Annotated in this window: 54 protein-coding genes and 2 pseudogenes; 22 read left to right on the top strand and 34 right to left on the bottom strand. The window is 61.6% G+C overall.

Going from position 1 to position 53161, the window contains the following annotated elements; all coding sequences use genetic code 11:
• The 4 genes and pseudogenes from AAFO90_RS14265 to AAFO90_RS14250 form a co-directional block, all read left to right on the top strand.
• A pseudogene (locus AAFO90_RS14265) lies at positions 1-107 on the top strand (IS5/IS1182 family transposase); the annotation flags it as partial.
• Positions 108-159: 52 nt separating this feature from the next.
• The gene (locus tag AAFO90_RS14260; protein ID WP_347509797.1) at positions 160-1605 is read left to right on the top strand and encodes an adenylate/guanylate cyclase domain-containing protein; all 1446 of its coding nucleotides are present in this window, start codon (positions 160-162) and stop codon (positions 1603-1605) included.
• A gap of 184 nt (positions 1606-1789) precedes the next feature.
• Complete coding sequence (locus AAFO90_RS14255; protein ID WP_347509796.1) at positions 1790-3505, top strand: bifunctional sulfate adenylyltransferase/adenylylsulfate kinase; 1716 nt, start codon at positions 1790-1792, stop codon at positions 3503-3505.
• Between the two features lie 152 nt (positions 3506-3657).
• Positions 3658-4770 (top strand): hypothetical protein, encoded by a 1113-nt coding sequence (locus AAFO90_RS14250; RefSeq protein WP_347509795.1) that lies wholly within the window; start codon positions 3658-3660, stop codon positions 4768-4770.
• Between the two features lie 14 nt (positions 4771-4784).
• Here the strand turns inward: AAFO90_RS14250 and AAFO90_RS14245 are convergent, their stop codons facing one another.
• The 4 genes from AAFO90_RS14245 to AAFO90_RS14230 form a co-directional block, all read right to left on the bottom strand.
• Positions 4785-5645: a hypothetical protein gene (locus AAFO90_RS14245; protein WP_347509794.1), complete on the bottom strand. Its 861-nt coding sequence runs from the start codon at positions 5643-5645 to the stop codon at positions 4785-4787.
• A gap of 57 nt (positions 5646-5702) precedes the next feature.
• Positions 5703-6587 (bottom strand): PhzF family phenazine biosynthesis protein, encoded by an 885-nt coding sequence (locus AAFO90_RS14240; protein WP_274830141.1) that lies wholly within the window; start codon positions 6585-6587, stop codon positions 5703-5705.
• 226 nt (positions 6588-6813) lie between these two features.
• The gene (locus tag AAFO90_RS14235) at positions 6814-7038 is read right to left on the bottom strand and encodes a DUF1150 family protein (protein WP_274830142.1); all 225 of its coding nucleotides are present in this window, start codon (positions 7036-7038) and stop codon (positions 6814-6816) included.
• Between the two features lie 5 nt (positions 7039-7043).
• Positions 7044-7457 (bottom strand): Hsp20 family protein, encoded by a 414-nt coding sequence (locus tag AAFO90_RS14230; protein ID WP_197492324.1) that lies wholly within the window; start codon positions 7455-7457, stop codon positions 7044-7046.
• 177 nt (positions 7458-7634) lie between these two features.
• On the opposite strand from AAFO90_RS14230, the gene AAFO90_RS14225 reads away from it, so the two are divergent.
• The 3 genes from AAFO90_RS14225 (at position 7635) to AAFO90_RS14215 (ending at position 9782) form a co-directional block, all read left to right on the top strand.
• On the top strand, positions 7635-7859 hold the full coding sequence (locus AAFO90_RS14225) for a DUF465 domain-containing protein (RefSeq protein WP_347509793.1): 225 nt from the start codon (positions 7635-7637) through the stop codon (positions 7857-7859).
• Positions 7860-8212: 353 nt separating this feature from the next.
• Entirely contained in the window at positions 8213-8713 is a 501-nt protein-coding gene (gene purE / locus AAFO90_RS14220; protein WP_065273762.1) for a 5-(carboxyamino)imidazole ribonucleotide mutase, read from the top strand.
• On the top strand, positions 8706-9782 hold the full coding sequence (locus AAFO90_RS14215; protein WP_347509792.1) for a 5-(carboxyamino)imidazole ribonucleotide synthase: 1077 nt from the start codon (positions 8706-8708) through the stop codon (positions 9780-9782). The genes purE and AAFO90_RS14215 overlap by 8 nt, the downstream gene beginning before the upstream one ends.
• A gap of 113 nt (positions 9783-9895) precedes the next feature.
• Here the strand turns inward: AAFO90_RS14215 and AAFO90_RS14210 are convergent, their stop codons facing one another.
• The 7 genes from AAFO90_RS14210 to AAFO90_RS14180 form a co-directional block, all read right to left on the bottom strand.
• A complete protein-coding gene (locus AAFO90_RS14210; RefSeq protein WP_347509799.1) occupies positions 9896-11047 on the bottom strand; it encodes an alpha-D-ribose 1-methylphosphonate 5-triphosphate diphosphatase in 1152 nt (383 codons plus the stop codon).
• A complete protein-coding gene (locus tag AAFO90_RS14205; RefSeq protein WP_347509791.1) occupies positions 11034-11831 on the bottom strand; it encodes an alpha/beta fold hydrolase in 798 nt (265 codons plus the stop codon). The genes AAFO90_RS14210 and AAFO90_RS14205 overlap by 14 nt, the downstream gene beginning before the upstream one ends.
• Positions 11832-11870: 39 nt before the next feature.
• A complete protein-coding gene (locus tag AAFO90_RS14200; RefSeq protein ID WP_347509790.1) occupies positions 11871-12743 on the bottom strand; it encodes a DMT family transporter in 873 nt (290 codons plus the stop codon).
• A 36-nt stretch (positions 12744-12779) separates the two neighbouring features.
• Positions 12780-13139, bottom strand: coding sequence for a hypothetical protein (locus AAFO90_RS14195; RefSeq protein ID WP_274830147.1), 360 nt, complete (start codon positions 13137-13139; stop codon positions 12780-12782).
• 189 nt (positions 13140-13328) lie between these two features.
• Entirely contained in the window at positions 13329-14978 is a 1650-nt protein-coding gene (groL, locus tag AAFO90_RS14190; RefSeq protein ID WP_065272892.1) for a chaperonin GroEL, read from the bottom strand.
• A gap of 66 nt (positions 14979-15044) precedes the next feature.
• On the bottom strand, positions 15045-15332 hold the full coding sequence (locus AAFO90_RS14185; RefSeq protein WP_065272891.1) for a co-chaperone GroES: 288 nt from the start codon (positions 15330-15332) through the stop codon (positions 15045-15047).
• Positions 15333-15549: 217 nt separating this feature from the next.
• A complete protein-coding gene (locus tag AAFO90_RS14180; RefSeq protein WP_347509798.1) occupies positions 15550-16215 on the bottom strand; it encodes a DUF2161 family putative PD-(D/E)XK-type phosphodiesterase in 666 nt (221 codons plus the stop codon).
• 115 nt (positions 16216-16330) lie between these two features.
• Between AAFO90_RS14180 and AAFO90_RS14175 the strand changes: the two genes are divergently transcribed.
• Together AAFO90_RS14175 and AAFO90_RS14170 are read left to right on the top strand one after the other, a co-directional pair.
• Positions 16331-17314 carry a TraB/GumN family protein gene (locus AAFO90_RS14175; RefSeq protein ID WP_347509789.1) on the top strand — a complete coding sequence of 328 codons (984 nt, stop codon included), beginning with the start codon at positions 16331-16333 and terminating at the stop codon, positions 17312-17314.
• A 183-nt stretch (positions 17315-17497) separates the two neighbouring features.
• On the top strand, positions 17498-18418 hold the full coding sequence (locus tag AAFO90_RS14170; protein ID WP_347509788.1) for a manganese-dependent inorganic pyrophosphatase: 921 nt from the start codon (positions 17498-17500) through the stop codon (positions 18416-18418).
• A gap of 50 nt (positions 18419-18468) precedes the next feature.
• On the opposite strand, the gene AAFO90_RS14165 is transcribed toward AAFO90_RS14170, so the two are convergent.
• Positions 18469-18873: a GFA family protein gene (locus AAFO90_RS14165; RefSeq protein ID WP_347509787.1), complete on the bottom strand. Its 405-nt coding sequence runs from the start codon at positions 18871-18873 to the stop codon at positions 18469-18471.
• Between the two features lie 92 nt (positions 18874-18965).
• Between AAFO90_RS14165 and AAFO90_RS14160 the strand changes: the two genes are divergently transcribed.
• The gene (locus tag AAFO90_RS14160) at positions 18966-19904 is read left to right on the top strand and encodes a helix-turn-helix domain-containing protein (protein WP_347509786.1); all 939 of its coding nucleotides are present in this window, start codon (positions 18966-18968) and stop codon (positions 19902-19904) included.
• On the opposite strand, the gene AAFO90_RS14155 is transcribed toward AAFO90_RS14160, so the two are convergent.
• Entirely contained in the window at positions 19836-20402 is a 567-nt protein-coding gene (locus AAFO90_RS14155; RefSeq protein WP_347509785.1) for a hypothetical protein, read from the bottom strand. The two genes, AAFO90_RS14160 and AAFO90_RS14155, sit on opposite strands and share 69 nt — an antisense overlap.
• A 246-nt stretch (positions 20403-20648) precedes the next feature.
• Here AAFO90_RS14155 and AAFO90_RS14150 point away from each other — a divergent pair, with 246 nt between their 5' ends.
• The 5 genes from AAFO90_RS14150 (at position 20649) to AAFO90_RS14130 (ending at position 24592) form a co-directional block, all read left to right on the top strand.
• Complete coding sequence (locus AAFO90_RS14150) at positions 20649-21524, top strand: TIGR01459 family HAD-type hydrolase (RefSeq protein WP_347509784.1); 876 nt, start codon at positions 20649-20651, stop codon at positions 21522-21524.
• A gap of 115 nt (positions 21525-21639) precedes the next feature.
• On the top strand, positions 21640-22083 hold the full coding sequence (locus tag AAFO90_RS14145; protein ID WP_347509783.1) for a MaoC family dehydratase: 444 nt from the start codon (positions 21640-21642) through the stop codon (positions 22081-22083).
• Between the two features lie 75 nt (positions 22084-22158).
• Positions 22159-23091, top strand: a complete 933-nt coding sequence (locus tag AAFO90_RS14140) for a bifunctional riboflavin kinase/FAD synthetase (RefSeq protein WP_347509782.1) — start codon at positions 22159-22161, stop codon at positions 23089-23091.
• A complete protein-coding gene (locus tag AAFO90_RS14135; protein WP_274830156.1) occupies positions 23088-23561 on the top strand; it encodes a YcgN family cysteine cluster protein in 474 nt (157 codons plus the stop codon). The genes AAFO90_RS14140 and AAFO90_RS14135 overlap by 4 nt, the downstream gene beginning before the upstream one ends.
• Positions 23561-24592: a beta-eliminating lyase-related protein gene (locus tag AAFO90_RS14130; protein WP_347509781.1), complete on the top strand. Its 1032-nt coding sequence runs from the start codon at positions 23561-23563 to the stop codon at positions 24590-24592. Before AAFO90_RS14135 ends, AAFO90_RS14130 begins: the two co-directional genes overlap by 1 nt.
• Positions 24593-24605: 13 nt before the next feature.
• On the opposite strand, the gene AAFO90_RS14125 is transcribed toward AAFO90_RS14130, so the two are convergent.
• Positions 24606-25457, bottom strand: coding sequence for a LysR family transcriptional regulator (locus AAFO90_RS14125; RefSeq protein ID WP_347509780.1), 852 nt, complete (start codon positions 25455-25457; stop codon positions 24606-24608).
• Positions 25458-25555: 98 nt separating this feature from the next.
• Here AAFO90_RS14125 and AAFO90_RS14120 point away from each other — a divergent pair, with 98 nt between their 5' ends.
• Positions 25556-25981 (top strand): hypothetical protein, encoded by a 426-nt coding sequence (locus tag AAFO90_RS14120; protein ID WP_347509779.1) that lies wholly within the window; start codon positions 25556-25558, stop codon positions 25979-25981.
• Positions 25982-25997: 16 nt separating this feature from the next.
• On the opposite strand, the gene AAFO90_RS14115 is transcribed toward AAFO90_RS14120, so the two are convergent.
• Positions 25998-26843, bottom strand: coding sequence for an alpha/beta hydrolase (locus AAFO90_RS14115; RefSeq protein ID WP_347509778.1), 846 nt, complete (start codon positions 26841-26843; stop codon positions 25998-26000).
• A 7-nt stretch (positions 26844-26850) separates the two neighbouring features.
• Positions 26851-27444: a 2-hydroxychromene-2-carboxylate isomerase gene (locus AAFO90_RS14110; protein WP_274837806.1), complete on the bottom strand. Its 594-nt coding sequence runs from the start codon at positions 27442-27444 to the stop codon at positions 26851-26853.
• 107 nt (positions 27445-27551) lie between these two features.
• Here AAFO90_RS14110 and AAFO90_RS14105 point away from each other — a divergent pair, with 107 nt between their 5' ends.
• A complete protein-coding gene (locus tag AAFO90_RS14105; RefSeq protein WP_347509777.1) occupies positions 27552-28571 on the top strand; it encodes a ribose-phosphate pyrophosphokinase in 1020 nt (339 codons plus the stop codon).
• 124 nt (positions 28572-28695) lie between these two features.
• Here the strand turns inward: AAFO90_RS14105 and AAFO90_RS14100 are convergent, their stop codons facing one another.
• The 7 genes from AAFO90_RS14100 to AAFO90_RS14070 all read right to left on the bottom strand — a co-directional run bounded on the left by AAFO90_RS14100 (position 28696) and on the right by AAFO90_RS14070 (position 35202).
• Positions 28696-29046 (bottom strand): H-type lectin domain-containing protein, encoded by a 351-nt coding sequence (locus AAFO90_RS14100; RefSeq protein WP_065272875.1) that lies wholly within the window; start codon positions 29044-29046, stop codon positions 28696-28698.
• Between the two features lie 136 nt (positions 29047-29182).
• The gene (locus tag AAFO90_RS14095) at positions 29183-29596 is read right to left on the bottom strand and encodes a F0F1 ATP synthase subunit epsilon (RefSeq protein ID WP_347509776.1); all 414 of its coding nucleotides are present in this window, start codon (positions 29594-29596) and stop codon (positions 29183-29185) included.
• Positions 29597-29607: 11 nt separating this feature from the next.
• Complete coding sequence (gene atpD / locus AAFO90_RS14090) at positions 29608-31032, bottom strand: F0F1 ATP synthase subunit beta (RefSeq protein ID WP_274830162.1); 1425 nt, start codon at positions 31030-31032, stop codon at positions 29608-29610.
• Between the two features lie 21 nt (positions 31033-31053).
• A complete protein-coding gene (locus tag AAFO90_RS14085) occupies positions 31054-31929 on the bottom strand; it encodes a F0F1 ATP synthase subunit gamma (RefSeq protein WP_065272872.1) in 876 nt (291 codons plus the stop codon).
• 12 nt (positions 31930-31941) lie between these two features.
• A complete protein-coding gene (gene atpA, locus AAFO90_RS14080; protein ID WP_065272871.1) occupies positions 31942-33483 on the bottom strand; it encodes a F0F1 ATP synthase subunit alpha in 1542 nt (513 codons plus the stop codon).
• Positions 33484-34044, bottom strand: a complete 561-nt coding sequence (locus AAFO90_RS14075) for a F0F1 ATP synthase subunit delta (RefSeq protein ID WP_347509775.1) — start codon at positions 34042-34044, stop codon at positions 33484-33486. It abuts the gene before it with no gap.
• 411 nt (positions 34045-34455) lie between these two features.
• Complete coding sequence (locus tag AAFO90_RS14070) at positions 34456-35202, bottom strand: methyltransferase domain-containing protein (protein WP_065272870.1); 747 nt, start codon at positions 35200-35202, stop codon at positions 34456-34458.
• A gap of 55 nt (positions 35203-35257) precedes the next feature.
• Between AAFO90_RS14070 and gloB the strand changes: the two genes are divergently transcribed.
• From gloB to AAFO90_RS14055, 3 genes are all read left to right on the top strand, one after another.
• A complete protein-coding gene (gene gloB / locus AAFO90_RS14065) occupies positions 35258-36031 on the top strand; it encodes a hydroxyacylglutathione hydrolase (RefSeq protein ID WP_347509774.1) in 774 nt (257 codons plus the stop codon).
• A 180-nt stretch (positions 36032-36211) separates the two neighbouring features.
• Complete coding sequence (gene clpA / locus AAFO90_RS14060) at positions 36212-38536, top strand: ATP-dependent Clp protease ATP-binding subunit ClpA (RefSeq protein WP_347509773.1); 2325 nt, start codon at positions 36212-36214, stop codon at positions 38534-38536.
• Positions 38536-39507 carry a M23 family metallopeptidase gene (locus AAFO90_RS14055; RefSeq protein ID WP_347509772.1) on the top strand — a complete coding sequence of 324 codons (972 nt, stop codon included), beginning with the start codon at positions 38536-38538 and terminating at the stop codon, positions 39505-39507. The genes clpA and AAFO90_RS14055 overlap by 1 nt, the downstream gene beginning before the upstream one ends.
• A gap of 21 nt (positions 39508-39528) precedes the next feature.
• Here AAFO90_RS14055 and AAFO90_RS14050 read toward each other — a convergent pair whose 3' ends face one another.
• From AAFO90_RS14050 to AAFO90_RS14040, 3 genes are all read right to left on the bottom strand, one after another.
• Positions 39529-41883, bottom strand: a complete 2355-nt coding sequence (locus tag AAFO90_RS14050; protein ID WP_347509771.1) for a peptidoglycan -binding protein — start codon at positions 41881-41883, stop codon at positions 39529-39531.
• Positions 41884-41886: 3 nt separating this feature from the next.
• Positions 41887-43074, bottom strand: coding sequence for a biopolymer transporter ExbB (locus AAFO90_RS14045; protein ID WP_065272865.1), 1188 nt, complete (start codon positions 43072-43074; stop codon positions 41887-41889).
• A 77-nt stretch (positions 43075-43151) separates the two neighbouring features.
• Positions 43152-43682, bottom strand: a complete 531-nt coding sequence (locus AAFO90_RS14040; RefSeq protein WP_347509770.1) for a gamma-glutamylcyclotransferase — start codon at positions 43680-43682, stop codon at positions 43152-43154.
• Positions 43683-43751: 69 nt separating this feature from the next.
• Here AAFO90_RS14040 and AAFO90_RS14035 point away from each other — a divergent pair, with 69 nt between their 5' ends.
• Positions 43752-44750 carry a DUF2125 domain-containing protein gene (locus AAFO90_RS14035; RefSeq protein ID WP_347509769.1) on the top strand — a complete coding sequence of 333 codons (999 nt, stop codon included), beginning with the start codon at positions 43752-43754 and terminating at the stop codon, positions 44748-44750.
• Positions 44751-44786: 36 nt separating this feature from the next.
• Here the strand turns inward: AAFO90_RS14035 and AAFO90_RS14030 are convergent, their stop codons facing one another.
• From AAFO90_RS14030 to AAFO90_RS14015, 4 genes are all read right to left on the bottom strand, one after another.
• Positions 44787-45626 (bottom strand): extensin family protein, encoded by an 840-nt coding sequence (locus tag AAFO90_RS14030; RefSeq protein ID WP_347509768.1) that lies wholly within the window; start codon positions 45624-45626, stop codon positions 44787-44789.
• Positions 45623-46543: a prephenate/arogenate dehydrogenase family protein gene (locus tag AAFO90_RS14025; protein WP_347509767.1), complete on the bottom strand. Its 921-nt coding sequence runs from the start codon at positions 46541-46543 to the stop codon at positions 45623-45625. Before AAFO90_RS14025 ends, AAFO90_RS14030 begins: the two co-directional genes overlap by 4 nt.
• Positions 46540-47631 (bottom strand): histidinol-phosphate transaminase, encoded by a 1092-nt coding sequence (gene hisC / locus AAFO90_RS14020; protein ID WP_274830171.1) that lies wholly within the window; start codon positions 47629-47631, stop codon positions 46540-46542. Before hisC ends, AAFO90_RS14025 begins: the two co-directional genes overlap by 4 nt.
• 131 nt (positions 47632-47762) lie before the next feature.
• The gene (locus AAFO90_RS14015; protein ID WP_347509766.1) at positions 47763-49187 is read right to left on the bottom strand and encodes an aminotransferase class V-fold PLP-dependent enzyme; all 1425 of its coding nucleotides are present in this window, start codon (positions 49185-49187) and stop codon (positions 47763-47765) included.
• A 103-nt stretch (positions 49188-49290) separates the two neighbouring features.
• Between AAFO90_RS14015 and AAFO90_RS14010 the strand changes: the two genes are divergently transcribed.
• Positions 49291-49752, top strand: a complete 462-nt coding sequence (locus AAFO90_RS14010; protein WP_347509765.1) for an Lrp/AsnC family transcriptional regulator — start codon at positions 49291-49293, stop codon at positions 49750-49752.
• Positions 49753-49804: 52 nt separating this feature from the next.
• On the opposite strand, the gene AAFO90_RS14005 is transcribed toward AAFO90_RS14010, so the two are convergent.
• The 4 genes and pseudogenes from AAFO90_RS14005 to AAFO90_RS13990 form a co-directional block, all read right to left on the bottom strand.
• On the bottom strand, positions 49805-50377 hold the full coding sequence (locus AAFO90_RS14005) for a PA14 domain-containing protein (RefSeq protein ID WP_065272857.1): 573 nt from the start codon (positions 50375-50377) through the stop codon (positions 49805-49807).
• Between the two features lie 206 nt (positions 50378-50583).
• The gene (rpsD, locus tag AAFO90_RS14000) at positions 50584-51204 is read right to left on the bottom strand and encodes a 30S ribosomal protein S4 (protein ID WP_065272856.1); all 621 of its coding nucleotides are present in this window, start codon (positions 51202-51204) and stop codon (positions 50584-50586) included.
• Between the two features lie 270 nt (positions 51205-51474).
• Positions 51475-52536 (bottom strand): Hint domain-containing protein, encoded by a 1062-nt coding sequence (locus tag AAFO90_RS13995; protein ID WP_347509764.1) that lies wholly within the window; start codon positions 52534-52536, stop codon positions 51475-51477.
• A gap of 517 nt (positions 52537-53053) precedes the next feature.
• Positions 53054-53161: pseudogene (locus AAFO90_RS13990) on the bottom strand (IS5/IS1182 family transposase); the annotation flags it as partial.

Here is a 53161-nt window from a genome sequence, read left to right as displayed (position 1 = left end):
TCGCAAAGATCAAGGAATTCAGAGCCATAGCGACCCGCTACGAAAAGACAACGTCCAGCTACGCCGCCAATTGGCATCTCGCGGCTGCCATCATCGCCTCACGATGAATGTCCACAGACCCTAGCCCTGTGGCAACTGACCCGGCGACGCAGCTGGCGGATGACCTGGAACGAGGCGGTGCAGCTGGGGCTTGGCCTTCTAATCCCATTGCAGCTGTTGCGGCACATTACCTACACCCGCTACGCGCATGAGCTTCACAACGTCAACGATGAGATGGGCTTCATCCTTGTCCTGATGTGGAACTCGCCATCGATCTGGTGGCAGGCACTGCTGTTGCTGGCCGTCTGGATCCATGGCTGCATGGGGCTGCACTACTGGCTGCGGCTGACGCGCTGGTGGCGCCGGACACAGACTTATATGATCGGGCTCGCGGTCTTCATCCCCACCTTTGCCCTGGCCAGCGCGTTGAGCGAGGGACGCCGGATCTACGATCTGTTTGTCGAGGGCAGTCAGCGGGCGGCGCTGATGGCAAGTTACAACTGGCCCGACCAGCCGACGTTCATAAGCCTCCGAGAGAATGAAAACCTCTGGATCGGCCTGTTTCTGGCGCTTCTTGTGCTGACCGGAACCGCCGTGCTGCTGCAAAAGGCATTGCGCAAACGCCGGGCGGTGCGGATCACCTATGTGAACGGTCCTGTGGTGAGCGCCGAAAAGGGGCTGACCCTCTTGGAAATGTCCCGCGCCAGCGGCGTGCCTCATACCTCTCTCTGCGGCGGCAAAGGGCGCTGCACCACCTGCCGGGTGGTTGTCGAAGACGGATTGGATGCGCTGCATCCCCCTTCTGATGCTGAGGCGCGCAGCCTTGCCGCCGTGCGGGCCAGCAGCACCATGCGGCTGGCCTGCCAGATCCGGCCTACCGCACCGCTGACCGTCTGCCGCATGTTCCGGCCCGACGGGCGGACCACACGGGCCCACGCCAGCCAGGGGCAAGAACGCAGGCTCGCCATCCTGTTTCTCGACATCCGCGGCTTTACCAGCCGTACCGAAGGTCAGTTGCCTTATGATGTAGTGTTCCTGCTGAACCGGTTCTTCGATGCCATCGTACCCGCGATCACCGGGGCCGGCGGCCACGTGGACAAATACCTCGGCGATGGGCTGCTGGCGGTCTTCGATGCCCCCTCCCCGGCTCGTTCCGCCCGCGCGGCGCTGAATGCAGCGGCCGCGATTGGTACGGCGCTGCGGACGTTCAACGCGCGACTGGAAGAAGAAGAAAGCCCGCCGGTCCGGATCGGCATTGGCCTGCATCTGGGCGATCTTGTTCAGGGCGAAATCGGCTCTGCCGATCACGCGCCCCGGACCATCATCGGCGACAGCGTCAATGCTGCCAGCAGGCTTGAGGCCGAGACCAAAGCCCTGGGCGTTGAACTGCTGGTCTCTGCCGCCGTGCTGGACGCTTCTGGTTTTGCCGCCCCCGAGAGCGCGCTGCAATCCTTCCAGCTACGCGGCGTCGCCGAACCAATAACCGCGATTGCGGCCCTGCGGGCAGAGGATCTGTTCGACCTGCTGACTGCGCAGCACGAGCAGCACCAACACCAGCACGCATAGGGCGGAACGATATTCCATGATTGCCCACGCGCGGCGAAACAGCATCCATTTGTGAAGGAATGGGCACACATCGTCCTTTTTTCCTGAGGTCGCTAGACATTCAAGAAACCTTTGGGGTATTGCGCGGCCTTAAGCCGTCCGCGACACGGGCGCCCCCTCCCGCGCAAGTGAAGAGAGAATTCACATGACTATGTTGAGTAATTTGGCTCCGATCCCCGAGCTCTATGTATCTTATGACTCTGCCCAGAAGCTGAAGGTCGAGGCCGGTGAGCTGAAAAGCCACGATCTGAGCCCGCGCCAGATCTGTGACCTGGAGCTGCTGATGAACGGCGGCTTCAACCCGCTGAAAGGCTTCCTGACCGAGGAAGACTATAATGGCGTTGTCGAAAACATGCGCCTGGCGGACGGCACGCTTTGGCCGATGCCGATCACCTTGGACGTGAGCGAAGATTTCGCAAGCTCGCTGGAAGTGGGCGAAGACATCGCCCTGCGCGATCAGGAAGGCGTCATCCTGGCCACCATGACGGTCACCGACCGCTGGGAGCCCAACAAGTCTCGCGAGGCCGAAAAGGTCTTTGGCGCCGATGACGAGGCGCACCCGGCCGTGAACTACCTGCACAACCACGCGGGCAAGATCTACCTCGGCGGTCCGGTCACCGGCATCCAGCAGCCCGTGCACTATGATTTCCGTGGTCGCCGCGACACCCCGAACGAACTGCGCGCCTACTTCCGCAAGCTGGGCTGGCGCAAGGTCGTGGCCTTCCAGACCCGCAACCCGCTGCACCGTGCGCACCAGGAACTGACCTTCCGCGCCGCCAAGGAAGCGCAGGCCAACCTGCTGATCCACCCGGTTGTTGGCCTGACCAAACCGGGCGATGTCGACCACTTCACCCGTGTGCGCTGCTACGAGGCGGTGCTGGACAAATATCCGGCCTCGACCACGACCATGTCGCTGCTGAACCTGGCCATGCGCATGGCTGGCCCGCGTGAAGCCGTCTGGCACGGTCTGATTCGCGCCAACCACGGCTGCACCCACTTCATCGTTGGCCGCGACCACGCCGGCCCGGGCAAAAACTCTGCCGGTGAAGATTTCTACGGCCCCTATGACGCGCAGGACCTTTATCGTGCGCATCAGTCGGAGATCGGCTGTGAAATGGTCGACTTCAAGCACATGGTTTATGTGCAGGAACGCGCCCAGTACGAGCCCGCTGACGAGATCGCGGACAAGGATGACGTGACCATCCTCAACATCTCTGGCACCGAACTGCGCCGCCGCCTGGCCGAAGGCCTGGAAATCCCGGAATGGTTCTCCTTCCCCGAGGTGGTTAAGGAACTGCGCCGCACCAAGCCGCCGCGCAGCCAGCAGGGCTTTACCGTGTTCTTCACCGGCTTCTCCGGTTCCGGCAAGTCCACCATCGCCAACGCGCTGATGGTCAAGCTGATGGAAATGGGTGGCCGCCCGGTGACGCTGCTGGATGGCGATATCGTGCGCAAGAACCTGTCTTCGGAACTCGGCTTCTCGAAAGAGCACCGTGACCTCAACATCCGCCGTATCGGCTATGTTGCCTCCGAGATCACCAAGAACGGCGGCATCGCCATCTGTGCGCCGATCGCGCCTTATGCAGCGACCCGCCGCGCCGTGCGCGAGGACATCGAACAGTTCGGTGCCTTCATCGAAGTGCACGTCGCGACCTCGATCGAGGAATGCGAACGCCGTGACCGCAAGGGGCTCTACAAGCTGGCGCGCGAAGGCAAGATCAAGGAATTCACCGGCATTTCAGACCCCTATGACGTGCCCTCGAACCCCGAGCTGAGCGTCGAGACGGAAAACGTCGATGTCGACAACTGTGCCCACCAGGTTCTTCTGAAGCTGGAAAGCATGGGTCTGATCACCGGTTGATCCCTGACTGACCCCACTCTGATTTCTGTTGAAACGGCCCGCCCTTTGGCGGGCCGTTTTGTTTTACCTGAACGTCGCGACCAAAATGGATCTTTTTTGCAAGTAAATTTATCCCTACACAGGTTCAAGATTTCGTGTTCTGGAGCCCAAGTATGGTTACGCCCGTTAAGGCACATGTGTTTACCGACACCACAGCGCAGTCTTTTCTGAAGCAGGCGCCGGGGCAGCAGCCCTGCATTGGTTCGGTAGCCTTTACCTTTGGCACCGAGGTTCCGGACGACACCGATGTGCTCATCGCTTTCAACCGGTCTTCCTACACCATCAAGACGCAGGTTCCGAAAGAGCGGACGATTTTCATCGCTGCCGAACCAGATGTCATCCACCCCTATAGCTGCCGGTTCCTAAACCAGTTCGGATTGGTTCTGACGACGACGCAAAAACCGCTGGAAACGGAAAAACGCAACCGGGCGGTCTGCTGGTACTGGTGGGCGGGCTTTGATTTCTCGGACAACGGCAATCATCGTGGCTATGACTGGTTCAAGACGCTGACCCCGCCGCCGAAACAGGACAAGATTGCCATCGTCACCTCAACCAAGGTGCACACCGAATATCACCGAAAACGGATGCGGTTTGTTGAAACCCTGATCGACGAGATTCCCGAGCATATCGAACTCTTCGGGCGTGGTTTCAAACCCATTGGCGACAAGGCAGACGCCCTGCTGCCCAACAAGTACAACCTCGCCATCGAGAATGGCGAAGGGCCGCATGTCTGGACCGAGAAACTGACCGACCCCTGGCTGTGCTGGTCCTTCCCCTTCTACGCAGGCTGTTCCAACGTGGACGATTATTTCCCGGTGGACAGTTATGAGACTCTGAATCTGGACGATCCGGTGGCCGAGGCCCGGCGCATGGTCCAGGAAATCCAGAACGGCCGCTGGGAAGCCGCACAGGACGCCATCGCCACGGCGCGTGAAAAGGTGCTGGAGCAGGAAAACATCATGGTGCTAATGGCCAATCTCGCAACCGAGGCCGCGGCCCGTCCAGTTAGCGTACAGCCCAACCGCCCCCGCTATATCTGGTCCGAACGTTCCCTGTGGCCCGAGAAAGGCTGCCGGGGCAGTCTGACGGACTGGACCCTGCGCAACGCGATCCTGCTGTTCGAACCGCAAGCCGAGCTGAAGAGCAAGGGACTGCGCCACTGGTACGAAAAGAAAAAATCCACCCGAAGGGCCCGCAAGGAAGCCAGAGCCGCAAACGCGCGCTGAGGAGCATTGCCGCCTTAGAGGCTGTCGCGCAATGCCTCCGCCGCGCGGAGGAACAGATCTCCATAATGCGCCGCCGCAGGTTTGGCGGCGCGCAGGGCGGGCAGACGCCGGGCGTAATCCTCTGCACTGATACTGCGGACCGCCCGCTCCATATCCGCCAGATCATTGCAGAGGATCATGCCCTCAGTGTCGAAGAAATCCCCGATATTCGGACAGCCCCAGTAGATCGGCACAGTCTCGCAGAGGATCGCATCGATCAATTTCTCGGTGAAGCAATTCGGCTCCTGCACATTTTCGATAACCACCGAATAGCGGAAGGGGGCAAGACCCTCTGATTTATGCTCGAAAGGCGCGTAACCACGGCCCAAAATGCGCGCATCGGGCACGTTTTTCTGCAGGTATTCAACCAGCTGATGCCGCAGCTTGTGCCCGGGATGGTCGCGTTTGGCCGAGGCGATCAACGACAGATCTAAGGTCTTTTCAACATCCAGATCCTGCCATTCCGGCACCCAGGTGGTTCCAAAGGGCAGGAACAGCCCGTTGGGCAATCGCGCGAGAAGATCCGGATCATAGGTAAAAACGCGGAAGAACCGCCGATGGCTGAGCCGCAGCAGACGGTGGTGGGACGCCGACATGATCTTCGGCTCCATCACCATCAGCGACAGCTGCGCGCGGCAATACCAGTTTAGCTGAAAATGCATCGCCTTCTTGGCAAAGACGATCAAATGATCCGCCGCGGTCAGATCGCCAACGCTGCCGCCCTGCAGCCGGTCGGGGCAGCCCAGTGGCCAGTGCAACTGCGCCAGCGGCATCTGCGGCAGCCCCCGATCAAGTTTCTGGCCGTAAGGTAGGATAGCAATCGCAGGCTCAGTCATGGCAACCGCTCCAGCATGGGAGGCAAGAGAACTCAGAACTCAATCACATGCTCCCATTTACAAATGCAGCGGAAGATCGACCTCTCCCCGCATCAGAACAAATCCCTCTCCGGCAACTTTTACCCCCGTCAGCGCCTCTGCCGGTCCCACGCGGGTCACACGCGCCTGCCCCGGCCGCCCCAGCCCGTGCCCCTGTTCAGCCACGAAGCTGTCCTTGGGCATCAGCCCGTGCTTCCACAGATAGGCCGCCATCGCGCCGGTTGCTGAGCCAGTAAAGGGATCCTCCGGTGGGCTCGGCGGCGCCATCAGCAGGCGGGAAAAGGTATCCCCCGCCTCTGTGGCGCCATCCAGCGTCACCAGAAAAGGCTCCATCATGTCGATCCCATCAGCGCCAAGCTGTGCCGTCAGCCGGGCAAGGGCATCAAGATCCAGCCTTGCCGCCTCTAGCGCGGCGCGGTCCTTCAGCACGGTGACGCAAAAGGGCAAGCCGGTCGACACTTTCTGCGGCTCACCGATAATGGCTTCGGGCGGCAGGGACACTGCTGCCGCAACCAGGGCCGGATCCGGCTGCGGGCCGAACTCTGGCGCCACCTGCGTCATCTCGATCAGGTCGCCCTCGATCTGCACCGGAACAATTCCCGCGCCGGTTTCCAGCGTCACCGAGGTGCCGTTGATCAGCCCGCGATCCTTGAGCGCGGCAACGGTGGCGATGGTAGGATGGCCGGCAAAAGGGATTTCGCGGCTTGCCAGGAAATAGCGCACTTTGAAATCCGCCACCTGCGACGGCCCGGTAAAGGTGCATTCGACCAGAGAAGTCTCCCGCACGAAGGCGGTGCAGACCTCCACCGGCAGGCTGGCACCCTCATGCACGACCGCGCAGCCATTGCCGCCAAAGGGGCGATCCGAAAACGCATCCACCCAGTCAAAAGAAAACGATGTCATGATATCAGATGCCCCAAACCGCTGTTTTACCGGGACGTTACCGGCGCAGAGAGCAATGATCCAGCCGGGAAAGCCCGCCAGGGGCATGACTTGCGCCTCAACAGCTGTTTTGGACCGTTATTCTCCCGCTCTCTCGCGGGAGGTTTCTGGAAGCTATCAAAAGGCATAACTGCCCCGCCACAGCGGGGCAATCCGGGGGGCGCATTCGCGCCCCTGAAGGATTTGTTCAGTGCACCGTCACCGGCGACAGGTCATTCTGGCGGGCCAGAACAAAGGCCATGCGGCGGTCTGCCACCAGCGCCAGCTGTTCGCCTTCGGCGTCGTGCACCGCGTAAAGCTGCTTGTGACCCTTGGCACCGGCCTGCACATCCTCGGGCAGGTCCGCAACATCAACCGCCTTGACGTAGACGATCCGCTTGCCGGTTTCGTTGAAATCAAATGGTGTATGCATGTCTCTTACCCCTTTCGAATATTGATGGTCTGAACCACGGTTTCCGGGCGGGCACGGGTCAGGTCCACGTGCAGCAGACCATTCTCCATCAGCGCCTCGCCCACTTCGACCCCGTCGGCCAGCACGAACATGCGCTGGAACTGACGCGCGGCGATGCCCCGGTGCAGGAAGACGCGGCCATCGCTGTCGTCGCGCTGACGGCCACGGATGACCAACTGGCGGTCCTCGACGGTGATGGAAAGATCCTCTTCGGCAAACCCGGCCACGGCCAGGGTAATGCGGTAGGAATGATCCGAGGTCTGTTCGATATTATAAGGGGGATACCCCTCGTTGCCGGATTTGGCCGAGCGTTCCAGAAGGCGTTCAAGCTGCTCAAACCCCAGCATATGCGGGTAAGAGCCCAAGGTAAGTTTCGACACGTGTTACGTCCTTTGTTCGAAAGCGACGGATAGTCTTGCGGCCCCAACAGGCGACCGCTCTTACAGAATATGGTAAGTTCTTTTGATTACTCAAGAGCGTGGACGCATAGGCCTAGCCGAAAAGCCGTTAACGAAGTATCTTGAACCCCGCATCTTTCACCAGCCTCCGAGTCGCCAATGAACGCCCCTACCGATATCTCGATGAAGACCGACGAAGTCCTCAAGGTTGAGCTTGAGGTGTTCCGTAGGCAGCACCGGGATCTGGACGAGGCGATCACCGCCCTGCAGGAACGCGGCACCGCAGATCAGCTGACCATCCGGCGGCTGAAAAAGCAGAAACTGGGCCTCAAAGACAAGATCGCCCTGATCGAAGATCGGCTGACACCGGATATCATCGCCTGACCCCGCTGCGGGCTGCCTGACACTTTGTAACGGCCCCGCCGTCCGGTGAATTCCTCCCCCCCTGACGCCACGGAGCTGCGCCCAAGCAATAGCTGGTCAACCGAACAATCACTCCCGCGCTTTTTGCAGGTTGGCAGCGATGCTGCCGCAGGCAAACTCCTTGGGCCCAGAAGCGCATGGGCGCGCTGCGGTCACGCAAACCGGTAGCCTGGGCCCCCGGGCGTTTCCGCGCCGACACAGCCTTATTTTGCCCGCATTGCCGCATTGCACCATGCGCGTCTTCGACTATAGTGCGCGCTCCTTCCACCCCAGCAGGCCCCATGCAGGCCTGCGGCATGACAGGACCGGATCACATGCCTGAAACCACCGCTGACATCAAAGTGGGCATCATCATGGGCAGCCAGTCAGACTGGCCCACCCTGAAAGAGGCCGCCACGATTCTGGATGAACTGGGCGTGCCCTACGAGGCAAAAATCGTGTCGGCGCACCGCACCCCTGACCGGCTGTGGACCTATGGCAAGAGCGCGGCAGAACGCGGTTTGCAGGTCATCATCGCCGGCGCTGGTGGCGCGGCGCATCTTCCCGGCATGGTTGCCTCGAAAACCCGCGTTCCGGTGGTAGGCGTCCCAGTGCAGACGCGGGCGCTGTCGGGTGTGGATTCGCTTTATTCGATCGTGCAGATGCCCAAGGGGTTTCCCGTCGCCACCATGGCCATCGGCGCCGCCGGTGCTGCGAATGCCGGGTTGATGGCCGCTGGCATCCTCGCCCTGCAGGATCCCGCGCTTGCCACCCGTCTGGACGACTGGCGCGCAGCCCTTTCTGCCTCGATCCCGGAGGAACCCGTCGATGACTGATCCTTTGCAGCCCGGCGCAACAATCGGAATTCTCGGCGGCGGTCAGCTGGGGCGCATGCTGTCAGTTGCGGCCTCCCGCCTTGGCTTCAAGACGCATATTTTTGAACCCGGCGCCAACCCGCCGGCAGGCGATGTAGCCCACAGGGTCACCACCGCACCTTATGAGGATGAGGCCGCGCTGGCCGCCTTTGCCGCCTCGGTGGATGTGATCACTTATGAGTTCGAAAACATCCCCACTGCGGCGCTGGATGTGCTGGAGCAGCACCGCCCGATCCGCCCCGGGCGCGAAGCCCTGCGTGTGTCGCAGGATCGGCTGACGGAAAAGGCCTTCCTGCAGGATCTAGGCCTGCAAACCGCCCCCTTTGCCGACATCCCAGATCAGGCCGCACTGGATGCGGCGCTGGCAGAGATCGGCGCGCCCGCGATCCTGAAGACGCGGCGCTTTGGCTATGATGGCAAGGGGCAGGCGCGGATCATGGCCGCAGAGGACGCCGCCCCCGCGCTGGCCTCGCTGGCCGGTGCGCCAGCCATTCTCGAAGGATTTGTCAATTTCACACATGAAGCCTCGGTGATTGCCGCGCGCAGCCCTAGCGGAGAGGTCGCCTGCTTCGATCCCGGCGAGAACGTGCACCGCGACGGCATCCTGCACACCACTACCGTGCCTGCCCGCCTCAGCCAGAGCCAGCGCATGGATGCGGTGCTGATGGCGGCGAAAATCCTGAACGCGCTCGATTATGTCGGCGTCATGGGGGTCGAGCTCTTCGTCACCCCCAAAGGGCTGGTGATCAACGAGATCGCGCCGCGCGTCCACAACTCCGGTCACTGGACCCAGAACGGCTGCGCGGTGGATCAGTTCGAACAGCACATCCGCGCAGTGGTCGGCTGGCCGCTGGGCGACGGTCAGCGGCACAGCGATGTGGTGATGGAGAACCTGATTGGCGATGACGTTACCCGTATCCCCGATCTGGCGCGGGAACCCGATTGCGCCCTGCATCTCTATGGCAAGGCCGACGCCAAACCCGGGCGCAAGATGGGCCATATCAACCGGGTCATAAGCGCGCAGAAATAACACTTCGCCAGCCGCACGCATCCGAAATTCGCCAATGGCGGGTTTCGGGCGCAGCACCGAGGGCCCGCCAGCCGGGCGTGAGAGGCTGCGCTCCCCCCCTACCCGTTTGAAGGTTAGCCTAGAAAGCGCGCTGCGATCTCGCCGCTCATATAGCTGATGCGCCCGCCCGACAGGGTGGCCGCGACCCGCTGGCTGTCCTTCTCAAGGATCACCACATCGGCGCGCTTACCCGGCGCCAGCTGTCCGCGATCCTCCAGCCCCAGAACTTCGGCAGGGCCCTTTGACACCAGATCCCAGGCCACTGCCAGATCCAGCAGCCCGCTACGGGCCAGCATCAGCGCAGCGCGGCGCGGGCTGGGATAGTGATAGTCCGAGGCAATCGCATCACACAGCCCCATCGCAATCAGCTCCACCGCAGACACATTGCCCTTATGCGAGCCACCCCGCACCACGTTTGGGGAGCCCAGAATGATATGATCGCCCCCGGCCCGTGCCGCCTCTGCCGCTTCTAATGTTTCCGGAAATTCGCTGATCCGCACACCGCGATCCCGCCATTCGGCCCGCATGGCCGCGTTTTGGTCATCATGGCTTCCAAGACGCACGCCCATAGCGCCAAGTTCGGCGCAGATTGCATCCAGAGCAGCAGGCACCTCATCCGATCTGGCGTGCATATCCTGCAGCATCTGCCAGTGGACCTCCGGGTTGCGCCCCGCCTTCAGCGCCTGCCCCACAAGCCGGGGCGGCTTCTTTCCCGCTGCCAGCCGACCATGCGGCAGGTGATCATTGAAAACAACATAGCCCACTCCGGCCGCCGCAATACGCTGAGGCAGGCCCGCGTAGTCATCCAGCAAATGAGTCTCGAACCGCAGCTGTGGTAGGATATCCGTCACTACCCGGTCCCGCACAGCAGTGATCGCAGCAAAGACCTGGTCGGCATAGTCCGGCGCGCGCAGCCCGCCTTCCCAGCTGTGGAACTGCGCCAGAACCGCCGTGGTGATACCGTTGGCTGCCAATTCTGCCTCGGCAGCGATGACGCCCTCGTCCATCTGCTTCATCGCGCCGCGCCGGGGGGCAAGATGGCGTTCGAACCCGTCGCCGTGCAGGTCGATGATGCCCGGCAGTACCAGATAACCAGACAGATCCACCGCGCGACCGGCGCGATCCGCGACGATTGCCCCCTCCGCGAGTGAGAGTTCCGCGCCCGGCACCAGCCCCTCAGGCAGCAGCACATCGGCGCCCTGCAGCGTCAGTTCAAGTGTCATCAGCTCCCGGCTCCTTTGCCGCCTTGTCGGTACACGCGCCCTCATCGCACAGGCCGTCGGGCAGGCCAAGCACCGCATCAAGCCAGGTGATCTCGGGATCGAACCGGCCATGCTCCAGAAAATGTAGCGCCTGGGCGATGACCAGAGGATTGTTCATCATAAATGTATGGGTGACCGGCAGTACGATGTGATCGGCCATCCCTTCGAGCCGGGTGCTTTGAACCGAAACCTTGCCATCGTCCTGACCGGGAATGAGACTGGACCACACCGGGTTGAGCGAGCGGTTCCCCGCTATAATCCCCAAGGGGAAATCCGCAGGCGGCAGCCGGTTCGGCAGGCTCTCCGGCCCGGTGCCCAGCTGCAAACCCGCCGGTCCGTGCAGCAGGCCAAACACCTCCCAGTCGCCCAGTTCGTCCACCAGTTCGCTACCATGGTTCGGAGGCGCTAGCATGACAACGCGGCCCAGATTTTCCGGTCGGTTGTCCTGCAGCCATTGCCGCACCAGAATGCCGCCCATCGAATGGGTAATCAGATGCACCGGCTGTTCGCCGCAGGCCGCAAAGGCATCAGGCAGCGTCTGTTCGGCCAGCACGGCCACAGGTTCCTCGGTCGAAGGATAGCCCGGGCTCTGCACGGTGATGCCGCGCCCCTCCAGAACCTGTTCCATCACCGAGAAGGACGATTCCGTGCGAGCCAGCCCGTGCAGCAGGATGGCGCAATCCGCCAGAGCGGGCAGAGGCAGCAACAGGGACAGCGCTGCAAGAACAGGGGACAGAAGACGTTTCATGCAGATCAGATAGACATGCACCGCGCCAGCGAAAAGCCCCTATCGCGCGCGCGGTGCGCTCCAGATCACCAGGGCGATCCCGCCAAGGACAGCACAGGTTCCCAGCGCCAGCCGCAGCCCCACCGGTTCGGCCAGAAACACAAAGCCCCCCAGAATGGCAATGATCGGCACGCTCAGCTGGATGGTTGCCGCGACCGCAGGCTGCAATTCGGGCAAGACGCGGTACCAAAGCGCATAGCCCATCCCCGAGGTGACAGCCCCGGATATCACCGCCAGCAGGATACCTTCGGGCGAGGCATGAAGCGATGCCGCCGCAAACAGCATGAAAGGCAGCATCATCAGGGTTGCGACCACAAAATTCATCGCGCTGGCCCGCAAAGGATCGCCCGCGCCACGCCCAAGCAGGGTATAGGCCGCCCAGCCCAGACCGCTGAGCGTCATCAGCGCAGCAGCCCCCGGCGGCACCTGCACCGGGCCGCTGGGCCAGACCACATAGGCGAGACCCGCAAACGCCACCAAGGCCCCCAATACCTGACCAGCCGTTGTCCGACTGCCACGCAGCGCGCCCCAGCCGAACATGGAAATCTGCACCACGCCAAACAGGACCAGCGCGCCAAGACCAGCATCAAGCCCCTGATAAGCGAGACAAAATCCAATCATATAGAGGGTCAGAGCCGCCCCGCCCAGCAGGGCGTCTTTCCATGCTGCAACCGGCGTCTCCCCCGCCCTGTTGCTTCGTGACCGGGCCGCTTGCAGCGCGACCAGAAGCACCAGGGCTACGGCGCCAGAAGCAAGGCGCAGCAGGCCAAATCCCATCGCATCCATATAGCCCCAGCCGATGGCCATGCGGCCCAGAACCGAATTCGCCGCAAAGGCAATCAGGACGAGCAGAACCAGAACAACGAGTTTCATCACCGGCCTCCGTTTCAGGCCGGAATGACCCGCCTATCAGTTCAGAATACGCAGGTCGGTATCACCGTATCCGCAGGTGTAGCAACAGTCATTGCATCTTTGTGAATTGTTGAGACCGACGCCCCAATACTTGTTGCTGTCGCCGCGCACCCAGGCGCCATAGCAGATCGTCTCGCCGGTCTCACAGCTGAGGCTATATTCGCGCACATCGTAGTCGTCGACGATATAGACCTGACCGTCTCCGGGCCAGGCACGGCGATAGTCCTGACTGTAGAATTCCAGACTTACGATATGCGGATAATCGCTGCGGATCGTCCATTTCAGACTGTCCGCCTTTGCTGCCTCGACAGCTCCAAAAGTGGCAGCAACAACCGCCAGCAGTGCCAATCCCTTCATCACGTCCCCCAGTGCACAATTTTTTTGAACGGGTTCAGCGTACGGGACAACTTCGAAGAAAATCAAAATATTTCGGTAATGGCGCAGGTCTGGAGCGAAAAACAGGCAAGGAGGCACGCTCTCTCCCAAGAAAAGAAAAAGGGGCCGCCCGAAGGCGACCCCCAAAATCATCCGGTTGGATGGCGTGACTTACATCATGCCGCCCATGCCGCCCATGCCGCCCATGTCGGGCATGCCGCCGCCAGCTGCGCCATCTTTCGACGGCTTGTCAGCAACCATGGCTTCGGTGGTGATCAGCAGGCCTGCGATCGAGGCTGCGTCTTCCAGCGCGGTACGGGTCACTTTGGCCGGGTCGATCACGCCGAAGGAGAACATGTCGCCATATTCTTCGGTCTGAGCGTTGAAGCCGAAGTTCTTGTCGGAGCTTTCGCGGACCTTACCGGCCACAACCGCACCGTCGACACCTGCGTTCTCGGCGATCTGGCGCAGCGGCGCTTCGATAGCCTTGCGCACGATCACGATACCGGCGTTCTGGTCGGAGTTTGCACCTTCCAGACCTTCCAGTGCCTTGCCGGCCTGAACCAGAGCAACACCGCCACCGACGATCACGCCTTCCTGCACGGCTGCGCGGGTCGCGTTCAGAGCATCATCCACACGGTCTTTGCGCTCTTTCACTTCGACTTCGGTCATGCCGCCGACGCGGATCACAGCAACACCGCCTGCCAGTTTGGCAACGCGCTCTTGCAGCTTCTCACGGTCGTAGTCCGAGGTGGTTTCTTCGATCTGGGTGCGGATCTGAGCAACGCGTGCTTCGATCTCGGCCTTCTCGCCTGCACCGTCGACGATGGTGGTCTCGTCTTTGGTGATCTCGACTTTCTTGGCGGTGCCCAGCATGTCCATGGTCACGGACTCGAGCTTCATGCCCAGATCTTCGGAGATGACCTGACCACCGGTCAGGATCGCGATGTCCTGCAGCATAGCCTTGCGGCGGTCGCCGAAGCCCGGTGCCTTGACAGCTGCAATTTTCAGGCCGCCGCGCAGTTTGTTGACAACCAGAGTTGCCAGCGCTTCGCCTTCAACGTCTTCCGCGATGATCAGCAGCGGTTTCTGCGATTGGATGACCTGCTCCAGCAGCGGAACCATCGGCTGCAGGGAGGAGAGTTTCTTCTCGTGCAGCAGGATCATGCAGTCGTCGAGATCTGCGATCATCTTGTCCGGGTTGGTGACAAAGTAGGGCGACAGGTAGCCACGGTCGAACTGCATGCCTTCGACCACGTCTGTCTCGGTTTCCATGCCTTTGTTTTCTTCGACGGTGATGACGCCTTCGTTGCCGACTTTCTGCATCGCGTCTGCGATCTGCTGGCCGATTTCGGCTTCGCCGTTCGCGGAGATGGTGCCAACCTGAGCGACTTCAGCGGAGTCGTTCACCGGGCGAGCCATTTCTTTGATGCCTTCAACGACTTTGGCGGTTGCCATGTCGATGCCGCGCTTCAGGTCCATCGGGTTCAGACCAGCAGCAACCTGCTTCAGGCCTTCGCGCACGATCGCCTGGGCCAGGACGGTTGCGGTGGTGGTGCCGTCACCGGCTTCGTCGTTGGTGCGGGAAGCAACTTCCTTCACCATCTGGGCGCCCATGTTTTCGAACTTGTCTTCCAGTTCGATTTCCTTGGCAACCGAAACACCGTCTTTGGTGATGCGCGGTGCGCCAAAGGATTTGTCCAGAACCACGTTGCGGCCTTTGGGGCCCAGGGTCACTTTGACAGCATCAGCGAGAACGTTCACGCCGTTCAGCATCTTGTTGCGGGCATCGGTGTCGAATTTGACGTCCTTAGCAGCCATATCTGTTTCTCCTCGAGAAAATCTTTTGTTGTCAGCGATAAAAGGGGATCAGAGAAGCCGGTGGGCTTACTCGATGATGCCCATGATGTCGCTTTCTTTCATCATCAGCAGCTCTTCGCCATCGACGGTAACTTCTGTGCCGGACCACTTGCCGAACAGGATGTTGTCGCCGGCTTTGACGGCCATTGCGATCAGCTCGCCGCTGTCTTTGCGGGCGCCTTCGCCGGTGGCGACAACAACGCCTTCGGAGGGCTTTTCCTTGGCGCTATCGGGGATGATCAGCCCGCCAGCGGTTTTCTCTTCGCTTTCGGTGCGGCGCACCAGCACACGGTCATGAAGCGGTTTCAATGCCATCTTTGCAGCTCCTTAATAGGCTCAAAGGTTGTTGTATCTGGTCTGCCCCTGCTCCCCGCAGAGGCGTTATCACTCACACCAGGTGAGTGCTAACGGAGCAATAGCTAGGCAGCGGCCTGCGCCGAGTCAACAGGTTTGATGCAAGAAAATTGACCCATCCGGCGTGGAAAATCAGACTGCCGCAACGCAGCAATCTGAAGGAGCCCTGCGGACCTGTTCAAGAAAGGCTGTGATCCCAGTCTGCTAACCCGCTGCGCCCCTGTTCACTAAGCTCGTAGATGCCCTTCTCGACCTTGGTGAACCAGCCATAATGATTGTCCCGCATCAGCGTTGTGGCCCGCCCAACGCCGGTTGTACGCGCTACCTCAGCCCCCTTGCAGGCACCGTGCTGCGCCAGATGCGCGGCACAGACCAGGGCATCCTGCCGATAGGCGGTGACGATTCCGTGGCGGGTGGCGCCACCGGAATTCGGATCCCCGCGCAGCCGGTCGAACTCCCGCAGCAGGCGCTGTTTGCGGACCTTGGATTTGCGCGATGCATAGGGGCCGGGATCGCATTGCACTTCGGCCCGGCCATCAGCCAAAACAGTGATCAATCCAAGGCCAAGACGCCGACATAAGGACAGGTTGTCCTTCAGCATCCGCCGCGCCTGTTTACCCTTTGGTTTTGGCACCGCGATATAGACCAGATCCGTCACGGCCTGCCGGGACACGGCCTGATGGAACAGCGACAGGGAAAACCGCAGCTTCAGCTCGACGATCACCGGATCCTCACCCCCACGCCGCGCCACCACATCGGCGGCACCGACCTCTCCCTTCACTTCATAGCCCTGCCGTTCCAGCAGCGCCTTGATGGGGGGATACAGCTGTTCTTCTTTTTCCATGCCCGCAGCATAACCAGCGATGACAGCAAGAAAAACCACAGAAGCAAGATCGCGTCCTGCTTGTCGTGCGTGCCGCCCGCCCATAGCATGAGGGCCACAGACAAAAGGACATACCATGCGCGCCTTCCTCCTTCTTTTCCTCTGCCTTCTGCCCGGTGGGGTGTTTGCGGCCTGCGGCGGCAACGACCTTCGCCTGACGCTGAGCCCGGCCGAGCGCGAACAGATCCAGGCCGACCTCGCCGATGTGCCCTTCAAGGAAGGAAACCACTGGATTGCGACCAAAGGCACCCGCCGGGTGCATGTGATTGGCACAATGCATCTCAATGATCCCCGTATGGAGAAGATCACCAAAGATCTGAGACCACTGATCACCGGCGCCGACACGCTACTGCTTGAAGCGACGAGCGCAGACCAGGCCGCCATGCAGAAACAGATGGGGAAAACCCCATCCCTGTATCTGATCACCGAAGGCCCCTCCCTGATCGACCGCATGGGAGAAGAGGACTGGGCGCTGCTCTCTGAACGCAGCGCGGCGCGTGGCATTCCGCCGTGGATGGCCGCCAAGATGCGCCCCTGGTTTCTGTCACTGTCGCTTTCCCTGCCGCCGTGCCTCAAACAGAAGGAGCAAATCAAAGACGGCATGGACCGGCGCCTGGAGATGCTGGCGCATGAAAACGGTGTTGCGACGGCATCACTCGAAGATCCGCTGACGGTGATCGAAACGCTGAACCTGCACCCGCTGGACGAACAGGTCCGGCAGATGCGCGCCACATTATCGATGTACGGAAACGGCAGTCCCGATGATTACCATACCATGGCGGAAAGCTATTTCGACGAAGAAGCCCGGTATTACCTCGCCCTGGCCAAGCAGCGTTTTAAAGCCGACACCAAGCTGCCCGCCGCTGAGGCCGAGGCTCTCTGGGATGAGGCGATGCAACTCCTGATCCGCGAGCGCAACCACAACTGGGTCCCGGTGATCGAGGCTGCCGATGGCGACCGCATCGTCGTTGCCGTCGGGGCGCTGCATCTTCCGGGACTGGATGGCGTGCTGAACCTGCTGGCCAAACAGGGGTATCATCTGCAACGCGCCGCGTTCTGACACCTGACTGTCGTACCGTGCGTTCAGGTGATACGGTTTCCTGTGCGACCTTTCGCCCAAAACCGTGTCCCCGGCGCCTCCTGCATGGCCGCCCCGCAACAGCTGCAACGCTGGCGGGGTGACAAACCTCCCTGCCCTGTTATAAGGCGCGCAAAATCGCCCGCTATGTAATAGGACTGCATCATGACCACGCTTGTTTTCGGCCACAAGTCTCCCGACACTGATTCCACCGGCTCCCCCATCGTCTGGGCCTGGTACCTGAACGAGATCAAAGGCATCGACGCCGCGCCCAAACTGCTGGGTGAACCCAACACCGAAGCCGCCTTCATGCTGCAGCGCTGGGGCCTCGAGAAGCCCGAGATCATCGCGGACGTGGCTGATGATCAGGCCGTTGTCATCGTGGACACCAACAACCCGGCCGAACTGCCCGCCAACATCAACGGCGCCGACGTTCAGGCCATCATCGACCACCACAAGCTGGTTGGCGGTCTGGAAACCAAAGGTCCGATCGGCATCACCATCCGTCCGTTGGCCTGCACCGCGACCATCATGCACGACCTGATCGGCGATGACATGGCGAAGATGCCCGAAGCCATCAAAGGCGCCGCGCTGACCTGCATCCTGTCCGACACGCTGGAGTTCCGCTCGCCCACCACCACCGATCACGACCGCGCCGTCGCCGAAAAACTGGCCGCTGATCTGGGCATCAACATTGCCGACTACGCAGCCGAGATGTTCGCCGCGAAATCCGATGTGTCCTCCTTCTCCGATGCCGAGCTGATCCGCATGGACTCCAAGGAATACGAAGTCGACGGCACCAAGTTCCGCGTCTCGGTTCTGGAAACCACCGCGCCGGGCGTCGTTCTGGACCGCAAGGCCAGCCTGATGGACAGCATGACCACCGTCGCCAGCGAAGACGGCGTGGATCAGGTACTGCTGTTCGTTGTCGACATCCTGAACGAAGAAGCCACCCTGCTGGTGCCGAACGATCTGGTCAAAACCGTCGCCAAGAAAAGCTTTGACGCAGATGCGACAGGCGACACCGTCGTTCTGCCCGGCGTGATGAGCCGCAAGAAGCAGATCATCCCGAACCTCAAGGTCTGAGTTCGAGCACATTTTCTTATGAAAAGGCGCCCCTTGGGGCGCCTTTTTTCTTAACTCGGCAATCCATCGAAACAATGCACACCGTCGGGAACGTGGTGGAATGCCTGTTTCTCGGCCAGGTACAGCGCTACTTTCGGGCCGCCGAACCGGGCCGGATCGTCAAGCGTTCCGATTTTCACAATCACCGCCTCCAGACCGTCGCGGTGGTTGGCCACATGCGTGCCGCAGCTTTCGCAGAAATCGCGCGTCACCATCGCATCGGCTGCATCACGCCGGAACTGTCTCGGGGTCCCTTGGATGTAACTGAACCCCTGTTTCGGCATCACCATGAACAAATTCGGCGCGCCGCCCGAACGGTGCTGACAAGACCGGCAGTGACATTGCCCCTTCATCAACGGTCTGCCTTCTACCTGGTAGCGTAGCGTACCGCAGAAACACCCACCTTCCATTTTCATCACGTCTCTCCTTTTGGCTTTGCCACAAGATGGACAGGGGCACGTCGACATCATAGTGTCGTATTTGACATCTTTCAGGCCAAATTGGACAAATGCCCACTATCGACACCATCATCCTTTGCCCCGATCCCTGCCAGCGCTCCAGTCTCGCGATCTCGGGCGACATGCTGGAGGCGGCCAACCGGGTTGCCCGTATGAACGGAAAGCCCCCCTATTTCACGGTCAGGCAACTCACTCCGAGTCAGGCACTTGCACCGGATGCTTCGGCGCAGCTTGTGATTCTGCCGGGGATGGGTCTTGCGACCGAACGCGAGGTGCGTGAGACGACACAAACCGTCCAGTTCGTCACGCTAACTGACGCGCTGGTCAAACTGGCCGCGCCCGGAACGATCATTGCCGGGTCCTGTTCGGGCTGTTTTGCTTTGGGGCAGGCAGGGTTGCTGGACGGTCGGGTGGCCACGACAACATGGTGGCTGGCCCCTTTGCTGAAGACCATGTACCCAAGGGTCCGATTGAACAGCCGTGACATTGTAGTGGAGGATGGCCTACTGGTCACCGCCGGGGCTGCATTCTCCCACATCGACCTGTTGTTGCACCTGATCGAACGCTATGCCGGTTTCGCCGTTGCCGAAGACTGTCGTCGTTTCATGATGGCTGATAGCCGCCCCAGCCAGTTGCCTTATCTTTCGGTTGCCACTTTGCTGTCCGCAGCGCCCGATCTGCAGCAGGCCGAACTCTTCTTACGTCGCAACATCAGGCGACAGGTGAGCATTGCCGAACTGGCGGCGGCCTGCGGCATGTCTCCGCGCACCTTTTCCCGGCACCTGCAACGCGTTACCGCGATGACCCCGACAGCCTTTGTTCAGACCCTAAGGGTCACGGAAGCAATCCGTTTGCTCCGAACCCGTGGCCTGACCGCCGATGAGATCGCAGCTCGTGTGGGTTATGCTGATGCAACCGCGCTACGCCGCGCAATGCGGAAAAGAACCGGTCGAACCCTCGACAGTTTTCGGGAGGAACAATACCCGTAACCACGGCGCGGTAGATTGACCAGCGGCGCCAGGCGCCACTGGTCCAATAGGTTCAGCCGCGACCACCGCCATGGCCACCACCGTGTCCGCCACCATTGCCAGCGCCACCGCCATTTCCTCCGCCACCATTTCCGGCTCCCCCGCCGCCATTTCCGGCGCCACCTTGACCACCACCGCCGTTGCCGCCGCCATGGCCACCGCCGCCATTTCCGGCACCGCCCGCATCGGCGCTTTGACCGCCACCGTACCCTGGCCAGTGTCACTGCCCGCGGTGCCCAGCTTGCCATGCGCGCTCCGGGTCATGACGCCGTTCATCTCATCCTCGCCGGGGGTGTCTTCGGAAACCGCCTGATTTTCATCGTGATACTGGGACAGGACCTCGTCATCCTCTTCCGCCCAGGGGTTTGCATGCGATGCGAGCACCGGATGGGTCGATGCCACAAGGACGGCCACGGCCATTGCCGGTGCAAGTCGTTGAGTGAAGGTTTTGTATGTCATTGCTATGCCTTTTCAGATCACTTGTCGTGTTCGCACGCACACACATTGTGTTTTTAGAATGTTTAATAAACCCCTACCCGCCCATATCTTGCTCCGCCTAGGCGAAGACTCGCCACCAGATCCTGTCTTGCGCCGAATCCCGCCGCACCGGGCACGGGGAATTCAAGCTGGCGTGGGGATGGGAACTCGGGCATATCTGGCGCCGTATTGCCGCGCCCGCAGGTTCACAGAGGAAAGGACCCGATCATGACCCGCATCATCGAAACGCTTGCCGAGGTTTCCGATCCGTACCGGGCGCTGTTCGTGGACCTTTGGGGCTGTGTGCACAACGGCATCACCGCCTACCCCGAAGCCGTTGCCGCCCTTCAGGCCTACCGCCAGCGCGGCGGCATTGTGGTACTGCTCACCAACTCTCCGAAACCGCGGGCCGGTGTGGCTGAGCAGCTGGCGCAATTCGGCGTGCCACAGGACGCCTATGACACCATCGCGACATCCGGCGACTCCGCGCGGGCCGCGATGTTCACCGGGGCCGTTGGGGAGAAGGTCTATTTCATGGGGGAATGGCAACGCGATGCGGGGTTCTTTGAACCTCTGCATGTGATCGACGCACCTGTCGAAATCACCCGCGTCCCGCTGCAGGAAGCAACCGGCATCGTCTGCTGTGGCCCCTTTGATCCGATGGCCGACCCCGACGTCAACCGGGCTGATTTCCTTTATGCCAAGCAGAAAGGCATGAAACTTCTCTGTGCCAATCCGGATATCGTGGTGGACCGAGGCGAAACCCGGGAATGGTGCGCCGGGGCGCTGGCGCGGCTTTACACGGAAATGGGCGGTGAGAGCCTGTATTTCGGCAAGCCGCATCCGCCGATCTACGACCTGGCCCGCCGTCGCCTGGCGGAGCTGGGAAAGGACATTGCCGATGGCGACATTCTGGCCATCGGGGACGGCCCGCACACCGATGTTTCGGGCGCCATGGGGGAAGGAATTGATTCCCTCTTCATCTCGGGCGGGCTTGCGGCATCGGAAACCAAAACGTCGCACCAGCCAGAGCCAGAGGCGCTAACTGCATACCTGGCCAAGGAAAACAGCGCGCCGACCTTTACCATCGGTCGCCTGCGCTAGATCAGAAAAGCCTTGATTTTCTGCAACTGCAAAGTAATAAAGTTGCAGAACAGGGCGCCCATGCGTCCAAAAATTTCAAAGGCATCTACGCGAGCCAGTCAACCCGGAGGGGCGCATGTTGGATAACCTGCCACGCGGAACCATCTGCATCGAAGACATTGAAATGGGCATGGTCCGCTACCTGCGGAAGGTGGTGACGGATGAGGATATCCAGAAATTCGCCGATGTCTCGACCGACCATAACCCGGTGCATATGGATGACGATTATGCCCGCGACACCATCTTTGAAGGCCGTATTGCCCATGGGATGCTGACCGCCGGTCTGATTTCCGCCGTCATCGGGGAGCAGCTGCCCGGCCATGGCACCATCTACATGAGCCAATCACTCAAATTCCTCGCCCCTGTGCGCCCCGGCGACATGGTGCTGGCCGAGGTCGAAGTGACCGACATCCAGATCGACAAACGCCAGGTCAAACTCGATTGCCGCTGCATGGTCGATGGCAAGAAGGTTCTGGTCGGCGAAGCCATGGTGATGGCGCCCTCGCGCAAGTTCGACTGACCAGGCACGGCCCAGTCCGCAACGGCAGCACATCGCGCGCTTGCAAGCCCCGCCACAGGGCGCTAGGCAGGCGCCATGCGCATCATCCGTGACTATCAGTTTGTAGAAGAGCGGGATCGCGGCGCCTCTGCCGCGATCGGGAATTTCGACGGCGTTCACCGCGGTCACCGCTCGGTCATCGATCTGGCCCGCAAGGCGGCGCCGGAGGCTCCTCTGGGCGTGGTCACATTTGAACCGCATCCGCGCGAATTCTTTGCCCCCGCCGCGCCGCCCTTTCGCCTGATGTCCGCCGCCGCGCGCGCATCGCGGCTGGAAAAACTCGGCGTGGACAAGCTCTATCAGCTGAATTTCAACGCCGCCCTGTCCGGGCTGACCCCGGAAGATTTTGCCAGCAAGGTACTGGCCGAAGGTCTGGGTCTGAAACACGTGGTGGTGGGCGCCGATTTCTGTTTCGGCAAGGGGCGCGCCGGCACCGCCGAGGATCTGATCCGCTTTGGGCAGGATCTGGGCTTTGGCGTCACCATCGCGCCGCTGATGGAGTATTCCGAACATACCGTCTCCTCGACCGCGATCCGCCAGGCGCTGAGCGATGGCCGCCCTCGCGACGCCGCGGCGATGCTGGGGCACTGGCACCGCATCGAAGGCACCGTGATCGGCGGCGAACAACGCGGCCGCGATCTGGGCTTCCCCACTGCAAACATGTCCATTGATGGGCTGCACCCACCCGCATTCGGCGTCTATGCGGTGCTGGTCGATGTGCTGGATGGCCCGCACAAGGGCAGCTACCACGGCGCCGCTTCGGTCGGGGTGCGCCCAATGTTCGATGGCGATCATCCCAACATCGAAACCTTCCTGTTCGACTTCACCGGTGATCTTTATGGAGCGACCTTGTCGGTCGGTCTGGTGGAGTACCTGCGCCCCGAAATGACCTTTGACGGGCTGGAGGGGCTGATCGCGCAGATGGACGCCGATTGCGCCAAGGCCCGCGACATACTGGCAAACGCATGAAACGATCTGGTATTGAACGCTCCGGCCTGACCCCGCGCTTTTGGGAGAAAAAGCCGCTCGATAAGCTGTCTCAGAAGGAGTGGGAGGCGCTCTGCGATGGTTGCGGCAAATGCTGTCTCAACAAGCTGGAAGACGAAGACACCGGTGAAGTCGCCCTCACCCGCGTGGCCTGCCGCCTGCTGGACGATCAGACCTGCCGCTGCGCCCATTACGAGAACCGCCACCAGTTCATTCCCGAATGTATCGTGCTGAAGCCGGACAATCTGGACACCCACGCCTATTGGATGCCGCAAACCTGCGCCTATCGCCTGTTGTGGGAGGGCAAACCGCTGCCCGCATGGCACCCGCTGGAAACCGGCAGCCCGCACAGCGTGCATGAGGCAGGCGTATCCGTACAGGGCATGACCGTTTCCGAATTCGACACCCCCGAAGAAGACTGGGAAGACCATATCATCGAGGAGCCCATCTGATGTTTTTCGCCTCTGACAATTCCGGCCCTGTGCATCCCGAGGTTCTGGAGGCGTTGACAGAGGCAAACATGGGCTATGCCATGGGCTATGGCGCCGATGCTCAAATGGAGGCGGTGCGCCACCGCCTGCGCGATATCTTCGAAGCTCCCGAGGCAGCGATCTATCTTGTCGCCACCGGCACCGCCGCCAACTCCCTTGCGCTGGCAACGCTATCGCAGCCCTTTCAGACGATCTTTTGCAGCCCCGTGGCCCATATCCACGAGGATGAATGCAACGCCCCGGAATTCTATACCGGTGGCGCCAAGCTGACGCTGGTGCCGGGCGGCGACAAGATGAGTGCCGAGGCCCTGCGCCAGAGCATCGCGGGTGAGGAAGTGCGCGGCGTGCACGGACCGCAACGCGGCCCGGTCTCCATCACACAAGTCACCGAACGCGGATCTGTCTATACCACCGATGCACTCTCCGCCCTCTGCGCCGTGGCCAAGGACTATGACCTGCCGGTGCATCTGGATGGCGCGCGTTTCACCAACGCGCTGGTGTCGCTGAAATGCTCGCCTGCGGACATGACCTGGAAAGCGGGGATCGATGTGGTCTCCTTCGGCGGCACCAAGAACGGGCTGATGGGCGTCGAAGCGGTGATTTTCTTTGATCCCAAACACGCCTGGGAATTCGAACTGCGCCGCAAACGCGGGGCGCATCTGTTCTCCAAACACCGCTATCTGTCGGCGCAGATGCTGGCCTATCTGCGCGATGATCTCTGGCTATCCAGCGCGCAGGCTGCCAATGATTCCTGCGCCTTCCTGGCAGACGGGTTGCAGGCCGCAGGCGCCACGCTGGAGATGCCGCAGGCCAATATGGTCTTTGCCGCCCTGCCCCGCGCCACTCACCAGCGGTTGCTGGATGCAGGCGCGGTCTATCACCTGTGGGATGGCCCGCTGGATGGTCCCGGGGATGAAATGGTCACCGCACGTTTCGTCTGCGACTGGTCGATCAGTCGGGACGAGATCACAGCCTTTTTGAACCTTCTGTAATCTGACCTGCGCCTCAGGCGCCCTGCCCTGTCAGCGCCGAAGCCAGCCGATCTGCCGCCCCTGCGGCAAAGCTGGTCCGCCTGTGGGCAATCCCCATCCGGCGGCGCACATCCTTGGCGTCGCGCAGCGGGCGCACCACGATCCGCCGTGAAGCACGGCCATGGGACATCGGCACCAGCGCCACACCCAGCCCGGCAGCGACCAGATCCAGCAGTTGGGCATCGTGCATGGCCTTGGCCGCAACAGGCAGAGCCTTTTCCGGGTCAGGATCCTGCAGAACCCCGCCGAACAGATCTGCCGAGGGGCAATAGGGACGCGCAATCATGGACACCTCAGCCAGATCCGCGAGGCTCAGTTCGGCCTCCCGGCTCAGCGCGTGCCCGACAGGCAGGGCTACGCCATAGCCTTCTTCCCACAAAAATAGGAACGGCATGCCCTGCGGCGCGCAGTCTTCGGCGCAAAGCACCACATCGGCAAGTGCCGCATCGTCAGTGAACTGCAGCACCGCGCCCTCCGCATCCCGGGTGATTGCCCGTAGCCCCTGTTCAAAGGGCGAAGTCAGCACATCCGCAAAGCAATAGAGACGCAGCACGGGCCGCACCCGACGGGCCAGCCGATCCTCCATCTGGTTGAGGCTGTTCAACACCACCCCTGCCATCTGGTACAGCTCACGCCCCAGATCCGTCGGCACCAGCCCCGCAGCACCCCTGTGAAACAACGGCCCCCCGTAATGCGCCTCCAACCGGGCAATGGCGGCAGAGACCGACGGCTGGCGCACCTCGTTCAGCCGCGCCGCCGCGCTGAAGGTTCCGGTTTCATAAGCGGAGCGAAAGTACCTGAGTGGCGCAAGATCATTCATAGGCATCAGCTATACCATGGATAGCCGATCCAGCAATTACCTATAGGCCTACGGTCTGCCAGAAAGACCCCACTCGTTACATCAGCAAGAAAGTGGAGCTTACCATGAACATCCACACGGGCACCCCTACATCAAATGATCATTCTCAGGGCCCTGTGATTGATCAGGTCCTTCGCCTGTTCGAGGCTGCAGATCCGGAAATCATCGGACTTCTGGCCGAGGACATCGATTTCCGCATCGATCACTACAAGGATGAGGCCGACACCAGCTGGCAGCAGGCAAATGGCGTGAGTGAGCTTGGCGGCCTGCTGGCCCGACTGGGAACAGAGGTCTTCCCCAAGGGCACGCGTATTCTTGACCTCTCCACCACGCCGCTCGGCAATGGCTGGGCGATGACGCGTTTTGAGCAAGAGTTCTTCTACGGCGTGCGGGACGGTATGGTGCGCAGCCTCACCTATATAACCTCTCACGAGGAGGCCGGTAAGCTCGATTTCTTCAGAGAGACCGTCACCACAATCACCACATTGTGATGGATAGCGGGAGGCCTTAGCGGCCTTCCGGCGCCATTTCCCGGTCCATTTCAGTCCAAAAGGTGCGAATCGTGGCTGCGGTTTCGGCTGGATGGGTGATCGACACCATGTGCCCGGCGCCCGCGATCACCCCAGATCGGGCGTTGGGCAGACGGCGCAGCAGACCCTCATTGACCACGCCGATGATAGGGTTGGTTTCACTGCCGCGCAGCAGCAGGATCGGCAGATCGAGCGCCTCAAGAACACCCGGCGCCAGAACCCCCGGCCGGTCCTGATAGACCGCCGCGTCACAGGCCGGAACGATATGGATGGCCCGCGTCATCGCTGCGCGGGTGGTCTCGGGCAGTTCCGGCCAGCGCGGCGCGCCCGAGCTCCAGCTGCGGTTGAACAGCCGTGCCGCCAGCGCCTCGTCCCCGGCTTCATAAGCGTCCAGGAAGGGCCTGTTCTCCTCCTGAACTCGGGCGCTCATTTCCGGATTATCCTCCAGCGCGACCCGGAACAGAACCGGCTCTATCAGGGTCAGGCTGCGCACCTGTTCCGGCCGGGCCAGCGCCATACGCAGCGCCACTGTGGCGCCAAAGGAATGACCGATCAGATCGATCGGCTGGCCCTTTGGCATCAGCGACAGGCCTGCCGCCGTGTTACGATCCTGATAGTCACCCTGCCGGTCCCAATCCGGGCTGCGACCATGGGACAGCATGTCAAAGGCCGTGATGGTCACGGCCCCTTCCAGTGCCTCGCACAGACCGCGCCAGGTCCCGGAATGCGCCAGCGAGCAGTGCACCGCCAGCATCTGGCGGGCGCCCTCCCCGAAACTGCGGGAGAATACCGGTTGTGGCAGGTCGTGCGGCAGATCTTTCATCCAGGGCTTACTCCGACAGGTGCCGGTCCAGATCATCCAGCCGGTCCTGGCCCCAGAACTTGGCGCCATCACCGGTGACATAGAAGGGTGCACCGAAAACACCAGCGGAAACCGCGTCTTCAAGGTTCTGACCGTACGTCTCAGCGCCCGCCAAAAGGCCACTGTCTGCCAAAGAGGCATCAAACCCCGCCGCCGTCAGGCACTCGCGGATCACGGCATCCTCGGCGATGTCCTTTTCCTCGGCCCAGCAGGCGCGCAGAATGCTCTGCACCAGGGCGCCCAGATCACCGCCCCCTGCGTTCTGCGCTGCGATGATCGCATAGGAGGACGGCGCAGCATTGGTGGGCCAATGTGCGGGCTTCAGGTTGATCGGCAGGTCAAGCTTCTTGGCCTGACGCTCCATCTCGATCAGGCGGTATTCCTGACGGGCCGGATGCCGGTCCTTCGGGGCGGTTCCACCGGTCCGCGGGAAAAGTGCCTGAATATCGAACGGTTTGTACGTAATTTGTGCATCATGCGCGGCGGCAAGCTGCTCGAGCCTGTTTCCCGCAAGATATGTGTAAGGGGACAGGGTCGAGAAGTAGAAATCAATGGTTGCCATGTCGCTTTTCTCCGGCTTTGAACTAGGCTGGAACCTAGGCGCATGCTAAGCGAGGTTCAATATCACGAATCTGACACATTGCTGTTGCTGCCCGGGGATATCAGCCAATGCCGACCATGAACGAACCCAAGCTTATCGCTGGGAACGCCAACCTCCCGCTCGCCAATTCCATTGCCCGCCGCATGAGCCTGCACCGCGGCGTCGATCAGGGGCTGGTGGATGCCCGTGTCGAACGGTTCAACGACGGCGAGATCTTCGTAGAAGTTTACGAGAACGTCCGCGGCGAGGACATGTTCATCATTCAGCCGACCTCGAACCCGGCCAATGACAACCTCATGGAGCTGCTGATCATCTCGGATGCGCTGCGCCGCTCTTCGGCCCGCCGCACCACTGCAGTGATCCCCTACTTCGGCTATGCCCGTCAGGACCGCCGCACCAAGGCCCGCACGCCGATCTCTGCCAAGCTGACGGCCAACATGCTGACCGGCGCCGGGATCGAGCGGGTCCTGACCATGGATCTGCACGCGGCCCAGATCCAGGGCTTCTTCGACATTCCAGTCGACAACCTTTACGCCTCGCCCATCTTTGCGCTGGATGTGAAACACCAGTTCAAGGACGACATGGCAGACCTGATGGTGGTCTCACCCGATGTCGGCGGCGTGGCCCGCGCCCGCGAGCTGGCGAAACGCATCAACGCTCCCCTGTCGATCGTTGACAAACGCCGCGAAAAACCCGGTGAAATCGCCGAGATGACCGTGATCGGGGATGTGACAGACAAGATCTGCCTGATCGTCGACGACATGTGCGACACCGCCGGCACCCTGTGCAAGGCGGCGCAAGTGCTGCTCGACAATGGTGCACGTGAGGTACATGCCTATATCACCCATGGCGTGATGAGCGGGCCGGCAGTAGAGCGCGTCACCAATTCGGTGATGAAATCGCTGGTTCTGACCGACACCATCCAGCCGACCGACGCAGTCGCGGCCGCGCCGAACATCCGCATCCTGCCGACAGCGCCCCTGTTCACGCAGGCCATCCTCAACATCTGGCACGGCACCTCGGTGTCCTCCCTGTTCGAGGACAAAACTCTGATCCCGATCTACGAGTCGCTTTACAGCCACGTCTGACGGCCTGCGCGCCCCGCTGGGTGCAGCGACCGGAAGTCCGAAATAACACCGGCCCCGCGCGAGATCTTCGCCGGGGCCGTTTGATTACCGGGATGTGCTCAGCAGAGCTATGCTCAGAGGCAGGTCAGTCTACCACCCAGTCATCCTCGAACGGCATATCGCCAATGGCCATCCAAGCTGCCCGTACCCGCGCCACGCGGCTGTCGGCCCAAGTGCGAAACACCACATCAAACCCGGTGGCGGTTATATTCTCGGCTACCAGTTCGGCCCGCACGGCAGCCGAGGTATCCATGTCCCACATCGACATCGACACTTGCACCGCGGGCGGGCGGGCAAAGGCTTCGGAAAACCGCACGGTCTTGCGCCGCTCCCGGGCGCCCTCCCCTGTCCACATGCTGCCGCCGCTGTCGAACTCGGAAAACACCACAAGATCGCCCTGATCAATCCCGGTGCGCGGGTTTCGCAGTCTTTTCATGAATTTCCAATCCTCCGCTCGCGGGCAGCCTGACGCACCCACAACCCTGAAGCGTCATAAAACCATCTGAGCACACAAAAGAAAACCGGCCCCATAAGGGCCGGTTTATAAAGTCTTTCTCGCTTGGCGCGGAACCTTAGAGGCTCATGTGGGTGCCAAGGGCCTCCATGTCCGCGAGAAGTTTCGCGGCTTCCTCGACGATGTCGTGGGGCTGCTCTTCTTCCTTAGCGGTCTTGTAGGTCTCACGTGCGCCCTCGATCAGCTCATCCAGGTGCGCACGGGTCATTTCATCCATCGGGATTGCCTTTTCGGCCAGAACCGAGAGCGCCTCGGAACCGATTTCGGCAAACCCACCGGTGACCACATACTCCGAAGTGCCTTGGGGGCTTTCGACCCGCAGGACACCCGGGCGCAGCGTGGTGATGGTCGGCGCATGCATCGGCATAGCCGTCATGTCGCCTTCCGCGCCGGGGATCTGAACCGCGCTCACCTGAAGCGAAGCAAGGCTCCGCTCCGGGCTCACGAGGTCGAATTGCATGGTATCAGCCATCAGGGCCCTCCTTAGGCCGCCTCAGCAGCCATTTTCTCGGCTTTTGCCTTCACCTCTTCGATGCCGCCAACCATGTAGAAGGCGCCTTCGGGCAGGTGGTCGTATTCGCCGGCCACAACTGCCTTGAACGAGGCAATGGTGTCTTCCAGCGGAACCTGCACACCATCAGAACCGGTGAACACTTTCGCAACGTCGAACGGCTGGGACAGGAAGCGCTGGATCTTACGGGCACGGGCCACGGTCAGCTTATCTTCCTCGGACAGTTCGTCCATACCAAGGATCGCGATGATGTCCTGCAGCGACTTGTAGCGCTGGAGGATCTGCTGAACGTCGGAAGCCACTGCGTAGTGCTCTTCGCCAACGATCTGCGGGTCCATCAGGCGCGACGAGGAGTCGAGCGGGTCCACAGCCGGGTAGATGCCCAGCTCGGAGATGGCACGGTTAAGAACCGTGGTCGCATCGAGGTGAGCAAAGGTGGTTGCCGGTGCGGGGTCGGTAAGGTCGTCCGCGGGAACGTACACAGCCTGGATCGAGGTGATCGAGCCGTTCTTGGTGGAGGTAATACGCTCCTGCATCGCACCCATGTCGGTCGCCAGCGTCGGCTGGTAGCCCACAGCGGAGGGGATACGGCCAAGCAGAGCCGAAACCTCGGAACCGGCTTGGGTAAAGCGGAAGATGTTGTCCACGAAGAACAGAACGTCGGTACCGGACTGGTCACGGAACTGTTCCGCCAGGGTCAGACCGGTCAGCGCAACACGCGCACGGGCTCCCGGAGGTTCGTTCATCTGACCGTAAACCAGCGCAACCTGCGATTCCGACAGGTTGTCGGGCTTAATCACGTTGGATTCGATCATCTCGTGGTAAAGGTCGTTACCTTCACGGGTCCGCTCACCAACACCAGCGAACACGGAGAAGCCCGAGTGCACTTTTGCGATGTTGTTGATCAGTTCCATGATGAGAACGGTCTTGCCCACGCCGGCACCGCCGAAGAGGCCGATCTTACCACCCTTCGAGTAAGGCGCCAGAAGGTCGATGACCTTGATGCCTGTCACCAGGATTTCCGACTCGGTCGACTGTTCGTTGAACTCAGGCGCCGCCGCATGGATCGGACGGGTTTCTTCGGCTTTCACCGGGCCCTTTTCGTCAACGGGCTCGCCGACGACGTTCAGAATTCGGCCCAGGGTCGCGTTACCAACGGGGATCGAGATCGGCGCGCCGGTGTCGGTGACTTCCTGACCGCGAACCAGACCTTCGGTTGCGTCCATTGCGATGGTACGGACGGTGTTTTCGCCCAGGTGCTGCGCAACTTCCAGAACCAGATTCTTACCGTTGTTGTCGGTGTTGAGGGCGTTCAGGATCGCGGGCAGGTCATCGTCGAACTGGACGTCGACAACGGCGCCGATGATCTGAACCACCTTGCCTTTTGCATTTGCCATTTGTTGGTCTCCGGTTGTCTCTTAGAGCGCCTCGGCGCCCGAAATAATTTCAATCAGCTCGTTGGTGATCACGGCCTGGCGGGAACGGTTAAACTCGATGGTCAGCTGGTCGATCATATCGCCCGCGTTGCGTGTCGCATTGTCCATCGCGCTCATCCGGGCACCCTGTTCGGATGCGCCATTTTCCAGCAGCGCCGAAAAGATCTGGGTGGATACGCCACGGGGCAGCAAGTCGGCGAGAATGGCCTCTTCGCTGGGTTCGTAGTCATATACCGCCGAGGCTTCTTCGGCTTCGCCGCCCTCGTAAGAGGCCGGAATGATCTGCTGTGCCGTCGGCACCTGTGTCACGACGTTGACGAACTCCGAGTAGAAGATCGTCGCGACGTCGAATTCACCAGCGTCAAAGCGGGTCAGGATGTCCTTTGCGATGCCCTGCGCATCGGCATAGCCAAGACGCTTGACCTCGCTCAGGTCCACGTGACCGACAAAATCGGCTTCAAAGTCACGACGCAGCGCGTCGCGGCCTTTTTTGCCAACGGTCAGGATCTTGACCGTCTTGCCTGCCGCTTTCAGCTCAGCTGCCTTCTGACGGGCCAGCTTGGCGATGTTGGCGTTAAAGCCACCACACAGACCACGCTCGGCTGTCAAAACGACAAGCAGCTGCACCTGATCGCTTCCGGTGCCACGAAGCAGCTTGGGCGCTGCTTCGCTGTCGCCGACCGAGGCTGCCAGAGATGCCATAACGGCGTTGAACCGCTTGGCATAGGGACGGCTGTCTTCGGCAGCTTCCTGGGCGCGGCGAAGTTTCGCCGCGGCCACCATTTGCATGGCTTTTGTGATCTTACGAGTGCTTTTGACACTCGCGATCCTGTTTTTTAGGTCCTTGAGATTTGGCACTGCCTTATCTCCTTACGCGAAATCGGCAGCGAATTCGTCGAGTACCGCCTTCATTTTTTCGACCGGCTCACCCTTTTTGAATTTGGGGTCTTCGTCGGTGATCCACTGCAGGAAGTCAGCCTTCTTGCCGCGCAGGAAACTCAGCAGTTCGGCTTCGTACCGGCCAACGTCCTTGACGTCGACGTTGTCGAGGTAACCGTTGGTGCCAGCAAAGATGATGCAGACGATTTCCGAGTTGGTCAGCGGCGAGTACTGCGGCTGCTTCATCAGCTCGGTCAGGCGCGCACCACGGGCCAGCAGCTGCTGGGTTGCAGCGTCGAGGTCGGAACCGAACTGCGCAAAGGCCGCCATTTCGCGGTACTGAGCCAGCGACAGTTTAACCGGACCGGCAACCGAGGACATCGCGTCGGTCTGAGCCGAGGAGCCCACACGCGAAACCGACAGACCGGTGTTCACAGCAGGACGGATGCCCTGGTAGAACAGTTCGGTTTCCAGGAAGATCTGACCGTCGGTGATCGAGATCACGTTGGTCGGAATAAACGCAGACACGTCGCCGCCCTGGGTTTCGATGACGGGCAGAGCGGTCAGCGAACCGGAGCCGAAGTCTTCGTTCAGCTTCGCGGAACGTTCCAGCAGACGGGAGTGCAGGTAGAAAACGTCACCCGGATAAGCTTCACGTCCCGGCGGACGACGCAGCAGCAGGGACATCTGACGATAAGCAACCGCTTGCTTGGACAGGTCATCATAGATGATCAGGCCGTGCTTGCCGTTGTCGCGGAAGTATTCTGCCATCGCGGTTGCGGCATAGGGTGCCAGGAACTGCAGCGGAGCCGGGTCGGACGCGGTTGCGGCAACCACGATCGAGTATTCCATCGCGCCGCTTTCTTCCAGCTTCTTCACCAGCTGGGCAACGGTGGAACGCTTCTGGCCGACAGCAACGTAGACGCAGTACAGTTTCTTGGACTCGTCGTCGCCTGCGGCGTCGTTGTAGACTTTCTGGTTCAGAACCGCGTCAAGAGCAACGGCGGTCTTACCGGTCTGACGGTCACCAATAATCAGCTCACGCTGGCCACGGCCGATCGGGATCATCGCGTCAACCGATTTCAGACCGGTTGCCATCGGCTCGTGAACCGATTTACGCGGGATGATGCCCGGTGCTTTGGAGTCGGCAATGCCGCGCTCTTTGGCGTTGATGGGGCCTTTGCCGTCCAGCGGGTTGCCCAGACCGTCAACAACGCGGCCCAGCAGTTCGGGGCCAACGGGAACGTCCACGATCGAGTTGGTGCGCTTGACGGTGTCACCTTCTTTAATGTCGCGGTCCGAACCGAAGATCACGATACCGACGTTGTCGGCTTCGAGGTTCAGCGCCATGCCCATGATGCCGCCCGGGAACTCGACCATTTCGCCGGCCTGGACGTTGTCGAGGCCGTACACACGGGCGATACCGTCACCGACGCTCAGCACGCGGCCGATTTCGGCCACCTCTGCTTCTTGACCAAAATTCTTGATTTGGTCTTTCAGGATCGCAGAAATCTCTGCTGCTTGGATACCCATTTATCCGACCTCTTTCATTGCATTCTGTAGGGAGTTGAGCTTGGAGCGGATCGAGCTATCGATCATCTTCGAACCCACTTTAACGACAAGACCGCCAATGATGCTCTCATCGACGGTTGCATTGATGGTAACCTTCTTGCCCACGCGCTCGGCCAGAGTCTTGGCCAGCTTTTCGCTTTGGGTCTTGGTCAGCGCCTTGGCCGAGGTGACCTCTGCGGTCACTTCGCCACGTGCTTCAGCCAGGCTGGCGCGCAGGGAGTCGATCAGAGCTGGCACCACGAACAGGCGGCGTTTCGCAGCCATCAGCGACAGGGTGTTGCGCAGGACGGGATCAAGCCCCATCTTCTCAGCAACCGCGTTGATCGCGGCGGACTGCTCTTCACGCGTCACCAGAGGCGAGCTGATCAGGTTTTGAAGGTCTTCGCTGTCAGCCAGGGCAGCTGCCAGGTCATTGATGCTGGTCTCAAGGCTGTCGAGCGCCTTGTTCTCGTCAGCGATCTCAAAGACCGCTGTGGCATAGCGCGCGGCGATGCCTGCAGAAATCGAAGCTGGTTCGGACACGTCCACCCTTCCGATATTATTTTGGCCCCGGTCTGCATACCTGCGTCAGGCAGCACCCGGGGGTGTGAGTCAGCCCACCAGCGTGGCAGGCCATCGAAATCAGCGTGGATGTAGCAGAGCGTTCCCAACCTATCAACTGCCTATAACAGTAACGGCAAAATGACCGAGTTATGTGTTTTCAATACCTTAGCGGAACTGCGGCCCTTTGCCCCCGCAACAGGCTACAAAAAATGAACAAGTTCTTCATCGAATTGCGATTCCTGAGGGTCAAAAAACGGCATTTGTTCCCCCTTCGTGCAGTTTTGCCGCAGAATGAGCACGCCACGCCCCCGGCAGGGCACCTGCGGGAATCACCGTTAGCATTGCGCCCTGTGCATGGCTGCGGCCATCGGCACGGGGACATGGCGCGGGTCAGGCAGGTTCTGCCACAGGGTTCGACAGCCCCTCAAGCACCCGGATCGGGTTGCTGCGTTTGACGCGGGTCATCAGCCCCTTTTGCTGATGGGTCTGCTTGCTGACCTCGACCAGGATCACCCCCCCTGCCAGCACCGCCGGCAGGCGCCGCCCCATCTTTTCCAGCAGCGCTCCGGATTTCAGCCAGAACCGCCGGGAGCTCGGCAGTCGGTAAAGCGCCGCCGTATGCTGCTCGATGGTGAACTGGTGCAGCCGCAGCTGGTTTTCCAGCTGTGTCAGCGTGTAGGGGCGCCCATAGCCAAAGGGGGTTTTATCCGACCGTGCCCAGAACCCTGCTCTGTTTGGGACGATGAAAATCGCCCGCCCACCGGGGCCAAGCGCGCGCCAGGCTTCCTCCAGCAGATCCGACGGGCGTTCAGAGGTCTCCAGCCCGTGCAGCATCACCAACCGGTCCACGCGCCCGGTTTCGATAGGCCAACTGACCTCTTCGCACAGAACCGAAACATTCGGCATGCCCGCAGGCCATTGCATCACCCCCTGCGGCCCCGGCATCATCGCCATCACCCGCCGCGCATCCGCCAGATAGGGACGCAGCAGCGGCGCGGCAAAGCCAAAGCCCACAACAGTCTGCCCCGTCGCATCGGGCCACATCTGCAACAGGCGCGCCCGGATTGCCGCCTGCGCGGCCCGGCCAAGGGTACTGCGGTAGTAGAAGTTCCTCAGATCCTGAACATCAAGATGCATTGCGGGCGCCTGCTGCTTGGGTCACTCTGGGGGCAGTCTAACAATGAAAAAGCGAATGACCATGCCCCTTGAGATCGTCACCGTTCCCTGCCTCTCTGACAACTACGCCTTCCTGCTGCATGACGCCGCATCGGGGCGCACCGCGCTGGTTGACGCTCCGGATCCTGCCGCCATCACCGCGGCTCTTAAGAAGCGCAGATGGGGGCTGGACGAGATCCTGCTGACCCATCACCACTGGGACCATATCGACGGCACCAAGGATCTGTGCAGCACCTATGGCGCCTCGGTGACTGGCGCGGCCGCAGATGCGCACCGGCTGCCAGATCTGGATCGCGCTGTACAGGATGGTGAAAGCTTCGATTTGTTCGGTCACGAGGTTCAGGTGCTGGATGTTTCCGGCCACACCGTTGGCCACATCGCCTTTTACATCCCGGACAGCAACGCCGTCTTTACCGCTGACAGCCTGATGGCGCTTGGCTGTGGCCGCCTCTTCGAAGGCACGCCCGAGCAGATGTGGAACAGCCTGTCGCGCCTTGCCGCTCTGCCTCCCGAAACCGTGGTTTATTCCGGCCATGAATACACCCAGGCCAATGCCGCCTTTGCCATTACGATCGACCCGGACAACGACGCCCTCAAGACCCGCATCGCGCAGATCGACACCGCCCGCGCGGCGGGCGAGCCAACCGTGCCCTCCACGCTGCAACTGGAATTGGACACAAATCCCTTCCTGCGCGCCCATCTTTCCAGCGTTAAGGAATCGATGGCCATGCAGAACGCTGAAGACGTTGATGTCTTTACAGAAATCCGGCGCAGAAAGGATAATTTCTGACCTCTGGCGTGTATCATTTCCGGCTTAGCAACAAGAAATGTGACCGAAAAATAAAAGAAAGCGCTTGAAGCCGGCGGTCTATCAACCAAACTCTAATACTATGAGGCCATGGTTGAGAGTGGGGAAGGATGGTAAATACGCCGCCCCGCCCCCCTCAACCCAAGACAGAGGAGCACGCCCGTGCCTTCATTCTCGAGCACATTGGAACAAGCCATTCACGCAGCGCTGGCGCTGGCGAATGAGCGGCGACACGAATTCGCAACGCTGGAGCACCTGCTGCTGGCGCTGCTGGACGAACCCGACGCAGCCCGCGTAATGCGCGCCTGCAGCGTCGACCTCGGCGAATTGCGAACGGCCCTGGTGGAATTCGTGGATGAGGATCTGTCGAACCTGGTTACCGATATTGACGGCTCCGAAGCCGTGCCCACCGCGGCATTCCAGCGGGTGATCCAGCGGGCTGCGATCCATGTCCAAAGCTCGGGCCGCACCGAAGTCACCGGCGCCAACGTGCTGGTTGCGATCTTTGCCGAGCGCGAAAGCGATGCCGCCTATTTCCTTCAGGATCAGGACATGACCCGCTATGACGCGGTGAACTTCATCGCCCATGGTGTTGCCAAGGATCCCGCATTCGGCGAACCGCGCCCGGTTTCCGGCGCTCACGAGGCTGAAGAAGAACCACAGCCGCAGGCCGCCGAGGGCGAAAATAAGGAAAGCGCGCTCGCCAAGTATTGCGTCGATCTCAACGCGAAATCCCGCGAAGGCGACATCGATCCGCTGATCGGCCGCAGCCACGAAGTGGAGCGCTGCATTCAGGTGCTGTGCCGCCGCCGCAAGAACAACCCGCTGCTGGTTGGTGATCCCGGCGTTGGCAAGACCGCCATCGCCGAAGGTCTGGCGCGAAAGATCGTGCAGGGTGAGGTGCCGGAGGTTCTCTCCGAGACCACCATCTATTCGCTCGACATGGGCGCCCTGCTGGCCGGCACCCGTTATCGCGGTGATTTCGAGGAACGCCTGAAAGCGGTCGTGACCGAGCTGGAGCAACACCCCGACGCGGTTCTCTTCATCGACGAGATCCACACGGTGATCGGCGCTGGCGCCACATCTGGCGGCGCCATGGATGCCTCTAACCTGCTGAAGCCTGCGCTTCAGGGCGGCAAGCTGCGCACCATGGGCTCCACCACCTACAAGGAGTTCCGTCAACACTTTGAAAAAGACCGCGCTCTGTCGCGCCGATTCCAGAAGATCGACGTGAACGAACCCACGGTCGAAGACGCCATCGAAATCCTGAAGGGCCTGAAACCCTATTTCGAGGAACACCACAGCGTCAAATTCACCACCGATGCGATCAAATCGGCGGTGGAGCTGTCGGCGCGTTACATCAACGACCGCAAACTGCCGGACAAGGCCATCGACGTGATCGATGAGGCCGGCGCCGCGCAGCATCTGGTGCCCGAAGACAAGCGTCGCAAGACCATTGGCGTCAAAGAGGTTGAAGCCGTCGTCGCCAAGATCGCCCGCATCCCGCCCAAGAGCGTGTCCAAGGACGATGCAGAGGTGCTCAAGGATCTGGAGAAATCGCTCAAACGCGTTGTTTTCGGTCAGGACGATGCCATCGACGCGCTGTCCAGCGCCATCAAACTGGCGCGCGCTGGCCTGCGGGAGCCGGAAAAGCCCATCGGCAACTACCTCTTTGCGGGCCCCACCGGTGTCGGCAAGACCGAGGTCGCCAAACAGCTGGCCGATACGCTGGGTGTGGAACTGCTGCGCTTTGACATGTCGGAATACATGGAGAAACACGCGGTCTCCCGCCTGATCGGCGCGCCTCCGGGCTATGTCGGCTTTGATCAGGGCGGTCTTCTGACCGATGGCGTCGATCAGCATCCGCATTCCGTGCTGCTGCTGGATGAAATCGAAAAGGCGCACCCGGATGTCTTCAACATCCTGTTGCAGGTGATGGATAACGGGCAGCTCACCGATCACAACGGCCGCACCGTGAACTTCCGCAACGTGGTTCTGATCATGACCTCCAACGCCGGCGCCTCGGACATGGCGAAGGCCGCCATCGGCTTTGGTCGCGACCGCCGCGAGGGCGAAGACACCGCCGCTATCGAGCGGACCTTTACCCCGGAGTTCCGCAACCGTCTGGATGCGGTGATCTCCTTCGCGCCGCTGCCCAAAGAGGTCATTCTGCAGGTTGTCGAGAAATTCGTACTGCAGCTTGAGGCGCAGCTGATGGACCGCAACGTGTCGATCGAACTGACCCGCAAGGCTGCCGAATGGCTGGCCGAGAAGGGCTATGACGACAAGATGGGTGCGCGTCCGCTGGGCCGGGTCATTCAGGAGTACATCAAGAAACCGCTGGCCGAGGAACTGCTGTTCGGCAAGCTGACCAAGGGCGGTCTCGTCAAGGTTGGCATCAAGGACGGCAAGATCGACCTGCGCCTTGAAGGCCCAGGCAAGCCCCGGATTTCCGGTAACAAGCCGCCGCTGCTGACCGCAGAATAATGTATCGCACGCTTTTCGCGCTGTTTTCATCGCTCGCCGCACCCGTTGCGGCGGGCGATTTCGCATTGGACTGGCCCATCGACTGCGTGCTGGGCGACAGCTGCCACATTCAGCAATACGTCGACCGGGATCCCGGCCCCGGGGCGCAGGATTTCACCTGCAACGGCCTGACTTATGACGGGCACAAGGGCACGGATATCGCCCTGCCCTACCTTTCGGACATGCAGACCGGCGTCACGGTGCGTGCCGCCGCAGACGGAGTCGTTGCGGGGTTGCGCGATGGCATGCCGGATCAATACGCGACCAAGGCAAACGCTGCCGAGATCAAGGACCGAGAATGCGGCAACGGTCTGGTGCTGCGCCACGCGGGCGGCTGGGAAACCCAGTATTGTCACATGAAGCGCGGCTCGCTCCGCGTCGCCAAGGGCGACCGGGTGCCCGCTGGAACCGCCCTCGGCGAGGTTGGCCTCTCCGGCAAGACGCAATTCCCGCACCTGCATCTGTCGCTGCGCAAGGATGGCGCGGTTGTCGACCCCTTCCAGCCAGATAGCAGCGCCGCCTGCGGCGCCGCATCCGGCGCCTCCCTGTGGGCGCAGCCAGTTGCTTATGAGGCTGGCGGCTTCCTCGGTGCCGGGTTCAGCACCGGTGTTCCAGCCTATGACGCGATCAAATCCGGCGCCACTGCGGCGAAGGGAGAGATGCTGGCAAAGGATGCGCCTGCGATGGTGTTCTGGGCCTATGCCTTCGGTGGACGGGAGGGCGACACCCTTACCCTCACCATTGACGGGCCGGGCGGCAAAATGATCGATCAGAAGGCCACTCTGAAAAAGGATCAGGCGCAATTCTTCCGCGCTGCGGGCAAACGTCTGCGCCGGGCAGCCTGGCCTGCCGGGCTTTATACCGGGATTGCCCGGTTGATGCGCGACGGGGCAGAAGTGGACCGGATCATCCAGCCGATCCGGATCGACTGATCCGCGCCCTTTCGCCCCGCCCTAGCGTTCGGTGAACTTCAACTCGATCCGCCGGTTCTGGGCGCGGGCTTCTGGCGTGTCGGCAGTGTCGACGGGCTGATATTCGCCAAACCCATTCGCCGCCAGCCGCCCCGGCGGAATGCCAAGCGCATCAATCATGTAGCGCACCACCGACAGCGCCCGCCCCTGGCTAAGCTCCCAGTTATCCTTGAACTTCGGATGCCCCAGCAGGGTCGTGTTGTCGGTGTGGCCATCGACCCGGATGATCCAGTTGATCTCTGGCGGGATCGCAGCGGCCACGCTTTGCAGGATACGGGCAACCTTGGCGATTTCCGCCTTGCCCGCCTCCGACAGCTCAGCGCTTGCCGGAGCGAACAGCACCTCGGAGGCAAAGACGAAACGGTCACCCTCGATCCGCACACCGTCCTGGCTGCCCAGAACATCCCGCAGCCGCCCGAAGAACTCCGACCGGTAGCGCTCCAGATCCTGCGCCTTGTCGGCCAGAGCTGCCGCCTCGGCCTCCAGCCGCTTGCGCTCCTGTTCTTCCAGAATCCGGCGCTTGCGCTCTTCCGAGGCGGCACGGGCAAGCGCGGCGTTCAGATCCTGACCAAGGTTCTGTAATTGCACCTGCTGCGCTGCATCGCGCGCCTGATAATCGTCCAGAATGGCCTGCAGGCTACCCAGCTGTTCACGCAGGGCCGCGATTTGCTGGTTCAGCAGTGCCGCCTCGCGCTGCGCCTTGGTCGATAGCTGTTTCTGATCGGCAAGTGCTGCGCGGGCCTGCGCCAGCAGCGCGGCGCGTTCCTCTGCAAGGTTGCGCTGCCCCTCGGCGCTGGTCTCCGCCTCCTTCTGGGCATTGAGCGCAGCAAGCAAGCGCTGTTGCAGCACATCCGTATCGCTGGCCGCCGCGCGGGCGTTTTCCAGTGCTTCCAGCGCAGTCAGCAGACGTTGCTCCACCGCAGCCCGGTCCTCTGCAGTGGAACTGGCAGCGCTGCGGGCAGCGGCAAGATCAGCGCGGGCCTGCTGCAGTTGTGCCTCAAGCCCGGCCTGCAGGCTGGCAGCATCCGCCCGGACCTCAGCCAGCTGTTGTTCCAAGGCACGCCGCTCTGCGTCGGCCTTGTCTTCGGCCGCGCTCAGCGCCGCTTCCAGATCCGCCCGGGCCTTGGCGTGGTTTGCCTGAAGCTGCGCAAGCTGCTCTTCATACTGGGATTGCGTCTCGACCGAGGCCGCTTGCTGGCGCGCCAGTTCCGCTTCCAACTCGTCACGGGTGCGGGCGGCCTCTTGCCGGGCGGCCTGCAGATCTGCAGTCAGACTGGCGCGGGTTGTGTCGGCATCGGTCCGCACCCGGTCGAGTTCCGCCTCAAGGGCGCTGACCCGCGCCTCGGCCTCGGACTGGCTGACCTCCATCTGCGCCAGAACCCGGGTCAGCCGCTCGGCCAATTCGTCTCGTTCCCGCGATTGCGCGCGGGCGGCTTCCAGCGTGGCAAGCGCCTCTTCCAACTGGCTGTCCAGCTGCGCCTTGGCAGCCTCGGCGGCGGCCAGAAGGGTCAGCGTATCCTCGGCCCGCTGGCGCTGTGCCTCCAGCGACAGGGTCATGGCGGTCAGTTCGGCGTCAGCGTCTTCCAGTTTCTTGCGCAGGGCCTCAGCCGCCGCGGCTTCGGCCAGACGGGCAGTTTCTTCTTCGCTCAGCTGGTCTTTCAGATCGGCCAGCTGAGCCTCTTGCGCCGTGCCTTCCGCCTGCAAATCAGCGATCATCGCCTCCAGCGCCTCGCGCCGGGCCGCAGCCAGCCTCGCCGCTTCAACACCGGCATCGATTTCATCGCGGGCCTGTGCCAGCGCCAGGTTCAAGGCTTCCTGCTCACTCAGCAGCTCAGCCCTGTCCGCCTCCAACCGTTCCCGCTCCGCGCTCAGATCCGCGATTTCCGCCGTTGCGGCCTCCTGATCGGCGATCAGGGCGGCTACCTGCGCCTCGAAGGCGGTAATGCGGCTACGCGCGGCCTCCAGATCGGCAACCCTCGCGTCCCGTTCAGAGGTGAGCGACGCAATCAGCGATTTCTGCTCGGCAATCTGTCCCTCGGCCTCCTGAAGTTCGTCCTGCGTCGTGCTCAGCGTTGCGGTGAGCGCGCCAAGCCGGGCGGTCAGAAGATTGTTCGAACGTTCTTCAAGCCCCAGCGCATTGGCCAGCGCCTGTACCTCGGACGAGAGTTCGTCCAGCTCGCTTTCCTGTCCGGTGATGGTCTCGCGCAGAACCGATTGCACCACCATGAAAATGGTCAGCACGAACATCAGCACCAGCAAAAGCCCGGTCATCGCATCGACGAAGCCCGGCCAAATCGAGGCCTGGAACCGTTGCCCAGTGCGCCGGGACAGGGCCATGGGTCAACCCTCGTCCTGAGAGGCGGCCTTGGCTGCGCGCTGGCCGCCCCGTGGCGGTGCAAAGGCCTTGACCATCAGGTCGATATCCTTGCGCAATTCGGCCAGGCTTTCCTGTCGACCGGCCGAAATTTCCTCAAGGATGCGCAGCATCTGCACGTCGATCGAGCGCAGCCGCATGCGGCTTTCGGCATCAAGGCCCACGTCGCCATGGGCGCGCATGATTTCGGTCAGGGTTTCCTGCCCGACAGCCACCCGCTCCAAGGCCGCGCTCAGCGTTTCATTCTGTTCCTGACGCTGGTTCATGTCGTTGATACTATCGACCAGCTGCGAGAGTTTTTCCTCGACCGCGACGCGGCCCTGTGCGGTTTCGGCGAACATGCCCTGCAGGGCATCCATCTGCTCGGCCATTGTATCCAGCACCTCGGAGACGATCCCGCTGTCCCCGGCCCCATCCTCGCCCGAAGAAAAGCTGACCCGGGTAAAGGAGGACAGCCATTCTTCCAGTTCGCGGTAGAACCGATTTTGGCCGTGCCCGGCAAAAAGCTCCAAAAGGCCGACGATGAGCGACCCAGCAAGCCCCAACAACGAGGAGGCGAAAGCAACACCCATGCCGCCCAGCTGCGCCTCAAGCCCCGTCATCAGCCGGTTAAAGATGGTCAGGCTTTCTTCGCCCTCCTGCGGGGCAAGGCTGCGAATGGTATCTACAACCGCCGGAACCGTGGTCGCCAGACCATAGAACGTGCCCAGAAGGCCCAGGAAAATCAGAAGGTTGACGATATAACGGGTGATTTCCCGGTCTTCATCGATCCGCGTCGCCACGGAATCCAGGATCGAGCGGGTCGAGGAAGAGCCAAGCTGCATCCGCGCACCCCGCGACCGCAGGAGCGAGGCCAGCGGCGCCAGCATCGACGGTGGCCGGTCTTCGCCGCGGCTGCCGCCGCCGGCAAAACTTTCGATCCAGCGCACCGAGCCGATCAGCTGCACGACCTGCCAGAAACAGGCCAGCACCCCGATCACAAAGACGAAAAGAATAAACCCGTTGAGCCAGGGGTTGGCCTGAAACACCGGCAGTACACGTGGCAACGCGACAAAGGCGCCAAACCCGGCAAGCCCCAATGCAATCAGCATCAGAATGACCTGTCGGACCGGTTGGGAAAACTGGGGCCTGATCTTACCGTCTGGCTGCGCCATATTAAGGGGCTCCTGCCTCTTTCAGTGCTCTTGTCGCGCCTGAAGCCTACAGGGAAAGAGAGTGCAAGGCCAAGGCTTTATGCTGTGATCTGCCGCACGCGCCCCGCCAGCCAGTCCAGATCTTCATCATTCAGCCCGATCTCTGCCAGATGGCTTGCGGTATTGTAGAGGTATTCGGTGTTGGGCCCCCGTCCGCCCACCGCATGGGCAATAATCCGGGCTTGTTCCTCGAGGCTCATCCCGCCGCAATACTGCACATGATGGGGATCGATCACATAGGTCACCGCAGTGACGAGATCCCCGGTCTGCAGCTCCACCTCCAGATCCCGCTCGACATAGGCCGAGGAGATCAGCTCACGCTCGCGCAGATAATCCAGCGTCTCGGTTTCAGCGCCGTTTTCCACCGCCAGAGCAAGGCCCGTGCAATGAGCCCCGGCGACCTCATCCAGTGCCAGAACCAGACCCGGTTTCTCTTCAGTGCCGCGATGGTGAACCGAACTCATGCAGAAGGAGCGCGCATAGCCCTGCAGCGTCGCGATCTCGCGGCGCGCGACGGGAAATCCCGGGTTCCACAACAGTGATCCGTATCCGAACACCCACATGGTCATGACAACTGGTCCTTTCTGATCCCTGTCTGTAAACAGCAAATCTGCTCCGGGCAAAAGAGGGTCTTTGGCATGCGCGTTGTGAAACTTCTGGTGGCTGCCGGGCTGGTTTGGAGCCTGTATTGGGCCGCCAGCGCCTGGGGCCTGCGCAGCGGTATTGCCCAATGGTTCGATGAGCAGGAGCGGCAGGGTTGGCTGGCGGAATACGCTGCGCTGGAAAGTTCCGGTTTCCCGACAGCGCACCGGACGCGCATCCTGCATCCAACACTAGCCGACCCCGGAACCGGCGCCGCCTGGAGCGCGGATTGGATCAGCCTCTACAGCCTGCCCCAGAAGCCGCAGGAGGTGACGCTGCAGTTTCCCCCCGCCCCGCAGCGCCTGTCACACTATGACAAGACAGCAGTCCTGCAGGCTGCGGACATGCAGGCGGACTTGCAGCTCGCGCCCGGATCAACCATGTCACTGGAACGGATGTCACTGCAGGCGGCAGAGTGGAAGATATCGCGGGCGGGTAAGGTCCTGCTATCCGCCCCTGCCTTTGCCCTGGACATGACCCGAACGGGGGACACGGAGAGCTATCGCATTTCGGCCCGGGCAGAGACGCTGACCCCCCGCGGCAGATTGCAACGGATGCTGATCTCAGCCGAAGAGCTGCCACCCAGCCTGACCGATGTCACGCTCGCGGCGGATGTCCTTTTTGACACCGCATGGGACCGACGCGTGCTGGAACTGCGCCGACCGCAACCGCGCCGGATCACCCTGACGCAGGCAGAGGCGCATTGGGGCGCCCTTGCCCTGCGGGCCAATGGCAGCGTGGATGTGGACGAGGCTGGCCGGATGAGCGGCAAGGTGGATATCAGGGCAGAGAATTGGCGTGGCCTGCTGCGGCTTGCAGAACGCTCCGGCCTGCTACCTGCCCGCCTGCGCAGTGGCACCGAACGGGTCCTGGGGCTGCTGGCTCAGATGCATGGCCGCGAACAGGATCTCGACATTGCGCTGTCGATCACCGACGGGCAGATGTACCTTGGCCCTCTGCCACTGGGCGCGGCTCCGCGTATCACGCTCTACTGAAGGAGCCTGTCGGCATCCCTCACGGGTCTAACCCGGTCAGCGGCAGTAGGCTCCACCCCGGTGGCGCGCCACATCCAGATGGAAGTGATCCTTGTGATAGCGATCCGCGTCAGGCCCTAGTACCGTGCCAAAGGGCCCACAAGCCGCCTTCCAGATCTTGCGCAGTTTCCTGCGGGTGCGCCGCTTCTGCCAGCCTTCCAGAACGGTGATCGTCTCACCATCTTCCAGGGTGAAGCCGGAAATATCGATCGCCTTGCCCTTGCCATGCTCCGAGATGCGCGCGCCCGGACGGTTGTTGCGTGTGCGGCAGGAATAATGCGCAGCCACTCGCAGCGACACTACGCGGTTGCGGCGGCCAAATGCCTTTTCCACGTCCCGTTCGACCCAGCGGTTCAGCGATTTCGCCATATCGCAGGTCATCACCGATTTCTTGCTAAGCTGCACACCCGCGACCGAGGACACCCGGACCGCCGATTTCGCACCGCAGCCCGGTAGAGAGCCGACGACAGAGCCAACCGGCTCTCCCTGAATATCGATATCGCCGCAGACCGAGGTTTTTCGCAGCTTGCGCCGCTTGAACAGCACCTGCTGAACAATGGCATCGGGGCGCAGGCTGGGGCGCAACGAACTGCCCGGCCCGACATCGGGCAACGTGACCGCACCCAGCGCCGCCACGGCTAAGGTTTGCTCTGACATCGGCCGCCCTTGTGGCCTCATCAGCTCGGGCCCAGCCAAGGTAGAGACATCAAGTTCGGGGCCCGGTGAGGCTGCAATGCCTGCCGGGCGCCCGGCCGGACGCAGGGACGCCTCGGGCGCCGTCGCAGCGGCGGCATCGGCCAACAAAAGGCCCAGCGCAAAAGCAGCCCGGGCGATCATGTCTTCTTTGCCCGTCCGAAATCCGGTGCATCCGTATCCTGCCCGGCCTCGATGATCCCGCGGCGGATGGCGCGGGTGCGGGTGAAATACTGGTGCAGATGCTCCCCGTCGCCGGTGCGGATCGCCCTTTGCAGGGCGAAAAGCTCCTCGGTGAAACGGCCCAGGATTTCCAGCGTCGCGTCCTTGTTGGTCAGGAACACATCGCGCCACATGGTCGGGTCAGAGGCCGCGATCCGGGTAAAGTCTCGAAAACCAGCAGCCGAGTATTTGATCACCTCGCTGTCGGTCACGCGGCGCAGATCGTCGGCAACCCCCACCATGGTATAGGCAATAAGGTGCGGCGCGTGGCTGGTGACAGCCAGCACCAGATCGTGGTGATCGGCATCCATTTCATCGACATTGGCGCCCATCCCCTCCCAGAGGTCACGCAGGCGCTGCACGGCATCGGGGTCGGTGCCTTCGACGGGAACCAGAAGGCTCCACCGATTATCAAACAGTTCGGCAAAGCCTGCCTCGGGCCCGGAATGCTCAGTCCCCGCCAAAGGGTGCGCCGGGACGAAATGCACGCCATCGGGGATATGCGGCGCGACAGCCTCGATCACATGGGCCTTCACCGAGCCGACATCAGACACCGTGGCGCCGGGTTTCAGCACGCTCGCGATGTCCTGCATCACCGCGCCCATGGCGCCGACCGGCACACAAAGGACCACCAGATCGGCGCCCTCCACAGCCTCGGCGGCGCTGCCGCAGACGCGATCACACAGCCCGATGCGCCGGGCGGTGTCCCGGGTTTCGGCGCTGCGAGCATAGCCCGTGACCTCACCCGCCAGACCGGCCCGCTTCATCGCCCAGAACATCGAAGAGGCGATCAGCCCCAGCCCGATCAGCGCGACTCGGTTGTAGACTGGCGCGCTCATGCTGCGCCCTGCCCGGCTTTGAAGGCCTTGACCGCGGCAGCAACCGCGCGGCAGGCGGCCTCATCGCCGATGGTGATGCGCAGCGCATTGGGCAGGTTGTAGCCCGCCACCCGCCGAACGATCAGCCCCTGCGCCTTGAGGTACTCATCACAGGCCTCAGCCTCTGACTGGCTGGCGAAACGCGCAAGGATGAAATTGGTGCAGGAGGTATCCGAGGGCACCCCAAGTTCGGCCAATGCCTCGGCCAGCCAACCGCGCCATTTGGCGTTTTCCGCGCGGCAGCGGTCGACATAATCGGTATCCCGCACCGAAGCCTCGGCCGCGGCCAGCGCGGTGGTCGAGACGTTGAACGGGCCGCGCAGGCGGTTCAGAACGTCGATGATTTCCTGCGGGCCATAGCCCCAGCCGATGCGCGCACCACCCAACCCGTAGATCTTGGAGAAGGTGCGGGTCATGAAGACATTGTCACGCTCGGCCACCAGCGAAGCGCCTGCATCGAAGCCTTCGACATATTCGGCATAGGCGCCATCCAGCACCAGCAGCGCGCCCTTTGGCAGGCCATCGGCCAGACGCGCCACATCGGCGGCGCCGATCATGGTGCCGGTGGGGTTGTTGGGGTTGGCGATAAACACCAGCTTGGTCCGCTCGGTGCAGCCCGCAAGCAAGGCGTCCACATCGGTCACCCGCTCATTCTCACGGACCTCGACCGGGGTCGCCCCTGCCGCCTGCGCGCTGATGCGATACATGGCAAAACCGTGCTCGGTATAAAGCACCTCATCCCCCGGCCCCACATAGGCCTGACACAGAAAGGCAATGATCTCGTCGCTGCCAGCACCGCAGATGATCTGCGCCGGGTCCAGCCCATGCACCTCACCAATGGCGGCGCGCAGCTCAGCATGATCCGAGCTCGGATAGCGATGCATCGTCGCCGCAGCCTCGCGCATCGCTTCGATGGCGCGCGGGCTGGGGCCGAGAGGGTTCTCATTCGAGGAGAGCTTTACCGTGTTGCTCACCCCGTCCACATGGGCAGCCCCACCCTGATAAAGGGCGATGTCCATAATTCCGGGCTGCGGTGTGATCTGGGTCATAAGAGGGACTCCTTGGTTCCGCCCCGTTCATACCCGCGCACAACGCAATCGAAAAGCCGCAAGATGCCCTCAACAGACGCAGTGCGCGTTTTGCGCCGCCTGTCGTCCTGCTGCCCCCAACCCTGGCCTGATCAGGCTGCCCTTGGCTGGAACCGCGCGGTCGCCGGGTCCGCCTCATATCGCGCAGCCAGATCCTCGGCCCGAAGAGCCAGATCATTGACGCTGTCGATGATGTATCGCGCGGTTTCATCCGGCATCAGGTAGGAAAAATTCAGCCGCACCCAGCCGGGTTTGCGCAGTTCCTTTCCGGCCTGAAGATCCGCGAACAGCGCGTTTGAATCCTGCGCATCGATATCCAGAAGCCGATGCGCATAGGGACCTGCACAGGCGCAGCCGCCCCGCGCTTGAATGCCATAAAAGTCGCTCAGCATCCGGGTGAACAGTTGCTGATGCACAGGCCGCCCCGAAGCCCCCCGGAGGGTGAAGGAAAACACCGGCAGGCGCGGCGCAGTCGGATGGCCCAAAAGGGTCAGCTGCGGATTGCCCTGCCAGCCCTCCCGCGCCATGGCGCCGAAGCGGGCCTCCCGGCGGGCGATTTCAGCTTCACCCACGGCTTCCTTGACCAGAAACGCCAGCGCGGCGCGAATATCACCGATCACGTTCGGTGTTCCCGCCTCTTCACGCGCAGCCAGATCCGCGCTGTAGGCATGATCCCAAGGCGAGACAAAGCTGACCGTGCCGCCCCCGGGCCAAGAAGGGCATTTGCGGCGCACCGCATTGCCATTCACGATCAGCAAGCCCGATGCACCGGGCCCACCGGGAAACTTGTGCGGTGAGACGACCACGGCATCCTTGCGCGCGCCCCCCTTGCCGCCCATGTCGATCGGCAGATAGGGCCCGCCCCCGGCGTAGTCCCAGACCGCAAGCGCGCCATGGGCATGCAGCAGAGCGCTGACCGCATCCGCATCGGTCAGGATGCCGGTCACATTCGAGGCCGCCGAAAAACTGCCGATCTTCAGATCGCAGGCGGCATATTCGCTCAACGCCACCTGAAGGACCTCCAGATCAGGCCCGCCCTCCGCCGCTTCGGGGATCTCCACGACTGTTGCGCGGCTCTCCCGCCAGGGCAGAATATTGGAGTGGTGTTCATAAGGGCCGATAAAGACCACTGGCGCGCGGGCCTCATTCACGCCCAGCAGGCTGACCAATCGGTTCAGACCAGCGGTGGCCCCTGACCCGGCAAAGATCACCGCATCCTCCTGTTTTGCCCCGGTGATCCGCGCGATTTCCGCGCGCGCCGCGCGGCGCAGGCGGGTCATATGGGCACCGCAATAAGAGGCCTCGGTATGGGAATTGGCGTAAAAGGGCAGAACGTCGGAGACGACGAAATCCTCGACCGACCGCAACGCCCGGCCAGAGGCGACATAATCGGCGTAGACCAGCGGCACCATTCCATCGGCGCCAGGGATCTGCACGCCCTCACCGATCAGCTCATCTGCCAGACGCCCTTCGCGGGCCGCATCCTTCAGGGTTTGTTTTATGGTGGCAAGGATCATCTGTTTCTCCGCTCTTCACCACAGAAACTTGACCCTCTGGAGCTGGAAATACTCCGCCTAATTTTGATTGATGGCACGCAAATTTGTGTCATATGATCGCTAAATGCCAAATAACCTAGATCATATTGATCGCGCCATCCTGCGCTGCCTTCAGGGGAATGCCAGCCTGTCACAACGGGAACTCGCCGAAAAAGTCGGCCTGTCGCAGAACGCCTGTTGGCGGCGGCTGAAGGCGCTGAATGAGAACGGCGTGCTACAGGGGGCAACCGCGCGGATTGACCGCGCGAAACTGGGACTGGATCTGGTGGTCTTTGTCATGCTGCGCACGCGCCACCATTCTGCGGACTGGCTGGAAACCTTCCGCAGGCACGTTCTGACCATCCCCGAAGTGGTGGATTTTCATCGCATCGGCGGTGATTACGACTATCAACTGAAAGTGGTCACCGAAGACATGACCAGCTACGACAAGGTCTACCAGCGCCTGATCGCGGGGGTAGAGCTGGACAGCGTCACCTCCTATTTCGCGATGGAGGCCATTGCCGAAGGACGCCCCCTGCCCCTGTGACTCACCAGGGTGATCGATCAGGGCGCAGGAAGGCAGGAAGGGGCCGGTGTGATCAGTGGCCGAAGGCGGCGTCAGGCATCCACTTCATCCGCGCGCCTTCCGCGCCCATGCGCATGTGAAGGCAAGCCGTGCCAAGGCGCTGAAAATACAAGGCATCCAGCGGATACCATCCGGCTACCGGCACTTCGACTTCGGTCATGACGGTGCTGTCACAGGTCTGCCGCCCATCGAACTGACCAACGATCTGCCCGCCGATTTTCGCCCGCAGCCCGTCATTGGTCAGGAAATCGATATTGTAGACGCCGGGTTTGTCAAAGCGGACATAGCCGGTGATCCGGGCTACCACGTGCTGGGCCTGTTTCGACGTTAGGGTGATGTCGCCTTCGTTAGTATCCCGATGATCAAGGCCTTTCAGCGGGCGCCCGGCTTCGGATCCCTGTTTCAACGCCGCCGAAGCCTCGGACAGGGTGCGTACGTCCTGCGGATAGGCATAACGCACAGCAAGACCGGAGCGGACGCTACCCGGCTGCGGATCTGCTGGTTGCAGCTTGACAGGCGCAGCTGCCAAGGCCGTTGCCAGTGTCATTGAAGCTGCGGCCAGAAACGTGCCGAATACTGTTCTCATCTTGGTCACCTCAGTCTGATGGGCTGCGCATTCCCAATGCTCGGCCCCAAGCCTACAACTGGATACGCCAAATAGACAAATGAGAATCGGTCGCTCAGCACCATTTCGCCGCGTGACGTTGGTGGCAGCGGGTCGTAACGACTGCCAAAATGGAAAAGGGGCCGCCCGAAGGCAGCCCCTGCGCAAATCCCGAAAAGGGATCCGACTTAGTTTTTGGCGTAGAATTCGACGACCAGGTTCGGCTCCATCATCACCGGGTACGGCACATCGCCCAAGGAGGGGGTGCGCACGAAGGTGGCTTTCATTTTGGAGTGGTCGGCTTCGATGTAATCCGGAACGTCGCGCTCGGCCAGCTGAGTGGCTTCCAGCAGGACAGCCAGTTGCTTGGACTTGTCGCGAACCTCGATCACGTCACCCTCTTTCACACGGTAGGAGGGGATGTTGACGCGCTGGCCGTTGACCAGAACGTGGCCGTGGTTGACGAACTGACGGGCAGCAAAGACGGTCGGCACGAACTTGGCGCGGTAGACGACGGCGTCCAGGCGGCGCTCCAGCAGACCGATCAGGTTTTCACCGGTGTCGCCTTTGACACGCTCAGCTTCACCGTAGATGCGGCGGAATTGCTTTTCGGTCAGGTCGCCGTAGTAGCCTTTCAGCTTCTGCTTGGCGCGCAGCTGGATGCCGAAATCGGACAGCTTGCCCTTGCGGCGCTGACCGTGCTGGCCGGGGCCATATTCACGACGGTTGACCGGGGACTTCGGACGGCCCCAGATGTTTTCGCCCATGCGGCGGTCGATTTTGTACTTGGCAGACGTGCGTTTGGTCACGGCTGATCTCCTTTATTTATGGCTCCGCAATTTGATCCGAAAACCGGTTCCCACTTTTCGGATTGCGGACGCGGGGGCCAGCAAACCAGATCAGCCAGAACGCAGCCGGGCAAACGGCGGCTATAAAGGGCGTTGTCCTCTTGCCTTGCGGCATGACAGGGATCCCCTTGCGGGGGCCACCAACACCAATGAAGCCGCGCTTATATAGGCAGCCTCGCCCGAGTCAATACCCGCAGGCTGCGGGTATTGCCATTCGGGGAGCAAAACAGCCTAGGCCGCCTCGTGCCGCAGGATTGCCGCCTCGGATGCGGTCAAGTTGCGGCGGGCAAAGGCGCCATAGCTGAGCGGGTTTTCATCCACGCCCGGCAACAGGGTCTGCAGTCGCTGGCGATCCCCCTCTGACAAGGCTGTAAGGGAGGCGTTGGCGGGATGAAAGCTTTCGCTTTCCACGCCATTCGCCCAAAGCACCTGATGCTCTTCGAACAGCAGATGAATATAGGTCACTTCACGCAACTGCGTGTCCGCGGCGATACTGGTCCCATTGATCAGGTCCCGCGCCGCGACCAGAACTTCCGGCGTATTGAACAGCGCCCGCACACGTCCGCCACGCAGCAACAGGCGGTGTTCCGGGGAGACCAGCAAATCGCCCTCGGGACGGTCCGACGCAAGCGCCCCAGCGCGCAGCCGAATTGGCCGCAGCCCCGGGTAGACGAACAGCCGCGCGCCGCTCATCCGGCGGGCTCCGATCCAGCGGATTTTCTGAGGACCATTATCGCGGGTCTGCACCACATCACCCGGGCTGAGGTGCTCAACCGGGCATGCACCAGAGGGCGTGTCGATCAGGGTTCCGGGCGTGAAGCAGATCAAGCCACTGTCTGCATCCTCCTGCGGCTTCGGCGCCTGTCCGACGTCCAGCGCAAGATGCACGATCCACAGGTCCGCATCCCGTGGCGGCAGCTCATCCACAAACATCAAGAGCGGCAGCCTGCCCGCTCCGGCCTCGATCAGCGTCGCGGTGTATCGGCGCATACCATCGGTGATGACAAAGCTTCGATCCGGAACCGTCTCATCCCCTGTCGCGGTGGCTGCGCCCGGATCGACAGCAGCGCCCACCAGCCTGCGCGCCGACCGCGCGGCCCTGCGCCGCAGATCCGTTTCACCCTCTGCCACTTCCAGACGCAACAACTCCGTCGGCCCGTCCAGGCGCAGGCTGTCCCCATGCCACGACCAGGCCGCCCCGATCCTCAGGGCATCGGTCGGCGCGGACGCCAGACCGTCCAATTCTGTTTGCGACCAAGAAATGACAAACGTGCCAGTAAAGCCCGTTTTCATTGCTCTTGCCTGCCTCGGTTTTTGTTATTGTGCAGAACGTACCAATGGCCGTTGTCCAGTGAAAGGTCAAAGTCCAGCCGCCGACTATACTTGCCTACACAGCGGCAGCAAAGCCACAAATTCATCGTGAGTGCCACGATGGCACCGCACAACTTACCGCAGAAGCCGCCGGTTCTCACCGGTCATTCTCTCCCCCTGCCCGGCTGGATGTCCTGTCCGGGGCGGCATGCCATGCGCCAGCCCAGTAAGAGATACCAAAAGGTCAAAATTCCTGTCTGATTTTCCTTCGCCGACCCAAGATAAAACTCCCGCAAACCACCATTTTTATTGCAGTTTTTGCGCCACCTAAACTTTGCTGATGCTCTATCATCAGATGGCGCCTAGAACCTTCGGGATGCGCGGCTTCGGACGCGACACAAAGCCCGCACCCTCCCCTTTAACGCGAATAATTTGAGCGATTTCAATGCCCTGCCAATTGTCAAAAAAATGGATAGGAAAATCTAGGGTCTGTGGACATTCATCGTGAGGCGATGATGGCAGCCGCGAGATGCCAATTGGCGGCGTAGCTGGACGTTGTCTTTTCGTAGCGGGTCGCTATGGCTCTGAATTCCTTGATCTTTGCGAA

The sequence above is a fragment of the Phaeobacter sp. CAU 1743 genome, from assembly GCF_039839315.1.
GTDB lineage: Bacteria > Pseudomonadota > Alphaproteobacteria > Rhodobacterales > Rhodobacteraceae > Phycobacter > Phycobacter gallaeciensis_A.
The sequence above is the reverse complement of the archived record's forward strand: the minus strand, read 5'-3'. Positions and strand labels throughout refer to the sequence as shown.

Coding starts and splice junctions, on each gene's coding strand:
- AAFO90_RS14260 (WP_347509797.1), top strand. CDS start 160: ATGACCTGGAACGAGGCGGTGCAGCTGGGGCTTGGCCTTCTAATCCCA.
- AAFO90_RS14255 (WP_347509796.1), top strand. CDS start 1,790: ATGACTATGTTGAGTAATTTGGCTCCGATCCCCGAGCTCTATGTATCT.
- AAFO90_RS14250 (WP_347509795.1), top strand. CDS start 3,658: ATGGTTACGCCCGTTAAGGCACATGTGTTTACCGACACCACAGCGCAG.
- AAFO90_RS14245 (WP_347509794.1), bottom strand. CDS start 5,645: ATGACTGAGCCTGCGATTGCTATCCTACCTTACGGCCAGAAACTTGAT.
- AAFO90_RS14240 (WP_274830141.1), bottom strand. CDS start 6,587: ATGACATCGTTTTCTTTTGACTGGGTGGATGCGTTTTCGGATCGCCCC.
- AAFO90_RS14235 (WP_274830142.1), bottom strand. CDS start 7,038: ATGCATACACCATTTGATTTCAACGAAACCGGCAAGCGGATCGTCTAC.
- AAFO90_RS14225 (WP_347509793.1), top strand. CDS start 7,635: ATGAACGCCCCTACCGATATCTCGATGAAGACCGACGAAGTCCTCAAG.
- purE (WP_065273762.1), top strand. CDS start 8,213: ATGCCTGAAACCACCGCTGACATCAAAGTGGGCATCATCATGGGCAGC.
- AAFO90_RS14215 (WP_347509792.1), top strand. CDS start 8,706: ATGACTGATCCTTTGCAGCCCGGCGCAACAATCGGAATTCTCGGCGGC.
- AAFO90_RS14205 (WP_347509791.1), bottom strand. CDS start 11,831: ATGAAACGTCTTCTGTCCCCTGTTCTTGCAGCGCTGTCCCTGTTGCTG.
- AAFO90_RS14200 (WP_347509790.1), bottom strand. CDS start 12,743: ATGAAACTCGTTGTTCTGGTTCTGCTCGTCCTGATTGCCTTTGCGGCG.
- AAFO90_RS14195 (WP_274830147.1), bottom strand. CDS start 13,139: ATGAAGGGATTGGCACTGCTGGCGGTTGTTGCTGCCACTTTTGGAGCT.
- groL (WP_065272892.1), bottom strand. CDS start 14,978: ATGGCTGCTAAGGACGTCAAATTCGACACCGATGCCCGCAACAAGATG.
- AAFO90_RS14185 (WP_065272891.1), bottom strand. CDS start 15,332: ATGGCATTGAAACCGCTTCATGACCGTGTGCTGGTGCGCCGCACCGAA.
- AAFO90_RS14180 (WP_347509798.1), bottom strand. CDS start 16,215: ATGGAAAAAGAAGAACAGCTGTATCCCCCCATCAAGGCGCTGCTGGAA.
- AAFO90_RS14175 (WP_347509789.1), top strand. CDS start 16,331: ATGCGCGCCTTCCTCCTTCTTTTCCTCTGCCTTCTGCCCGGTGGGGTG.
- AAFO90_RS14170 (WP_347509788.1), top strand. CDS start 17,498: ATGACCACGCTTGTTTTCGGCCACAAGTCTCCCGACACTGATTCCACC.
- AAFO90_RS14165 (WP_347509787.1), bottom strand. CDS start 18,873: ATGAAAATGGAAGGTGGGTGTTTCTGCGGTACGCTACGCTACCAGGTA.
- AAFO90_RS14160 (WP_347509786.1), top strand. CDS start 18,966: ATGCCCACTATCGACACCATCATCCTTTGCCCCGATCCCTGCCAGCGC.
- AAFO90_RS14155 (WP_347509785.1), bottom strand. CDS start 20,402: ATGACATACAAAACCTTCACTCAACGACTTGCACCGGCAATGGCCGTG.
- AAFO90_RS14150 (WP_347509784.1), top strand. CDS start 20,649: ATGACCCGCATCATCGAAACGCTTGCCGAGGTTTCCGATCCGTACCGG.
- AAFO90_RS14145 (WP_347509783.1), top strand. CDS start 21,640: ATGTTGGATAACCTGCCACGCGGAACCATCTGCATCGAAGACATTGAA.
- AAFO90_RS14140 (WP_347509782.1), top strand. CDS start 22,159: ATGCGCATCATCCGTGACTATCAGTTTGTAGAAGAGCGGGATCGCGGC.
- AAFO90_RS14135 (WP_274830156.1), top strand. CDS start 23,088: ATGAAACGATCTGGTATTGAACGCTCCGGCCTGACCCCGCGCTTTTGG.
- AAFO90_RS14130 (WP_347509781.1), top strand. CDS start 23,561: ATGTTTTTCGCCTCTGACAATTCCGGCCCTGTGCATCCCGAGGTTCTG.
- AAFO90_RS14125 (WP_347509780.1), bottom strand. CDS start 25,457: ATGCCTATGAATGATCTTGCGCCACTCAGGTACTTTCGCTCCGCTTAT.
- AAFO90_RS14120 (WP_347509779.1), top strand. CDS start 25,556: ATGAACATCCACACGGGCACCCCTACATCAAATGATCATTCTCAGGGC.
- AAFO90_RS14115 (WP_347509778.1), bottom strand. CDS start 26,843: ATGAAAGATCTGCCGCACGACCTGCCACAACCGGTATTCTCCCGCAGT.
- AAFO90_RS14110 (WP_274837806.1), bottom strand. CDS start 27,444: ATGGCAACCATTGATTTCTACTTCTCGACCCTGTCCCCTTACACATAT.
- AAFO90_RS14105 (WP_347509777.1), top strand. CDS start 27,552: ATGCCGACCATGAACGAACCCAAGCTTATCGCTGGGAACGCCAACCTC.
- AAFO90_RS14100 (WP_065272875.1), bottom strand. CDS start 29,046: ATGAAAAGACTGCGAAACCCGCGCACCGGGATTGATCAGGGCGATCTT.
- AAFO90_RS14095 (WP_347509776.1), bottom strand. CDS start 29,596: ATGGCTGATACCATGCAATTCGACCTCGTGAGCCCGGAGCGGAGCCTT.
- atpD (WP_274830162.1), bottom strand. CDS start 31,032: ATGGCAAATGCAAAAGGCAAGGTGGTTCAGATCATCGGCGCCGTTGTC.
- atpA (WP_065272871.1), bottom strand. CDS start 33,483: ATGGGTATCCAAGCAGCAGAGATTTCTGCGATCCTGAAAGACCAAATC.
- AAFO90_RS14070 (WP_065272870.1), bottom strand. CDS start 35,202: ATGCATCTTGATGTTCAGGATCTGAGGAACTTCTACTACCGCAGTACC.
- gloB (WP_347509774.1), top strand. CDS start 35,258: ATGACCATGCCCCTTGAGATCGTCACCGTTCCCTGCCTCTCTGACAAC.
- AAFO90_RS14055 (WP_347509772.1), top strand. CDS start 38,536: ATGTATCGCACGCTTTTCGCGCTGTTTTCATCGCTCGCCGCACCCGTT.
- AAFO90_RS14050 (WP_347509771.1), bottom strand. CDS start 41,883: ATGGCCCTGTCCCGGCGCACTGGGCAACGGTTCCAGGCCTCGATTTGG.
- AAFO90_RS14045 (WP_065272865.1), bottom strand. CDS start 43,074: ATGGCGCAGCCAGACGGTAAGATCAGGCCCCAGTTTTCCCAACCGGTC.
- AAFO90_RS14040 (WP_347509770.1), bottom strand. CDS start 43,682: ATGACCATGTGGGTGTTCGGATACGGATCACTGTTGTGGAACCCGGGA.
- AAFO90_RS14035 (WP_347509769.1), top strand. CDS start 43,752: ATGCGCGTTGTGAAACTTCTGGTGGCTGCCGGGCTGGTTTGGAGCCTG.
- AAFO90_RS14030 (WP_347509768.1), bottom strand. CDS start 45,626: ATGATCGCCCGGGCTGCTTTTGCGCTGGGCCTTTTGTTGGCCGATGCC.
- AAFO90_RS14025 (WP_347509767.1), bottom strand. CDS start 46,543: ATGAGCGCGCCAGTCTACAACCGAGTCGCGCTGATCGGGCTGGGGCTG.
- hisC (WP_274830171.1), bottom strand. CDS start 47,631: ATGACCCAGATCACACCGCAGCCCGGAATTATGGACATCGCCCTTTAT.
- AAFO90_RS14015 (WP_347509766.1), bottom strand. CDS start 49,187: ATGATCCTTGCCACCATAAAACAAACCCTGAAGGATGCGGCCCGCGAA.
- AAFO90_RS14010 (WP_347509765.1), top strand. CDS start 49,291: ATGCCAAATAACCTAGATCATATTGATCGCGCCATCCTGCGCTGCCTT.
- AAFO90_RS14005 (WP_065272857.1), bottom strand. CDS start 50,377: ATGAGAACAGTATTCGGCACGTTTCTGGCCGCAGCTTCAATGACACTG.
- AAFO90_RS13995 (WP_347509764.1), bottom strand. CDS start 52,536: ATGAAAACGGGCTTTACTGGCACGTTTGTCATTTCTTGGTCGCAAACA.